The organism is Rhizobium sp. GCM10022189 (assembly GCF_042656325.1).
Classification (GTDB): domain Bacteria; phylum Pseudomonadota; class Alphaproteobacteria; order Rhizobiales; family Rhizobiaceae; genus Rhizobium.
Genome location: NZ_JBHSOR010000049.1, coordinates 881,791 through 936,361, shown reverse-complemented (window position 1 = coordinate 936,361; position 54,571 = coordinate 881,791). Strand labels below are relative to the sequence as shown.

General features: G+C 63.8%; 57 protein-coding genes, 1 tRNA gene and 1 riboswitch (2 of these 59 running past the window's edge). Of the genes, 31 read left to right on the top strand and 27 right to left on the bottom strand.

Annotated elements, in window-relative coordinates; translation table 11 throughout:
- On the bottom strand, positions 1–587 hold the 5' portion of the coding sequence (gene phnH / locus ACFPWW_RS25735) for a phosphonate C-P lyase system protein PhnH (RefSeq protein ID WP_112755124.1). Its footprint begins 22 nt before the window's first position; 587 of the gene's 609 nt are visible here — the first part of the coding sequence; its start codon is at positions 585–587; the stop codon falls past the left edge of the window.
- Entirely contained in the window at positions 587–1,063 is a 477-nt protein-coding gene (phnG, locus tag ACFPWW_RS25730) for a phosphonate C-P lyase system protein PhnG (protein ID WP_377313857.1), read from the bottom strand. Before phnG ends, phnH begins: the two co-directional genes overlap by 1 nt.
- A gap of 135 nt (positions 1,064–1,198) precedes the next feature.
- Here phnG and phnF point away from each other — a divergent pair, with 135 nt between their 5' ends.
- On the top strand, positions 1,199–1,936 hold the full coding sequence (gene phnF / locus ACFPWW_RS25725; RefSeq protein ID WP_377313806.1) for a phosphonate metabolism transcriptional regulator PhnF: 738 nt from the start codon (positions 1,199–1,201) through the stop codon (positions 1,934–1,936).
- A gap of 158 nt (positions 1,937–2,094) precedes the next feature.
- Here phnF and ACFPWW_RS25720 read toward each other — a convergent pair whose 3' ends face one another.
- The 7 genes from ACFPWW_RS25720 to ACFPWW_RS25690 all read right to left on the bottom strand — a co-directional run bounded on the left by ACFPWW_RS25720 (position 2,095) and on the right by ACFPWW_RS25690 (position 8,803).
- Positions 2,095–2,730, bottom strand: a complete 636-nt coding sequence (locus ACFPWW_RS25720; protein ID WP_112564993.1) for a 2,3-bisphosphoglycerate-dependent phosphoglycerate mutase — start codon at positions 2,728–2,730, stop codon at positions 2,095–2,097.
- Positions 2,731–2,752: 22 nt separating this feature from the next.
- On the bottom strand, positions 2,753–3,577 hold the full coding sequence (gene dapB / locus ACFPWW_RS25715) for a 4-hydroxy-tetrahydrodipicolinate reductase (protein WP_377313804.1): 825 nt from the start codon (positions 3,575–3,577) through the stop codon (positions 2,753–2,755).
- Between the two features lie 18 nt (positions 3,578–3,595).
- Entirely contained in the window at positions 3,596–5,383 is a 1,788-nt protein-coding gene (locus tag ACFPWW_RS25710) for an ABC transporter ATP-binding protein (protein WP_112564997.1), read from the bottom strand.
- Between the two features lie 96 nt (positions 5,384–5,479).
- Positions 5,480–6,496 carry a glucokinase gene (locus ACFPWW_RS25705; protein WP_113412622.1) on the bottom strand — a complete coding sequence of 339 codons (1,017 nt, stop codon included), beginning with the start codon at positions 6,494–6,496 and terminating at the stop codon, positions 5,480–5,482.
- Positions 6,497–6,523: 27 nt separating this feature from the next.
- The gene (locus tag ACFPWW_RS25700; protein WP_112565001.1) at positions 6,524–6,904 is read right to left on the bottom strand and encodes a methylglyoxal synthase; all 381 of its coding nucleotides are present in this window, start codon (positions 6,902–6,904) and stop codon (positions 6,524–6,526) included.
- A 104-nt stretch (positions 6,905–7,008) separates the two neighbouring features.
- Positions 7,009–8,097 (bottom strand): penicillin-insensitive murein endopeptidase, encoded by a 1,089-nt coding sequence (gene mepA / locus ACFPWW_RS25695; protein ID WP_377313802.1) that lies wholly within the window; start codon positions 8,095–8,097, stop codon positions 7,009–7,011.
- Positions 8,098–8,230: 133 nt separating this feature from the next.
- Positions 8,231–8,803, bottom strand: a complete 573-nt coding sequence (locus tag ACFPWW_RS25690; protein ID WP_112565005.1) for a hydrolase — start codon at positions 8,801–8,803, stop codon at positions 8,231–8,233.
- Positions 8,804–8,845: 42 nt separating this feature from the next.
- Here ACFPWW_RS25690 and ACFPWW_RS25685 point away from each other — a divergent pair, with 42 nt between their 5' ends.
- From ACFPWW_RS25685 to ACFPWW_RS25660, 6 genes are all read left to right on the top strand, one after another.
- Positions 8,846–9,475 carry a TetR/AcrR family transcriptional regulator gene (locus ACFPWW_RS25685; protein ID WP_112565007.1) on the top strand — a complete coding sequence of 210 codons (630 nt, stop codon included), beginning with the start codon at positions 8,846–8,848 and terminating at the stop codon, positions 9,473–9,475.
- Between the two features lie 120 nt (positions 9,476–9,595).
- Complete coding sequence (locus ACFPWW_RS25680; protein ID WP_377313800.1) at positions 9,596–11,431, top strand: extracellular solute-binding protein; 1,836 nt, start codon at positions 9,596–9,598, stop codon at positions 11,429–11,431.
- A gap of 242 nt (positions 11,432–11,673) precedes the next feature.
- Positions 11,674–12,759 (top strand): microcin C ABC transporter permease YejB, encoded by a 1,086-nt coding sequence (locus ACFPWW_RS25675; RefSeq protein ID WP_112565011.1) that lies wholly within the window; start codon positions 11,674–11,676, stop codon positions 12,757–12,759.
- The gene (locus ACFPWW_RS25670) at positions 12,759–13,907 is read left to right on the top strand and encodes an ABC transporter permease (protein ID WP_112565013.1); all 1,149 of its coding nucleotides are present in this window, start codon (positions 12,759–12,761) and stop codon (positions 13,905–13,907) included. Before ACFPWW_RS25675 ends, ACFPWW_RS25670 begins: the two co-directional genes overlap by 1 nt.
- Positions 13,904–15,532: an ABC transporter ATP-binding protein gene (locus ACFPWW_RS25665; RefSeq protein WP_377313798.1), complete on the top strand. Its 1,629-nt coding sequence runs from the start codon at positions 13,904–13,906 to the stop codon at positions 15,530–15,532. Before ACFPWW_RS25670 ends, ACFPWW_RS25665 begins: the two co-directional genes overlap by 4 nt.
- An 8-nt stretch (positions 15,533–15,540) precedes the next feature.
- Positions 15,541–16,500 carry a 2-hydroxyacid dehydrogenase gene (locus ACFPWW_RS25660; protein WP_377313796.1) on the top strand — a complete coding sequence of 320 codons (960 nt, stop codon included), beginning with the start codon at positions 15,541–15,543 and terminating at the stop codon, positions 16,498–16,500.
- Positions 16,501–16,594: 94 nt separating this feature from the next.
- Here the strand turns inward: ACFPWW_RS25660 and ACFPWW_RS25655 are convergent, their stop codons facing one another.
- Positions 16,595–16,765, bottom strand: coding sequence for a hypothetical protein (locus ACFPWW_RS25655; protein ID WP_377313794.1), 171 nt, complete (start codon positions 16,763–16,765; stop codon positions 16,595–16,597).
- A gap of 251 nt (positions 16,766–17,016) precedes the next feature.
- On the opposite strand from ACFPWW_RS25655, the gene ACFPWW_RS25650 reads away from it, so the two are divergent.
- On the top strand, positions 17,017–17,262 hold the full coding sequence (locus ACFPWW_RS25650; RefSeq protein WP_377313792.1) for a hypothetical protein: 246 nt from the start codon (positions 17,017–17,019) through the stop codon (positions 17,260–17,262).
- 145 nt (positions 17,263–17,407) lie between these two features.
- Entirely contained in the window at positions 17,408–18,712 is a 1,305-nt protein-coding gene (gene pncB / locus ACFPWW_RS25645) for a nicotinate phosphoribosyltransferase (RefSeq protein WP_377313790.1), read from the top strand.
- A 125-nt stretch (positions 18,713–18,837) separates the two neighbouring features.
- Here pncB and ACFPWW_RS25640 read toward each other — a convergent pair whose 3' ends face one another.
- A complete protein-coding gene (locus ACFPWW_RS25640) occupies positions 18,838–19,044 on the bottom strand; it encodes a hypothetical protein (RefSeq protein ID WP_112565025.1) in 207 nt (68 codons plus the stop codon).
- Between the two features lie 230 nt (positions 19,045–19,274).
- Positions 19,275–19,364, bottom strand: a tRNA-Ser gene (locus ACFPWW_RS25635).
- Between the two features lie 224 nt (positions 19,365–19,588).
- On the opposite strand from ACFPWW_RS25635, the gene ACFPWW_RS25630 reads away from it, so the two are divergent.
- The 9 genes from ACFPWW_RS25630 (at position 19,589) to deoA (ending at position 28,182) form a co-directional block, all read left to right on the top strand.
- Positions 19,589–19,906, top strand: coding sequence for a hypothetical protein (locus ACFPWW_RS25630; protein WP_112565029.1), 318 nt, complete (start codon positions 19,589–19,591; stop codon positions 19,904–19,906).
- 317 nt (positions 19,907–20,223) lie between these two features.
- On the top strand, positions 20,224–21,216 hold the full coding sequence (locus ACFPWW_RS25625) for a BMP family lipoprotein (protein WP_112565032.1): 993 nt from the start codon (positions 20,224–20,226) through the stop codon (positions 21,214–21,216).
- 72 nt (positions 21,217–21,288) lie between these two features.
- A complete protein-coding gene (locus ACFPWW_RS25620) occupies positions 21,289–22,800 on the top strand; it encodes an ABC transporter ATP-binding protein (protein ID WP_112565645.1) in 1,512 nt (503 codons plus the stop codon).
- Positions 22,801–22,807: 7 nt separating this feature from the next.
- Positions 22,808–23,911, top strand: coding sequence for an ABC transporter permease (locus ACFPWW_RS25615; RefSeq protein ID WP_377313787.1), 1,104 nt, complete (start codon positions 22,808–22,810; stop codon positions 23,909–23,911).
- Between the two features lie 10 nt (positions 23,912–23,921).
- The gene (locus ACFPWW_RS25610; RefSeq protein ID WP_112755142.1) at positions 23,922–24,893 is read left to right on the top strand and encodes an ABC transporter permease; all 972 of its coding nucleotides are present in this window, start codon (positions 23,922–23,924) and stop codon (positions 24,891–24,893) included.
- Position 24,894: 1 nt separating this feature from the next.
- Positions 24,895–25,284, top strand: a complete 390-nt coding sequence (locus tag ACFPWW_RS25605) for a cytidine deaminase (RefSeq protein WP_112565037.1) — start codon at positions 24,895–24,897, stop codon at positions 25,282–25,284.
- Complete coding sequence (locus tag ACFPWW_RS25600; RefSeq protein ID WP_377313785.1) at positions 25,281–26,075, top strand: purine-nucleoside phosphorylase; 795 nt, start codon at positions 25,281–25,283, stop codon at positions 26,073–26,075. The genes ACFPWW_RS25605 and ACFPWW_RS25600 overlap by 4 nt, the downstream gene beginning before the upstream one ends.
- 21 nt (positions 26,076–26,096) lie before the next feature.
- The gene (deoC, locus tag ACFPWW_RS25595; protein ID WP_112754245.1) at positions 26,097–26,873 is read left to right on the top strand and encodes a deoxyribose-phosphate aldolase; all 777 of its coding nucleotides are present in this window, start codon (positions 26,097–26,099) and stop codon (positions 26,871–26,873) included.
- A gap of 1 nt (position 26,874) precedes the next feature.
- Positions 26,875–28,182 (top strand): thymidine phosphorylase, encoded by a 1,308-nt coding sequence (gene deoA / locus ACFPWW_RS25590; protein ID WP_377313783.1) that lies wholly within the window; start codon positions 26,875–26,877, stop codon positions 28,180–28,182.
- Positions 28,183–28,187: 5 nt separating this feature from the next.
- On the opposite strand, the gene ACFPWW_RS25585 is transcribed toward deoA, so the two are convergent.
- From ACFPWW_RS25585 to ACFPWW_RS25555, 7 genes are all read right to left on the bottom strand, one after another.
- Complete coding sequence (locus ACFPWW_RS25585) at positions 28,188–28,757, bottom strand: TIGR02281 family clan AA aspartic protease (RefSeq protein ID WP_377313781.1); 570 nt, start codon at positions 28,755–28,757, stop codon at positions 28,188–28,190.
- Between the two features lie 125 nt (positions 28,758–28,882).
- Entirely contained in the window at positions 28,883–29,512 is a 630-nt protein-coding gene (gene upp / locus ACFPWW_RS25580) for a uracil phosphoribosyltransferase (RefSeq protein WP_112565653.1), read from the bottom strand.
- 109 nt (positions 29,513–29,621) lie between these two features.
- Positions 29,622–30,590 (bottom strand): adenosine deaminase, encoded by a 969-nt coding sequence (locus ACFPWW_RS25575; RefSeq protein ID WP_112565045.1) that lies wholly within the window; start codon positions 30,588–30,590, stop codon positions 29,622–29,624.
- Positions 30,587–31,807 (bottom strand): phosphopentomutase, encoded by a 1,221-nt coding sequence (locus ACFPWW_RS25570; RefSeq protein WP_377313779.1) that lies wholly within the window; start codon positions 31,805–31,807, stop codon positions 30,587–30,589. Before ACFPWW_RS25570 ends, ACFPWW_RS25575 begins: the two co-directional genes overlap by 4 nt.
- 142 nt (positions 31,808–31,949) lie before the next feature.
- Positions 31,950–32,531, bottom strand: coding sequence for a TadE/TadG family type IV pilus assembly protein (locus tag ACFPWW_RS25565; RefSeq protein ID WP_377313777.1), 582 nt, complete (start codon positions 32,529–32,531; stop codon positions 31,950–31,952).
- Positions 32,531–33,163 (bottom strand): TadE/TadG family type IV pilus assembly protein, encoded by a 633-nt coding sequence (locus tag ACFPWW_RS25560; protein WP_112705692.1) that lies wholly within the window; start codon positions 33,161–33,163, stop codon positions 32,531–32,533. Before ACFPWW_RS25560 ends, ACFPWW_RS25565 begins: the two co-directional genes overlap by 1 nt.
- 111 nt (positions 33,164–33,274) lie before the next feature.
- A complete protein-coding gene (locus ACFPWW_RS25555) occupies positions 33,275–33,676 on the bottom strand; it encodes a pilus assembly protein N-terminal domain-containing protein (RefSeq protein WP_377313775.1) in 402 nt (133 codons plus the stop codon).
- 393 nt (positions 33,677–34,069) lie between these two features.
- Here ACFPWW_RS25555 and ACFPWW_RS25550 point away from each other — a divergent pair, with 393 nt between their 5' ends.
- The 10 genes from ACFPWW_RS25550 to ACFPWW_RS25505 all read left to right on the top strand — a co-directional run bounded on the left by ACFPWW_RS25550 (position 34,070) and on the right by ACFPWW_RS25505 (position 43,706).
- Positions 34,070–34,267: a Flp family type IVb pilin gene (locus tag ACFPWW_RS25550; protein WP_377313773.1), complete on the top strand. Its 198-nt coding sequence runs from the start codon at positions 34,070–34,072 to the stop codon at positions 34,265–34,267.
- Between the two features lie 114 nt (positions 34,268–34,381).
- Entirely contained in the window at positions 34,382–34,894 is a 513-nt protein-coding gene (locus ACFPWW_RS25545) for an A24 family peptidase (RefSeq protein WP_377313771.1), read from the top strand.
- 110 nt (positions 34,895–35,004) lie between these two features.
- Positions 35,005–35,820, top strand: coding sequence for a Flp pilus assembly protein CpaB (gene cpaB / locus ACFPWW_RS25540; protein ID WP_112705694.1), 816 nt, complete (start codon positions 35,005–35,007; stop codon positions 35,818–35,820).
- Positions 35,821–35,825: 5 nt separating this feature from the next.
- Entirely contained in the window at positions 35,826–37,325 is a 1,500-nt protein-coding gene (locus tag ACFPWW_RS25535; RefSeq protein ID WP_377313769.1) for a type II and III secretion system protein family protein, read from the top strand.
- Entirely contained in the window at positions 37,322–38,074 is a 753-nt protein-coding gene (locus tag ACFPWW_RS25530; RefSeq protein ID WP_112705696.1) for a CpaD family pilus assembly protein, read from the top strand. Before ACFPWW_RS25535 ends, ACFPWW_RS25530 begins: the two co-directional genes overlap by 4 nt.
- A gap of 17 nt (positions 38,075–38,091) precedes the next feature.
- On the top strand, positions 38,092–39,369 hold the full coding sequence (locus tag ACFPWW_RS25525) for an AAA family ATPase (protein ID WP_377313767.1): 1,278 nt from the start codon (positions 38,092–38,094) through the stop codon (positions 39,367–39,369).
- Positions 39,370–39,392: 23 nt separating this feature from the next.
- Complete coding sequence (locus ACFPWW_RS25520; RefSeq protein WP_112565064.1) at positions 39,393–40,877, top strand: CpaF family protein; 1,485 nt, start codon at positions 39,393–39,395, stop codon at positions 40,875–40,877.
- Between the two features lies 1 nt (position 40,878).
- On the top strand, positions 40,879–41,886 hold the full coding sequence (locus tag ACFPWW_RS25515) for a type II secretion system F family protein (RefSeq protein WP_377313765.1): 1,008 nt from the start codon (positions 40,879–40,881) through the stop codon (positions 41,884–41,886).
- Between the two features lie 15 nt (positions 41,887–41,901).
- Positions 41,902–42,885, top strand: a complete 984-nt coding sequence (locus tag ACFPWW_RS25510; protein ID WP_112565068.1) for a type II secretion system F family protein — start codon at positions 41,902–41,904, stop codon at positions 42,883–42,885.
- Between the two features lie 32 nt (positions 42,886–42,917).
- Positions 42,918–42,997, top strand: a riboswitch (ZMP/ZTP riboswitch).
- Positions 42,998–43,070: 73 nt separating this feature from the next.
- Positions 43,071–43,706, top strand: a complete 636-nt coding sequence (locus ACFPWW_RS25505; protein WP_112565070.1) for a LysE family translocator — start codon at positions 43,071–43,073, stop codon at positions 43,704–43,706.
- 1 nt (position 43,707) lies between these two features.
- Here the strand turns inward: ACFPWW_RS25505 and ACFPWW_RS25500 are convergent, their stop codons facing one another.
- Complete coding sequence (locus tag ACFPWW_RS25500) at positions 43,708–44,541, bottom strand: tetratricopeptide repeat protein (RefSeq protein WP_377313763.1); 834 nt, start codon at positions 44,539–44,541, stop codon at positions 43,708–43,710.
- A gap of 140 nt (positions 44,542–44,681) precedes the next feature.
- On the opposite strand from ACFPWW_RS25500, the gene ACFPWW_RS25495 reads away from it, so the two are divergent.
- From ACFPWW_RS25495 to ACFPWW_RS25485, 3 genes are all read left to right on the top strand, one after another.
- Positions 44,682–46,073 (top strand): leucyl aminopeptidase family protein, encoded by a 1,392-nt coding sequence (locus ACFPWW_RS25495; RefSeq protein WP_112754111.1) that lies wholly within the window; start codon positions 44,682–44,684, stop codon positions 46,071–46,073.
- 178 nt (positions 46,074–46,251) lie between these two features.
- Positions 46,252–46,602 carry a MarR family transcriptional regulator gene (locus tag ACFPWW_RS25490; RefSeq protein WP_112565077.1) on the top strand — a complete coding sequence of 117 codons (351 nt, stop codon included), beginning with the start codon at positions 46,252–46,254 and terminating at the stop codon, positions 46,600–46,602.
- A 22-nt stretch (positions 46,603–46,624) separates the two neighbouring features.
- On the top strand, positions 46,625–47,479 hold the full coding sequence (locus tag ACFPWW_RS25485) for an NlpC/P60 family protein (RefSeq protein WP_112565079.1): 855 nt from the start codon (positions 46,625–46,627) through the stop codon (positions 47,477–47,479).
- 15 nt (positions 47,480–47,494) lie between these two features.
- Here the strand turns inward: ACFPWW_RS25485 and ACFPWW_RS25480 are convergent, their stop codons facing one another.
- From ACFPWW_RS25480 to ACFPWW_RS25450, 7 genes are all read right to left on the bottom strand, one after another.
- Positions 47,495–48,883 (bottom strand): amidase, encoded by a 1,389-nt coding sequence (locus tag ACFPWW_RS25480; protein WP_377313855.1) that lies wholly within the window; start codon positions 48,881–48,883, stop codon positions 47,495–47,497.
- 35 nt (positions 48,884–48,918) lie between these two features.
- Positions 48,919–49,782 (bottom strand): ABC transporter permease, encoded by an 864-nt coding sequence (locus ACFPWW_RS25475; RefSeq protein WP_377313853.1) that lies wholly within the window; start codon positions 49,780–49,782, stop codon positions 48,919–48,921.
- Positions 49,782–50,729: an ABC transporter permease gene (locus ACFPWW_RS25470; protein WP_377313761.1), complete on the bottom strand. Its 948-nt coding sequence runs from the start codon at positions 50,727–50,729 to the stop codon at positions 49,782–49,784. The genes ACFPWW_RS25475 and ACFPWW_RS25470 overlap by 1 nt, the downstream gene beginning before the upstream one ends.
- 42 nt (positions 50,730–50,771) lie before the next feature.
- Positions 50,772–52,286 carry an ABC transporter substrate-binding protein gene (locus tag ACFPWW_RS25465; RefSeq protein WP_112565083.1) on the bottom strand — a complete coding sequence of 505 codons (1,515 nt, stop codon included), beginning with the start codon at positions 52,284–52,286 and terminating at the stop codon, positions 50,772–50,774.
- A 148-nt stretch (positions 52,287–52,434) separates the two neighbouring features.
- Positions 52,435–53,355: a LysR family transcriptional regulator gene (locus ACFPWW_RS25460; RefSeq protein ID WP_377313759.1), complete on the bottom strand. Its 921-nt coding sequence runs from the start codon at positions 53,353–53,355 to the stop codon at positions 52,435–52,437.
- A 44-nt stretch (positions 53,356–53,399) separates the two neighbouring features.
- On the bottom strand, positions 53,400–54,395 hold the full coding sequence (locus tag ACFPWW_RS25455; RefSeq protein ID WP_112754103.1) for a P1 family peptidase: 996 nt from the start codon (positions 54,393–54,395) through the stop codon (positions 53,400–53,402).
- A 141-nt stretch (positions 54,396–54,536) separates the two neighbouring features.
- On the bottom strand, positions 54,537–54,571 hold the 3' end of the coding sequence (locus tag ACFPWW_RS25450) for a hypothetical protein (protein WP_112565089.1). It continues 160 nt past the right edge of the window; 35 of the gene's 195 nt are visible here — the last part of the coding sequence; its start codon lies beyond the right edge, outside the window; the stop codon is at positions 54,537–54,539.

Below are 54,571 nucleotides of genomic sequence, written 5' to 3'. Positions count from 1 at the left end.
TTGGTGGTGCGCGGCAGGCAGAGGAAACGCCTGCCCGCCGTCAGCACGATGTCGACGCCGCGCGGGAAGAGCGCACGGTTTTCCGTCCAAAGGCGCAGGAAGGTTTCCGGCAGGCCGACAGGCGCAATCTCGGTCACGCTCTGGATGCCCGGTCCCATCAGCGCCAGACGACGGCCGCCCTCGAGTTCGGCAAGCTCGATCACCACAGTGGTCGAACGGTCGGGATATTCCTGCGTGCCGGCGGCAAACAGGCCGAACGTGGAAAGCGCAACCCCGGTTTCGACGAAGGCGAAGCGCGCCTCCGCCTTTTCGGCCGTCAGCGGCGCACCGGCATGGAAGCCGAGCCATTCCGAAACAGCCGATTTGGCAAGCCCGGCGGAAAGCCAGACGGGCGTGTCATGGTCGCAGAGCGTCAGGCCAATCGCGCCGGCGGCGATGCCGAGCGGCGCCGGCGGCGCAACGTCGGCCGCGACGGTCTGGATCGTGCCGGGCCGGGCCATACCGTCCATCAGCATCTTGAACACGCTTTGCGCCTGGAAAACCGGCTCGGCGAAGCCGCCGGTCAGGACGTCGGTCTTGAGGCCCATCAGTCTTCTCCTCGCACCATGGTGAAGAAATCGACGCGGGTCGCGGCCGTTTCCCCGGCCTTGCGACCGGCGTCCCCGGCGATCCGGTTTGCGATCGGCGACAGCAGCGTCTGCTCGACGAAGCCCCTGGTGGCCTCCTCCTGCCAGAGCGCATCGAAGATCGCCGAAAGCCGTGCCTTCTCGCGGTCGGTGCCGAGCGCGTGGGCATGTCCGACGGAGCCGGAGGCAAGGCGCACCGTGGCGCGCGTCACCGTCACCTCGCCGAGATTGAAGGGCGCGCCGCCGCCGCCGATGCGGCCGCGCACCATGACGAGTCCCGTTTCCGGGCCGCGCACCGGCTGCGCCACCGGTTTTTCGGCAAGCGCATCCCACGCCGCCAGCAATTCCTGTCTTTCGGCGCGCGCCAGCAGGTCGACGGTGCGTTTGCGCCCGTCGCCCGTCCGTGCCGCAGCCTCTGTCTTCTCTGCTGCCGTCATCATCTTTTCCTTGAAATGTCTATTGATATAGACAACCATACAAGCTATACCTATCCCTAAATCCGTGAGGTGACAAGCGTGTGACACGGCACGCCCGAAATTGGCCGAGCCGGAAAATGACCGGGCAGGGGTGTAATGGCAGGATTAAAGCAGGTGCAGCGGCAGACGGGGGTGGCGCTCTGGCGGCAGATCGCCGACAGGATCCGCGAGGCGATCGGCAGCGGCGTCTATGACGAAACGGGCATGGTGCCGCCGGAAACCGTCCTGGCGCTGCAGTTCGGCGTCAACCGGCATACGGTGCGCAGCGCGCTTGCAGCACTTGCCCAGGAAGGAATCGTGCGTGCGGTGCAGGGTCGCGGCACCCTGATCGAGCGCAAGGACCGCCTGAATTTTCCGATCAGCCGCCGCACCCGCTTTACCGATGGTCTGGGCGACCAGGCGCGCGAGACGCATGCGCTCCTGCTCGGCCATGCGGAGGAGGCGGCCGATGCCGAAGTGGCCCGCTGGCTGCGCATCGAGCCGGGCACGCCGGTCATCCGGCTGGAAACGGTGCGCGATGCCGACAGGCGGCCCGTCGCGCGCGGCACGAGCTGGTTTCCCGCCGCCCGTTTCCCCGGCCTCGTCGAGACCTACCGCCAGACCGAATCCGTCACCAAGACCTTCGCGGCCCTTGGCGTACCGGACTATGTGCGCGCCACGACGGAGATCACCGCCGCCCACGCCGATTCCGGCGATATCGCCGACCTGGAACTGACGCCCGGCGCCATTCTGCTCATCACCAAGGCCATGAACACCGATCTCGACGGCGTGCCGGTGCAATATTCGATCAGCCGCTTTGCGGCCGATCGGGTGCAGTTCACAATTGAGAACTGAAAACGAAAAGGCCGGGCGCGAGCCCGGCCTTGAACCTTATCGGCGTCTGTTCGCGCTGAGAGCAATTCCAGCAAAAGTGCGTAGCAGTTTTGCGTCCGGAATTGCGTGAAAACAGGAAGATAGAGAATTTCCGTGTTTCGACGAAAAACGGAGATTCTTTAGTGCGCGCCGGACATGTCGCCGAGCACTTCCTTGGAAGCGACGGTGGAATCTGCCTTCAGCTTGTAGACCATCGGCACGCCGGTCGCCAGATTGAGCGACAGAACCTGCTCGCGGCTGAGCTTGTCGAGCACCATGACGAGCGAGCGCAGCGAATTGCCGTGTGCGGCAACCAGCACCTTTTCTCCACGCAGGACGCGCGGAAGGATTTCCGTCAGATAGTAGGGCCAGACACGGGCGCCCGTGTCGCGCAGGCTTTCGCCGCCCGGAGGCGGGACGTCGTAGGAGCGGCGCCAGATATGCACCTGTTCCTCGCCCCACTTGGCGCGGGCGTCGTCCTTGTTGAGGCCGGAGAGGTCGCCATAGTCGCGCTCGTTCAGCGCCTGGTCGCGGATCGTCTCGAGGTTCGGCTGGCCGACCTTGTCGAGGATCAGCTTCAGCGTGTGCTGGGCGCGCACCAGTGCCGAGGTAAAGGCGATGTCGAACTTGATGCCGTAATCGGCAAGCGCCTGGCCGCCGGTCGCGGCTTCCTGGATGCCGAGTTCGGTCAGGTCTGGATCCTTCCAGCCGGTGAAGAGATTCTTGAGATTCCAGTCGCTCTGGCCGTGGCGAACGAGGACGAGGGTACCGCTCATGAAAAATGCCTCCGAGAAATGGTCAATGGGAAGAAAGCCCGAGAACGTCGAGCATGGAATAGAGCCCCGGTTTCTTGTCGCGCGCCCAGAGTGCCGCCTTGATGGCGCCGCGCGCGAAAATCGAACGGTCGGTTGCGCTGTGCGAGAGCGTCACGGTTTCGCCTTCGCCGGCAAAGAGCACGGAATGTTCGCCGATGACGGAGCCGCCGCGCAGCGTCGCAAAGCCGATCGCACCCGCCTCGCGCGGGCCGGTATGGCCGTCGCGCACGCGCACCGATTTTGCGGAAAGATCGATGGCGCGGCCCTTCGCAGCGGCCTCGCCGAGCAGCAGCGCCGTGCCCGAGGGTGCATCGACCTTGCGCTTGTGATGCATTTCGAGGATTTCGATATCCCAGTCGGCCGGGTCGAGCGCCTGGGCCGCCTGCTGCACGAGAACGCTGAGCAGGTTGACGCCGAGGCTCATATTGCCCGATTTGACCACCCGCGCATGGCGCGCCGCCGCCGCGATCCTGGCGTCGTCTTCTGCCGAGCAGCCGGTCGTGCCGACCACATGGACGATGCGGGCCTGGGCGGCAAGGCCGGCAAACTCGACCGATCCGGCGGGCGAGGTGAAGTCGAGCACGCCCTCGGCATGCAGGAAGGCTGCCAGCGGGTCGTCGCCGACGATGATGCCGTTGGCGCCAAGCCCGGAAATTTCGCCCGCATCCTTGCCGACGAAGGGCGAACCCGGCCGCTCGATCGCCGCATGCAGCGTTGCGCCCTCGATGGAATGAATGAGGCGGATGAGCGTCTGCCCCATGCGCCCCGCTGCCCCAACCACAACCAGTTTCATCGCAGCGTCGCTCATGTCAGTCCGTCATCCCGATCAGTATGAATCAGAAGCCGAAGGCCTCTGCAGATTGTTGAGGCGAGCGTAAAGTCCGTCGCTGACCTTCGCAAGCGTCTCGTGATTGCCTTCTTCGACGACGCGGCCCTGCTGCATCACGATGATCTTGTCGGCGCGCACCACGGTCGAGAGACGATGGGCGATGACGACGACGGTGCGGCCGGTCATGGCCTCGTCGAGCGCCTTCTGCACGGCCGCTTCCGATTCTGTATCCAGTGCGGAGGTCGCCTCGTCGAGAAGCAGGATCGGCGCGTTGCGCACCAGCGCGCGTGCAATCGAAAGCCGCTGCCGCTGGCCGCCGGAAAGCGTCACGCCGTTTTCGCCGACGGGCGTGTCGTAGCCCTGCGGCTGCGCCAGGATGAAGTCATGCGCATAGGCAAGCCGCGCCGCCTTCTCGATATCCTCGTCGCTCGCGTCCGGCCGGCCGTAGCGGATATTGTCGCGGATCGTGCCTTCGAAGAGATAGGGCTGCTGCGACACGTAGGCGAGCTGCCGGCGCAGCGACCGCTTGGTGATATGGGCGATATCCTGCCCGTCGATCAGGATCTCGCCTTCCTTCGGATCGTAGAAGCGCGGGATCAGGCTGATGACGGTGGATTTGCCCGCACCCGAGGGCCCGACGAGCGCCGTCGTCTTGCCGCCCTCGGCCGTCAGCGTCACGCCGTCGAGCACGCTTTCGTTGCCGTAGGCGAAGGAGACGTTGCGGAACTCGATCTTCGCTTCGGTGATGACAAGCGGTTTGGCATCCGGCAGGTCGCGCTGGCGCGGTTCCATGTCGAGCAGCTCGTAGATCATCCGGGCGTTGACGACGGCGCGTTCCATCTGCACCTGCAGGCGGGCAAGGCGGCGGGCCGGATCGTAGGCGAGCAGCAGCGCCGTGACGAAGGAGAAGAAGGCGCCCGGCGGCACGCCCTGATAGATTGAGCGATAGGCGGCATAGGCAAGCACGCTCGCCACCGCAAAGCCGGCAAAGCTTTCCGTCAGCGGCGAGGTGCGCTCGGAAAGCCGCGCAATGCGGTTCGCCCGGCCTTCGGCGGCGGAAATCAGCTTGTTGACCTTGGTTTCCAGCGCCTCTTCCATCGTGAAGGCCTTCACGATGGAAATGCCCTGGATCGTCTCCTGCATGGCGCCGAGGACGTGGCTGTTGAGGTCGACGGCCTCGCGCGTGGCCGAACGCAGCCGCTTGGAAACGTAGCGCAGCGCATAAAGCAGCGGCGGCGCCAGGATGAAGACGGCAAGGCTCAGCAGCGGGTCCTGCAGCACCATGACGCCGATCAGCGACACGAAGGTCAAGAGATCGCGCACCGTCGAGGTGATGGTGAGGTTCAGCACGTCGCGGATGCCGCTGACGTTCTGGCTGACCTGCGCGGCGATCTGGGCCGAGCGCGCCTCGTTGAAGAAGCCGACCGAGAGCGTCATCAGGTGCGAATAGAGCCGGCGCTGGTAGCGGGCGACGATATCGTTGCCGATCCGCGACAGCGCCACACCCTGTCCGTAGCTCGCAAAGCCGCGCAGCATGAAGGCGATGAAGATCGAAAGACAGATGATCCAGACGACGTCGGCGCGCCGGTTGGCGAAGGCCTCGTCGATGATCGCCCGCATGATCCAGGCCGTGAACGCCGTCGAAAGCGCCACGACGACGAGGCAGCTGATCGCGAAGACATAGCCCCAGAGATGGTCCCGGCCGTTTTCCGCGATGATGCGCTTCAGGATGCCGGTCACGGTATCGCTGTTGACGGGTGGCTTTCTGCTGTCGGCGGCTTCCAAAAAAGTGGCTTCCTGTCAAAGGGCCGCATGCCGCAGGCGCGGCACGCATGTTCGCGGGGCTCTATAAAGAGTTGGAGCAGGTTTGGCTAGACGGGCTCAGGCCCGCCAGCGCCGCCCATCCGTCGAAAGGCCGAAGTTTGCCGGCATGCGCGCATAGGAGGAAAGCCCGGCAAGCGCGGCCAGCGGGTGTGTGACGACATAGGTCGGGATCGTCCGCAAGAGAGCCGAATGCGGTGCCTTGTCTTCGAAGGCGGCCCGGAATTCCGGCTTTTTCAGTGCCGGAAGGATTTTCTGGGAAATGCCGCCCGAGAGGTAGACGCCGCCGCGGGCCATGAACAGCAGCGCCATGTCGCCCGCCACGCGGCCGAGATAGGTGGCAAACAGCGAGACGGTTTCGACCGCGATCTTGTCGCTGCCGACAAGGGCGTGCGAGGTGATGTCGGCCGGGTCGGCCATGACAGGCTGAACGCCGTCGGCCGCGCAGATGGCGCGGTAGAGGTTGACGATGCCGCGGCCGCAGAGGATCTGTTCGGCCGAAATCCGGCCCTCGATGGTCTCCACATGCGGGAAGATTTCGTAATCGCGCTTGCTGCGCGGCCCGAGATCGACATGCCCGCCTTCGCCCGGAACCGGAATCCATGTCGACTGGGTATGGACGAGGCCGCCGACGCCGAGGCCCGTGCCGGGGCCGAGAACGACGCGCGAGGCCACCATGTCGCCCGAGACGCCGCCGATCCGCTCGCGATTGTCGTCGGAAAGGGCGGCGATCGCCAGCGCCTGCGCCTCGAAATCGTTGACGACGAGCACGTCGACGAGGCCAAGCCCCTCGATCATCCTCTTCGGCCGCACCACCCAGGGGCAATTGGTCAGCGGAATCTCGTCGGCCTTGATCGGGCCGGCGACGGCAAGGATCGCCGCGCGCGGCTGCACCGAGGTCTTGTCGAGCACGCCCTTCTGGATCGCCTCGTCGATCGTCTCGTAATCGGCCGTGCGCACGTTGGGAAACTGCTTCGGCTCCGCATAGGCATCCGTCAGGATGGAGAAGCGGGCATTCGTGCCACCGATGTCGCCGATCAGGATCGGAAAGGGCAAGGGAGTAGAGGATGCAGTCATGGCCGGTTCCGTGCTAGGCCCGAGGGATCAGGCGTTAAGGGTGGGGAGAAGCTTTTCGGCGGTCGACTCGTTCAGCGCCATCGGAATGTCGTAGACGATCGCAAGCCGCATCAGCGCCTTCACGTCCACATCATGCGGCATCGGCGTCAGCGGGTCCACGAAGAAGATGAGCGCGCCGACTTCGCCGGTGGAAATCAGGGCGCCGATCTGCTGGTCGCCGCCGAGCGGGCCGCTTTTCAGCCGCGTCACGTCCAGGTCGGGAGCGGCATCGAGCACGCGCCCGCCGGTCGTGCCGGTGGCGACGATTTTCCACCTGGCGAGGAGGTTCGTGTTGCGGCGGGCAAATTCCGCCATGTCGTCCTTTTTCTGGTCATGCGCAATCAATGCTAGGCACTTGCCGCCGGCCATGAACGGAACCTCCGCGCGCGTCATTCAATCGATTTGGCCGCTTCTACACCAGGCTTTTGCGATTTGAAAGACAGCCGCCCGCAGTGGCAGGCGGCCCGTTCGGCCTATTGCACGGCCGGCTTGTCGTTGGGCACCGGGCCGACGGAGGGCAGCGCGCCGCCGGTATCGGCAACGGGCGCGGCGGCCGGTGCGGCGGTCAGCGCGCTCGCAGCCGAGGTCCCGCCATAGGTCGCGGCCTCGGCGGAGGCGACGGACGGGGCATCGACAACGGCCGAGCAGGCCTTCGGCAGGTCGGAGACCATGACTTCGCGCGGCGGCTTCGGCGGCGCGCCGGGCTTGGGCGGTTTCGGCGCCGCCCAGGGCTCCTTGGTGAACCACCAGGCAAGCGATTTGTCGCAGCCGTCGCCGGCCGCCACCGGCGCCTGCGGCGTGCAGCCCTTGGCCCCCGGCGGGCACTTGAGGCGGATATGGAAATGCGAATCGTGCCCGTATTCCGGCCTGAGCTTGCCGAGATTGGTGCGGTCGCCCGTCCAGGTGTCGCACATCTTCTTCTTGATCGCCGGATTGACGAAGATGCGCTCGACCTGCGGGTAGCTGGCCGCCAGCATCAGAAGCTGCGCCCGCTGCTGGCTCCAGACCCTGGGATCGACGGTCAGGAACTTGTCCTTCTGCAGCATGGTGGTGAAGGGCAGGCTCTCCCGCTCCTCGTAGCTCATGCGACGCGAAGGCATGGGGGTCAGCCAGACATCGGCATCGAGGCCGATCTGGTGGGAGGCATGGCCGTTGAACATCGGCCCGCCGCGTGGCTGGGCAATGTCGCCGACGAGGATGCCGGGCCAGCCGATCCTGTCATGCGCATCCTGCGAGAATTTTTCGAGCAGGGCGATCATCGCCGGGTTGCCCCAGCGCCGGTTGCGCGAAAGCCGCATCGCCTGCCAGGTCGGCCCGTCCGCCGGCAGCGCTTCGGCGCCGGTCATGCAGCCCTTGGCGTAGAAGCCGATCGGCTGCGCCGGCCCTTGGGTCGGCAGTTTCACGGCGCCGAAAATCGCCTTGGCGCTGCCGGGGCTCGGCGTCTTCTGCTGAGCGCCGACATCGCCGGCGACAAGGCTTGCGCCCATTGCGCCGGCGAGCGCCAGCTTGCCGAGAGTTTTGAAAGTCTGGGCCTTGAAAGCCCGAACCAAGCCGAAAGCCATGCCGTTCCCTTGCCGCATCTGCCGAAGTGATTCCGATCGAATCTGAAGTGATCTGCGATCGAACCTATCGTGAAAAGCAATTTTGGTGAATCGATGTTTTGGCAGGCGCAGCGGGGACGCATCGCCGCAGCCGTCAGGCGTTGGCCAGAACCTCCGTCGTTTTGCGCAGGCGCGACAGGCGCGGCAGGATGCGCTCGCAGGCCAGCGCGTGCATGTCGGCTGTGAAGGTGCTCATCGCGTCCTCGACGGCGATAACGGCGTAATTATGCGCGAAGGCGTCGCGGATCGTCGCCTCGACGCCGAAATTCGTGGCAATGCCGGTCAGGATCACGGTCCTGATGCCGCGCCGGCGAAGCTGCAGGTCCAGTTCCGTGCCGTAGAAGGCGCTCCACTGGTGCTTGACGATATGGACGTCGACCGCAAGGGCTGCGATTTCGGCCGGTGCCGCCAGCGCTGCTGCCGGAAGGCCGCCTTCGGGGAAAACCGCAGGCTCGTCCACCGGCTGGTTGACAGCATCGGCATAGTCCGGGGAGAATCCGACGGTGACGAGGATCACCGTGCCGCCTTCGGACTTCAGCTTCCGGGCAATGGCGGCGGTGTTCTCGACCACCTGCCGGGCGGGATGGGGCGCAACCTGCCGGCTGACGATGAAGTCCTGCAGGTCGATGGAAATCAGTGCGGTGGTCTTGGGATCGTAGAGGGACATGGGAAATCTCCGGGGGAAGGAAATCATGAGGGCATCCTCACAATGACAAATACGAGGACGGCCTCACAAAAATCAAGTCCCGAGCCGCAGACCCGCGTGCCGAAACGCCAGCGCGGCCATGAGCGCGTCGCCGTTCTCATCGATGCCGCAGCCAGGGTCTTTCTCGAAAAAGGCTATGATGCCGCCACCATGACGGAGATTGCCGCGGCCGCGAATTCCTCGATCGGCTCCCTCTACCAGTTCTTCCCGACCAAGCCGCTTCTGGCCGAGGCGCTGCATGTCGACCGCCTGCAGCATCTGAACCGCGGGCTTGCCGAGCTTGCGGAAAAGACGAGAGGCAGGAGTGCCGCCGAGATCGGCGACGCGATCTTCACCCGGCTCGGCCGTTTCATCGAGGATCACCCGGAATTTCCCGTCCTTGCCGCCCGCCGCGACGTGCCCAAGGAGCGCAAGGCGAAATCGCGGGCGGAGCTTCGCGCCAGCATCACCGCGCTGTTGCGGAACGCCGAACCGTCGGTGGAACGCGATGTCGATCTTCTGGCCGCGCTCGTCCTGGAATTGCTGCGCATCGTCGTCGCCGCCGCCTCCGACCCCGACGGTTCGGGCGATCCGCGCCTCGTCGGAGAATTGCGCCGCATGCTGCGCAAGCGCCTCGAGGAAGTGATGCCCTGACTGAAGCCGGCAAGGTCAAAATTTCGCGAGCGGCATGAAACGGGAACTCTTTCCTGTTTTTTGCCGGTATTTCCCGTATTCTCCATAAGCGCAAAAAACGAACAATAAGGGGTTTGGTGAATGGCATTCTGGGCGCCGAAATTTCTTCTGCCTGCGGCAACGTCCCTGTTTCTCGCCTTCGGGGCCTTCGCGCAGGACGCAGACGGATGGCGCGTCGGAATTTCGACGGTCGGCGAACTCAAGCACCCCACGGGCTTCGACCATTTCGGCTATGTCAACCCGCAGGCGCCCAAGGGCGGCACCCTGCGCCTGTCCGACGAAGGCAGTTTCGATACGCTGAACCCGCTGCTCGCCCGCGGCGAGGCCGGCGCCGGCCTCGGCCTCGTCTTCGATACGCTGCTGACGCCGGCGCTCGATGAGCTGTCCTCCTCCTACGGCCTCCTGGCCGAGGGCGTGAAATATCCCGACGACTTTACCTCGGCGACCTTCCGACTGCGGGCGGAAGCCAGATGGGCCGACGGCCAGCCGGTGACGCCCGATGATGTGGTCTTCAGCTTCGAGCAGGCCAAGAAGAACGATCCGCAGATGGAATTCTACTATCGCCACGTCAAATCGGTCGAAAAATCGGGCGATCGCGACGTCACCTTCACCTTCGACGAGCCCAACAACCGCGAGCTGCCGCAGATCGTCGGCCAGTTGGTGATCGTGCCCAAGCACTGGTGGCAGGCGAACGGTGCAGACGGCAAGCCGCGCGACATTTCCCGCACCTCGCTCGAAATCCCCATGGGCTCCGGTCCCTACAGGATGGTGTCGGTGACGCCGGGCGCGAAGATCCGCTACGAGCTGCGCGATGACTATTGGGGCAAGGATCTCAACGTTAATGTCGGCCAGAACAATTTCGGCGCGATCGAATATACCTATTATGCCGACCGCGACGTGATGTTCGAGGCCTTCCGCTCCAACAATACCGATTACTGGTGGGAAAATGCCGCCAAGCGCTGGGCGACGGCCTATGATTTCCCCGCCGTCAAGGACGGGCGCGTCAAGCGCGAGGAGACCGAAAGCGAAATGCGCAAGGTCGGCGTCATGGTCGGCTTCATCTTCAACCTGCGCCGCGACAAGTTCGCCGACGAGAAGCTGCGCGAGGCGCTGAACTACGCCTTCGATTTCGAGGAGCTGCGCCGCACCATCTTCTACGGCTCCTACGAGCGCATCGACAGTTTCTTCTTCCGCACCGAGCTTGCCTCCTCCGGCCTGCCTCAGGGCCGGGAACTCGAAATCCTGAACGAAGTCAAGGATCTGGTGCCGCCGGAAGTTTTCACCAAACCCTATGCCAACCCCGTCGGCGGCGATCCGGCCAAGCTGCGCGACAATCTTCGCACCGCAATCGGCATGCTGAAGGAAGCAGGTTACGAGCTGAAGGGCAACCGCATGGTCAATGTGAAGACCGGCCAGCCGCTCTCCTTCGAAATCCTGCTCAACGGGCCGACGATCGAGCCCGTCGCGCTTGCCTTCTCGCAGAACCTGCGAAAGATCGGCATCGAAGCCGCGGTGCGCAGCATCGAGCCCTCGCAATTTACCAACCGCTGGCGCTCGCGCGATTTCGACGTCATCTACAATGGCTGGGGCGAATCCATCAATCCCGGCAACGAGCAGGCGGAATATTGGGGCTCGGACGCCGCCAGGCGCGAAGGCTCGCAGAATTACAGCGGCATCAGCGATCCCGGCATCGACGCGCTCATCAAGAAGGTGATCTTCGCCAAGGACCGCGACGAGCTGGTGGCGGCGACGAAGGCGCTCGACCGCGTCCTGCTTGCCAAGCACATCGTCGTGCCGAGCTATACTTCGCGCACCTCGCGCCTCGCCTACTGGAACAGCATCGCCCATCCGCCCGAACTGCCTGAATACGGGCTCGGCATGCCGGGTGTCTGGTGGTCCACCAATGCAGGCAAATAAGGAAATCCTTGCCATCGCGGGCCGAGGGCGTCCAAATTAAGCGCGAATCGGACGGTAAAGCGATTCCGGCAGGAGCGTGAAGCGGTTTGCGCCCGCAATTGCATGAAAACAAGGAGATGGAGCATTTCCGCGATTCGAGGAAAAACGGAAATGCTCTGCAAGGGCGAACAAAAGGAAAGTTGGGAATTGGCGAAATCTGAACGTCGCAGCATGGCGGCTGTCCACCGGATCGGCATGTACTGATGGGGGGCTATATCCTTCGCCGCCTGCTTCTGATGATCCCGACGATCGTCGGCATCATGGCAATCTCCTTCATCGTCGTGCAGTTCGCGCCCGGCGGGCCGGTGGAACAGGTCATCGCCCAGCTGACCGGGCAGGCAGACAGCACCGACCAGCGTCTCTCCGGCGGCGGCGATGCCGGCCAGCAGTTCGACGACGCCGGCGCGAAATATCGCGGTGCCCAGGGCCTCGATCCGGAACTGATCGCCAAGCTGGAAAAGCAGTTCGGCTTCGACAAGCCGCCGCTCACCCGCTTCCTCGAAATGATGTGGAACTATATCCGCTTCGATTTCGGCGAAAGCTTCTTCCGCAATACGACCGTGCTCGACCTGATCGCCGAGAAGCTGCCGGTTTCGATCTCGCTCGGCATCTGGATCCTGATCTTCTCCTACGCCATCTCCATTCCGCTCGGCATCCGCAAGGCGGTGAAAGACGGCTCCTCCTTCGATGTCTGGACCTCCGGCGTCATCATCGTCGGTTACGCCGTGCCGAGCTTCCTGTTCGGCATCCTGCTGATCGTGCTCTTCGCCGGCGGTTCCTTCTACGACTGGTTTCCGCTGCGCGGCCTGGTTTCCGATAATTTCGACCAGCTTTCCTGGTGGCAGAAGCCGCTCGACTATTTCTGGCACCTGACCCTGCCGCTGATCTCGCTGTCGCTCGCCTCCTTCGCCACGACGACGCTGCTGACCAAGAATTCCTTCATCGACGAGATCAAGAAACAATATGTCATCACCGCGCGCGCCAAGGGGCTCAACGAACGGCAGGTGCTCTACGGCCACGTTTTCCGCAATGCCATGCTGATCGTCATCGCAAGCTTCCCCGCCGCCTTCATTTCCGCCTTTTTCACCGGCTCGCTGCTCATCGAAAACATCTTCTCGCTCGATGGCCTCGGCCGCCTCGGCTACCTCTCGGTCGTCAACCGCGACTATCCGATCGTCTTTGCCACACTCTATATCTTCTCGCTGCTCGGCCTCTTCGTCGGCCTGATTTCCGACCTGATCTACACCTGGATCGACCCGCGCATCGATTTCGAGCGGAGGGACGTCTGATGGATGCTCCCGCAAACCCGGCGACCGCAACGCCGCTGCGCCCGCCCCGCAAGGGCCTGCTGTCGCCGACCAATGTCCGCCGCTGGAACAATTTCAGGGCCAACAGGCGCGGTTACTGGTCGCTCTGGCTGTTCATGATCCTCTTCGTGCTCAGCCTCTTTGCCGAATTCATCGCCAATGACAGGCCGATCGTCGCCTCCTACAAGGGCGAGATCCTCTTCCCCGTCATCATCGACTATCCCGAAGAGAAATTCGGCGGGTTCCTGGCCGAGACGGACTACCGCTCCTCCGTCATTGCCGATGAGATCGATGCCAACGGCTGGATGATCTGGCCGCCGATCCGCTATTCCTACCGGTCGGTCAATTCCGACATTCCGCATTCGGCCCCGACCGCGCCCTTCTGGCTGATGTCGAAGGAGGAGCGCTGCTCGGCCTATCCGCAAGGGGTCAACGATCCCGGCTGCCGGCTCGGCAATCTCAACTGGCTCGGCACCGACGATCAGGCGCGCGACGTTCTCGCCCGCGTCATCTACGGTTTCCGTATCTCCGTGCTCTTCGGCCTGGCGCTCACCATCTGCTCGGCGCTCATCGGTGTGACGGCCGGCGCCATCCAGGGTTATTTCGGCGGCTGGACGGACCTGCTCTTCCAGCGCTTCATCGAGATCTGGTCGTCGATGCCGGTGCTCTACATCCTGCTCATCATCGCCGCCATCCTGCCGCCCGGCTTCTTCGTGCTGCTTGGCATCATGCTGCTCTTCTCCTGGGTGGGCTTCGTCGGCGTCGTGCGCGCCGAATTCCTGCGCGCCCGCAATTTTGAATATGTGCGGGCCGCCCGCGCGCTCGGCGTCAACAACCGCACCATCATGTGGCGGCACATGCTGCCGAACGCGATGGTGGCGACCCTGACCTTCCTGCCCTTCATCCTCTCCGGCTCCATCACCACGCTGACCTCGCTCGATTTCCTGGGCTTCGGCATGCCGCCGGGTTCCCCCTCGCTCGGCGAACTGATCGCCCAGGGCAAGGCCAACCTGCAGGCGCCGTGGCTGGGGCTGACCGCTTTCTTCACCATGTCGATCATGCTCTCCCTGCTGATCTTCATCGGCGAGGCGGTGCGCGACGCCTTCGATCCGAGAAAGACGTTCCAATGAGTGAAACTCTGCTCTCCGTCCGCGATCTCTCGGTCGCCTTCCATCAGGGCGGCGAAACCGCGCTTGCCGTCGATCGCATCTCCTTCGGTATCGCCAGGGGCGAGGTTGTCGCGCTGGTCGGCGAATCCGGGTCCGGCAAGTCGGTCTCGGCAAACTCCATCCTGCGGCTTCTGCCCTATCCCGCAGCCAGCCACCCCACCGGCGAAATCCTCTTCAAGGGCAAGGATCTGCTGAAGGCCTCCGACCGTGAAATGCGCGCCGTGCGCGGCAACGACATCACCATGATCTTCCAGGAGCCGATGACTTCGCTCAATCCGCTCCACACGATCGAGGGGCAGATTGCCGAAATCCTGGCGCTGCATCAGGGCGTCACCGGCCAGGCCGCGCGCACCCGTGTGCTGGAACTCCTGAACCAGGTCGGCATCCGCGAGCCGGAAAAGCGCCTGAAAGCCTATCCGCACGAGCTTTCCGGCGGCCAGCGCCAGCGTGTGATGATTGCCATGGCGCTCGCCAACCGCCCGGAACTCCTGATCGCCGACGAGCCGACCACAGCACTCGACGTCACCGTGCAGGCGCAGATCCTCGAACTCCTGCGCAGGCTGAAGGGCGAGCACGGCATGTCCATGCTCTTCATCACCCACGATCTCGGCATCGTGCGCAAATTCGCCGACCGCGTCTGCGTCATGACCAAGGGCAGGATCGTCGAGACCGGGCCGGTGGAACAGGTCTTCACCGATCCGCAGCACGATTATACCCGCCACCTGCTCGCCTCCGAGCCGCGCGGCGAACCGCCGCTGACCGATCCGTCCAAGCCCGTCGTCATGGAAGGCAGCGACATCAAGGTCTGGTTCCCGATCAAGGCCGGCCTCATGCGCAAGGTCGTCGATCACGTCAAGGCCGTCGACGGCATCGACCTGACGCTGCGCGCCGGCCAGACGCTCGGCGTCGTCGGTGAATCCGGTTCCGGCAAGACGACGCTCGGCCTGGCGCTGACCCGCCTCATCTCCTCGCAGGGCCGCATCTCCTTCGTCGGGAAAGATATAGCCAGCTATTCGTTCACCGATATGCGGCCGCTGCGCAGTGAGCTGCAGGTCGTCTTCCAGGACCCCTATGGCTCGCTCAGCCCCCGCATGTCGGTCGGCGATATCGTCGCCGAGGGGCTGAAGGTGCATGAACGTTCGCTCTCGGCCGAAGAGCGCGACCAGCGCGTCTGCTGGGCGCTGGAGGAAGTGGGCCTCGATCCGCTCACCCGCTGGCGCTTCCCGCATGAATTTTCCGGCGGCCAGCGCCAGCGCATCGCCATTGCCCGCGCCATGGTCCTGAAGCCGCGTTTCGTCATGCTCGACGAGCCGACCTCCGCGCTCGACATGAGCGTGCAGGCGCAGGTGGTCGATCTCCTGCGCGACCTGCAGAAGAAGCACGATCTCGCCTATCTCTTCATCAGCCACGACCTGAAGGTGGTGAAAGCGCTCGCCAACGATGTCATCGTCATGCGCTTCGGCAAGGTGGTGGAGCAGGGGCCGTCGGCGGAAATCTTCCGCGCCCCGAAGGACGATTACACAAGGGCGCTGATGGCCGCCGCCTTCAATATCGAGGCTGTGCCGACGCCAGCAGTTCAGCAGTAAAGAAGACCATGTCAGCAAGACCGCCCATCCTCGTCGATCTCAAGTTCGACCCCGAAACCGTCGCCCGTATCCTCAAGACCGCCTTTGCCGATCGCGGCAGCATCAATGCCGCCGATCCCGAAAGCAAGGCACTCGACCTGACCGGCGTGGACTACGCCCTGCTCTGGAAACCGGATGCCGATATTTTCAGGCGCGCGCCGAACCTGAAGGTGCTCTTTTCCGGCGGCGCCGGGGTCGATAGCATCCTCTCCATTCCCGACCTGCCCGATCTGCCGATCGTGCGTTTCGTCGATCGCAGCCTGACGACGCGCATGAGCGAATGGGTGGTCCTGCAGTGCCTGATGCACCTGCGCCTGCAGCGCGCCCACGACCGCCACCAGCGCGACCGCGCCTGGGGCAAGCTCGTGCCGCCGGAAGCGGCCGAGATCACCGTCGGCGTCATGGGCCTCGGCATTCTCGGCCAGGATGCCGTCGCCAAGCTCAGGGTCATGGGCTTCAACGTCATCGGCTGGTCGCGCTCGAAGAAACATGTCGAAGGCATCGAAACCTTCGACGGCCGAGAGCTCGACGCCTTCCTGTCGAAGACCGATATCGTCGTCGGCCTGCTGCCGCTGACGCCGGAAACATCAGGCCTCTACAACAAGGCCTTCTTCGCCAGGCTGCGCCAGGGCGGCGCGCTTGGCAGGCCGGTTTTCGTCAATGCCGGCCGCGGCAGGAGCCAGGTCGAGGCCGATATCGCCGCTGCCATCGAAACCGGCGTGCTCGGCGGCGCCTCGCTCGATGTCTTCGAGGTCGAACCGCTGCCGCCCGACAGCCCGCTCTGGCATCTGGAAAACGTCTTCATCACCCCGCATGACGCGGCGATATCGGAGGAAAACGCGCTCTTCCGCCATGTCGAAACCCAGATCGCCCGTTTCGAACGCGGCGAGCCGCTGCAATTCGTCGTCGATCGCAAGGCGGGCTATTAAAGCGCGTCGCGCAAAATGGGAAACTATGCGGCAGGCGCCGCCAATGGCGGTTTCCGGCCCCAGGCGGACGAACAGCTGCAACGATTGACCGGGATCACGGGAGGCGCAAGTCCAAACCGAGCTTGCTGCTGAGGACGAAGGCGACGAGCCCCACGCCGACGAGCGCCAGGGTGAAGACTGCGGCCATCGTGCCGCCCATGCGCAGGACCGCTCGCCTATCCCCCACCTCTGCTCGATCGAAATGCCACTTGATGGCGAAGAACATGGCCGTTCCCAAGGCGAAGACCTTGAACGTAACGAAGACTACAGGGACCCAATCCCACATTTCGGATATTTCCAGGCTATGACTTGACGCTATCGATCAGGAGCGAGCACTACCGCGAAACTGCCGCGGACAACACCGGCCATGTTGACGCAGATGCGAAAGAACCTCCCTTCGGAACCATCAGCGCCGCTCCTCGTTTCCCGCACAAGCTCCGCAGGCCTTGCCCCGCGGATTACCGCAAGGAGACGACCATGGCTCATACGGGAATGCGGTGGGAAAGGTCCGGTCGCAAATTTCACGCCGAACAGCGCATTGCGCCGGTCAGGGCAAGGCAGGGCCGCGCCGGCTATCGTATCCTCACCGTGCTGGTTGCCGCGCTGGTGCTGGCTTTCCTCGTCTGGATACCCGTCGCGATCTGGGGCGAGAAGCAGGCCGATGACATCGCCCCGCAGAACAATGGCCCGGCTCCGGTTGAGTCCGCCCCGCCCGCGCGGTAGCGGGCTTGCTGGCAGCGCCACGTTGCCTGTTGTTTTTTCTGGACTTTGCCGATCGATTTTTCGATAAGAAAGCGCACGAGCCGGTTTCGTGCGCTGGCCGTCAGAGGGCCGCACCTGACCGGATTGACGGACAGGCAGGAGCTTCATGGCCAGGACCGATATCGCAAGGCGCGTCTACAATCACACCTGGAAACTCGACCCGATCATCCGCAGCCTGATCGATACGGATTTCTACAAGCTCCTGATGCTGCAGATGATCTGGAAGCTCTATCCGGATGTGAACGCCTCCTTCACGCTCATCAACCGCACCAGGCGCGTGCGCCTCGCCGAAGAGATCGACGAGGGCGAGCTGCGCGAACAGCTGGACCACGCCCGCACGCTGAGGCTCGCCAAGAAGGAAATGATCTGGCTCGCCGGTAACAGCTTTTATGGCCGCGCCCAGATCTTCGAGCCGGAATTCCTCGCCTGGCTCTCCAATTTCCAGCTGCCGGAATACGAGCTGTCGAAGAAGGACGGGCAATATGTGCTGGATTTCCACGGCGCGTGGAAGGAAACGACCATGTGGGAAATCCCCGCGCTCGCCATCATCAACGAGCTGCGCTCGCGCGCGGCGATGAAGGCGATGGGGCCTTTCACGCTGGACGTGCTCTATGCCCGCGCCAAGGCCAAGATGTGGGCCAAGGTGGAAAAGCTGCGCCAGCTGCCGGGCCTGCGCATTTCCGATTTCGGCACCCGCCGCCGCCACTCGTTCCTCTGGCAGCGCTGGTGCGTGGAAGCGCTGAAGGAAGGCATCGGCCCGGCCTTCACCGGCACCAGCAATGTATTGCTGGCTATGGATTCCGATCTCGAAGCCGTCGGCACCAATGCGCATGAGCTGCCGATGGTGGCGGCCGCCCTTGCCGAAACGGACGAGCAGCTGCGGAACGCGCCCTACAGGGTGCTGCGCGACTGGAACAAGCTTTACGGCGGCAACCTGCTCATCGTGCTGCCGGACGCTTTCGGCACGGCCGCCTTCCTGCGCGACGCGCCGGAATGGGTGGCCGACTGGACCGGCTTCCGCCCGGACAGCGCCCCGCCGATCGAAGGCGGCGAAAAGATCATCGACTGGTGGAAGAAGATGGGCCGCGACCCGCGACAGAAGCTTTTGATCTTTTCCGACGGCCTTGATGTCGATGCGATCATCGATACCTACAGGCATTTCGAAGGCCGCGTGCGCATGAGCTTCGGCTGGGGCACCAACCTGACCAACGATTTTGCCGATTGCGCGCCGACCGACACGTCCGATTTCCTGCCGATCTCCATCGTCTGCAAGGTCAGCGACGCCAACGGCCGCCCCGCCGTCAAGCTCTCCGACAATCCGCAGAAGGCGACCGGCGAGCCGGCCGAGGTCGAGCGCTACCTGAAATTCTTCGGCGCCGAAGACCGGACGGATCAGGCCGTGCTGGTCTGAGGTGCTGCTCCGGGCAGATGAAAAAGGCGCTGCCCTGGCGATGGCGTCTCGTCCCGCCTGCCGGCCATAAAACTCCGCGCCCGTTTTTCGGCGCACCCTGCACCCTGTGCGGCCAGAAAGACTATCTATTTCGAAAGCCAGCTTTCGAAATAGTGCCGCACAGCCGCCCCCGCGCCGAAATGATCGGTCGTATCGAGCCTCGCAACCGCGCCGCGCACCACATCCGCCATAACGGATGCGGGCACGACGCCGGATTTGACCAAGCTTTGAAACAGTTCCTCCACCAGGATGATTGTCCCGATCGCTTCGTCCTCTGCCTTGAAAATCGCCATCGCTGGTCTCCCGTTTGCGTTGTTGGCAATGAAGTGGCTACGCGCTGAAAATCTGGGCCAGGCTATCGTATTGTGGAGAAGGCACGGATTTCGTCAGGCGGAACAGAGCGCGAAATTCCAGATAACTCGTCGGCGACTGCCGGTCAGAACCGAAATTGTGAGTCGAATTTGTATTGCGAGCCAACGCCTCGCAAACAATGAAGCGCTCCAACTAGTTATGGAGCAGAAAATGGCGGACAGAGAGGGATTCGAACCCTCGGTACGCTTTCACGTACACACGCGTTCCAGGCGTGCGCCTTCAACCACTCGGCCACCTGTCCATCTGCGTTTCGCACCCGGAGAGGAGCAAATCGTCGGAACGGCGCGATATATACCGATGAATTTTTGCCGATCAACCCAAATCTAACAGTTTTTTGACTTCTTCCGATAAAACTGCGCCTATGCCGTCCATTGCGCCGTCTCTGCTGCCAACCTATCTCTGGGTTCGTGCGGAAATGGCGCGGCTCGCCGGACAATCAGGGCACACCCGTCGTCGGAGGATTTGATGCGTTTCTTGTTGCGTCTTGCCAGCCTGTTTGCGCTGGCAGTTGCGGTCATTGCCGGGACCATCGATTCGATCCAGTCCGTCGCATCCTCGCAGGTCATCATGACCCCGATGTTCGATGCGTGGGAGGAAGTCAGCCCCTCCACGCTGACGGCCCTGCAATCGTCCGTTTCCTATTATGTCCATCCGCGGTTTTACGCTTTCGTCTTCCAGTGGCTGATGCTGCAGCCGGCCTTTGCCGTGCTTCTGGTCCTGTCGCTCATCCTATGGATGATCGGCTACAGGAAGCCGCCGGTGGCCGGCCGGTTCACCGCCTGACAACCCGTGCGGCACGGGCATGGCTGCAACGGGCGGTTACGGAAAGAACGGGGCGATTGTGCCGCCGCATTTGCGCCATTGCTTAGAAAATTCGCATTTTAGAAGGTAGTTTGCCTGGAAATCGGTACTCAAGGACCGAAATTCGGCAATGATGGCAAATCTTTACCAACCGAAAAATTTCTCGTGAATTTTTCGTTGAGCCATGCAAGGATGCACGCAGCCAGGCCTCCGGGGGGAGGTCGGTGGTTCCGCAGACATGCCTTTAAAAGGCTTGCGGGAGGACCCCAAACAAATAGCAACAACAGGGCTGCAAACTCATGAAAAAATCCCTTCTTACCCTCTTGGCCGTGGCAGCGATGTCGACGACGGCGCTGGCCGCCGACATCAAGCCGGCTCTCGTTTACGGCACCGGCGGGAAGTTCGATAAGTCCTTCAACGAAGCCGCCTATAACGGCGCTGAAAAGTTCAAGGCCGAAACCGGCATCGCCTACCGCGACTTCGAGCCGACCGGCGACACCCAGGGCGAGCAGGCGATCCGCAACTTCGCAAGCCGCGGCTTCAACCCGGTCGTTGCCGTGTCCTTCGCCTGGACCTCGGCCGTCGAGAAGGTGGCAGCCGAATTCCCCGACACCAAGTTCATCATCGTCGACGCCGTCGTCGACAAGCCGAACGTCCGCTCCGTCCTCTACAAGGAAGAGGAAGGCTCCTATCTCGTCGGCGTTCTTGCCGGCATGGCGTCCAAGACCGGCAAGGTCGGTTTCGTCGGCGGCATGGACATTCCGCTGATCCGCAAGTTCGAATGCGGCTACGAGCAGGGCGCGCGTTCCGTAAAGTCTGATATCGAAGTCTTCCAGAACATGACCGGCACGACGGGTGCGGCCTGGAACGACCCGGTTCGCGGTGGCGAACTGACGAAGAACCAGATCGACCAGGGTGCCGACGTCGTTTACGCGGCCGCCGGCGCCACCGGTCTCGGCGTCCTGCAGACGGCGGCCGACAACAAGAAACTGTCGATCGGCGTCGATTCCAACCAGAACCACCTGCATCCGGGCTCCGTCCTGACCTCGATGGTCAAGCGCGTCGATCTCGCCGTCTACAACGCCTATAACGACACCAAGAACGACAAGTTCACGGCTGGCGTCCAGGCGCTCGGCATCAAGGAAGACGGCGTTGCCGCCGCCATGGACGAGAACAACAAGTCGCTGATCACGCCGGAAATGCAGGCCGCCGTCGACAAGGCCAAGGCCGACATCATTGCCGGCACCGTCAAGGTTCACGATTACACCACGGACAACGCCTGCCCGAAGTGAGTCGAAACTGAGAACGGGCGTATGGCGGACAAGGGTTTTCGCCATACGCCCTTTTCTTATCTGGAGCCTGCTGTGACAGATCAGCCCGCTATCGAACTTGTCGGCATCGACAAGAAATTCGGCGCCGTCCACGCCAACAAGGACATCAACCTCACCGTCGCCAAGGGCTCGATCCACGGCATTATCGGGGAAAACGGTGCCGGCAAATCGACCCTGATGTCCATCATCTACGGTTTCTATCAGGCCGACAGCGGCGAGATCCGCGTCAACGGCCAGCCCATCACCATCCGGGACAGCCAGGCGGCCATCGCAGCCGGCATCGGCATGGTGCACCAGCATTTCATGCTGGTCGACAATTTCACCGTGCTTGAGAACGTCATGCTCGGCGCCGAAGGCGGCGCGCTGCTCGCCAGGGGCGTGGCCTCGGCCCGCGCCGAACTCAAGCGGCTGGAGACCGAATACGGCCTGGAGGTCAACCCGGACGCGCTGATCGAAGAGCTTCCGGTCGGCCTGCAGCAGCGCGTGGAAATCCTCAAGGCCATGTATCGCGGCGCCGAGATCCTGATCCTCGACGAGCCGACGGGCGTACTGACGCCGGCCGAGGCCGATCACCTGTTCCGTATCCTCGGCGTGCTGCGCGACGAGGGCAAGACCGTCGTCCTCATCACCCACAAGCTGCGCGAAATCATGGCGATCACCGATACGGTCTCCGTCATGCGCCGCGGCGAAATGGTCGCCACCCGCAAGACGGCCGAAACGACGGTGGAGGAGCTTGCCGAGCTCATGGTCGGCCGCCGCGTGCTTTTGCGCGTCCAGAAGGGCGAGGCCAAGCCCGCCGATGTCGTGCTCTCCGTCCGCAACCTGACGGTCAAGGACAACCGCGGCGTCACGATGGTCGACAACGTCTCCTTCGACGTGCGCGCCGGCGAGATCGTCGGCATTGCCGGGGTTGCCGGCAACGGCCAGTCGGAGCTGCTGGAGGCGATCGCCGGCATCCGCAAGCCGGCCTCGGGCGAAATCCTGCTCGACGGCCAGCCGATCGACAAGGCCGATCCGGCCCGCCTGCGCGAACTCGGCCTTGCCCATATTCCCGAGGACCGCCATCACATGGGCCTCGTCCTGAAATTCGAGGAATATGAAAATGCCGTGCTCGGCTATCACCGTCGGCCGGATTACAGCCGCGGCCCGCTGCTTGATCTCGACGCCATCCGCAAGGATGCGATGGAGAAGATCGAGAAATACGATATCCGCCCGCCGAACCCGCGCCTGAAAACGGCGAATTTTTCCGGCGGCAACCAGCAGAAGATCGTCGTCGCCCGCGAGATCGAGCGTGATCCGAAAATGCTGATCATCGGCCAGCCGACCCGCGGCGTCGATATCGGCGCCATCGAATTCATCCATCGCCGGATCATCGAGATGCGCGATGCGGGCAAGGCCATCCTGCTCGTCTCCGTCGAACTCGACGAAATCCGCGCCCTGTCAGACCGTATCCTTGTCATGTTCGCCGGCCATGTCGTCGGCGAGAAGACGCCCGATGCCGGTGAACAGACCCTCGGCCTGATGATGGCCGGCATTGCCGCGTGAGGCCTCGATGAGCACTGCTTCCGTAACATTACCGCGATGGATCAATTACGGTCTGGTCCCGCTTCTGAACCTGATCGTCGCCTTCCTGATCTCCGGCTTCGTCGTCTGGCTGATCGGCGAAAGCCCGCTGGCAGCACTTTCGCTGCTCATCGAAGGCGCCTTCGGCAGCGGCGAGGGCATCGGCTTCACGCTCTATTATGCGACGAGCTTCATCTTCACCGGCCTTTCGGTCGCCGTCGCCATCCATGCCGGCCTGTTCAACATTGGCTCGGAAGGGCAGGCCTATCTCGGCGGCCTCGGCTGCGCGCTGGTGGCGCTGGCGCTCGACAATTACGTGCCCTGGTACGTGACCATGCCGGTCGCCGTGATCGGCGCCGGCCTCTTCGGCGCCGCCTGGGCCTTCATCCCCGCCTTCCTGCAGGCCAAGCGCGGCAGCCATATCGTCATCACGACGATCATGTTCAACTATATCGCCGCCGCCCTCATGGTGTACTTGCTTGTGCATGTGCTGATCGTGCCCGGCAAGATGGCGCCGGAAACCCGCACCTTCCTCGAAGGCGGGCAGCTTCCGAAGCTCGGCTGGATCATGAGCATGTTCGGCGCCAAGCTCGGTGCGGCCCCCTTTAACGTCTCCTTCATCATCGCCCTTGTCGCCGCCTGGTTCGTCTGGCTGCTGGTCTGGCGCACCAAGCTCGGCTTCGAAATGCGCACGCTGGGCGTCAGCCCGACGGCCGCCGCCTATGCCGGCATTCCCTATGCACGCATCGTCATCATCGCCATGCTGCTGTCGGGCGCGCTCGCCGGCATGATGGCGCTGAACCCGGTCATGGGCTCGTCGGCGCGCCTGCAGGTGGAATTCGTCGGCGGCGCCGGCTTCGTCGGCATCGCCGTCTCGCTGATGGGCAGAAACCATCCGCTCGGCATCATCTTCGCCGCGATCCTCTTCGGCGTGCTCTATCAGGGCGGCGACTGGATCTCCTTCGAAATGCCCAACATCACCCGCGAGATGATCCTCGTCATCCAGGGTCTGGTCATCCTGTTTGCCGGTGCGCTCGAATATATGTTCCGCCCGGCAATGGTGCTTATCTACCAGCAGTTCAAGCGAGCCTGAGGGACGGACGATGGATTATTATGAAATCTTCATCAGCGTTCTGAGCTCCACCATCCGGCTCTCGATCCCGCTGATCTTTACCGCCCTTGCCGGCCTGTTTTCCGAACGCGCCGGCGTCTTCGACATCGGCCTTGAGGGCAAGATGCTGGGCTCGGCCTTCGCCGCCGCCTGTATCGCCTATCTCACCGGCTCGGCCTGGGCCGGCCTCGGTGCCGGCGTGGTCTGCTCGGTGGCGCTCAGCCTCGTGCATGGTTTTGCTTCGATCACCAATCGCGGCAACCAGATCGTCTCGGGCGTCGCCATCAACTTCTTCATCGCCGGTATCACCATCGTGCTCGGCCAGGCCTGGTTCGGGCAAGGCGGGCGCACGCCGCAGCTGCTGCCGGAGGCGCGTTTCCAGCCGATCACGCTGCCGGGTGCCGATGCCATGCGCGAGGTGCCTGTTATCGGCCCGCTCTATGCGGGCGTGATCTCCGGCAACAATATCCTGACTTATCTCGCCTTCCTCGCCGTGCCCTTCTCTTGGTGGGTGCTCTACCGCACGCGCTTCGGCCTGCGCCTTCGCGCCGTCGGCGAAAATCCGGGTGCGGTGGATACGGCCGGCATTTCGGTCTCCTGGCTGCGCTACCGCGCCGTCATGTGCGCCGGCATCCTCTGCGGCTTCTCCGGCACCTATCTGGCGATCGCCCAGTCGGCCGCCTTCATCAAGGACATGTCGGCCGGCAAGGGCTATATCGCGCTCGCCGCCCTCGTCTTCGCCAAGTGGAAGCCGGTGCCGGTCATGTTTGCCTGCCTGCTCTTCGGCTTCCTCGATGCGCTGGCGAATTTCATGCAGGGCAAACAGGTGCCGCTGATCGGCGAGGTGCCGGTTCAGGTTTTCCAGGCGCTGCCCTATATTCTCACCTGCGTGCTGCTCGCCGGCTTCATCGGCGTCGCGATCCCGCCGAAGGCCGGCGGCGTGCCCTATACGAAGGAGCGTTGATATGTCTCACGACCTGTTCGAAGCCGCCCGCGGCGCCATGGCCTTCGCGCACGCGCCCTATTCGAAGTTTCCGGTGGGGGCTGCCATCCGCGCCGAGGACGGCAAGGTCTATACCGGCGCCAATATCGAAAACCTCTCCTTCCCGCAGGGCTGGTGCGCCGAGCCGACGGCGATCAGCGCGATGATCATGGGCGGTGCCAGGAAGATCGTCGAAATGGCCGTCATTGCCGAAAAACTGCCGCTCTGCCCGCCCTGCGGCGGCTGCCGGCAGAAGATCTCGGAATTCGCCTCCAGGGACACGAAGATCTATCTCTGCGACGAGGCCGGCGTGAAGAAGACCATGACCATGGAAGAGCTTTTGCCCTTCTCGTTTGAGACCGAACTCGGATGAACGCGACCGTCGATCTGCTGGCTGCCTTGCTCGGCGGGCTGAAGCCCCGCTACGGCATCGTGCTCGGCTCGGGTCTCGGCTCACTGGTCGATCAGGTCACGGATGCGGTCTGCATCCCCTACAAGGACCTGCCGGGCTTTCCGGTCAGCGCCGTCTCCGGTCATGCCGGAAACGTCGTCGCCGGCCATCTCGGTTCGGTGCCGGTCATCATGCTCTCGGGCCGCGTCCACTATTACGAAAAGGGCGACGCCAACGCCATGCGCGTGCCGATCGAGGTTCTGCAGGCCCTCGGCGTCGAGGCCCTGATCCTCACCAATTCGGCAGGATCGCTGAAGGAGGAGATGGCGCCTGGCTCGGTCATGCAGATTACCGATCATATCAACTATTCCGGCATGAACCCGCTGATCGGACACGAGAGCGACAACCGTTTCGTCGGCATGACCAATGCCTATGACGCCGAGCTTTCGGCGGCGATGCGCAATGCCGCCAAGACGCTTGATATCCCGCTTGCGAGCGGCGTCTACATGTGGTTCTCCGGCCCGAGCTTCGAGACGCCGGCCGAAATCCGCATGGCCCGCATTCTCGGCGCCGATGCCGTCGGCATGTCGACCGTGCCGGAAGTCATCATTGCAAGAATGCTGGGGCTGAGGGTTGCGGCGGCCTCCGTAATCACCAACTATGGGGCCGGCATGACCGGAAACGAGCTCAGCCATGAGGAAACCAAGGACATGGCGCCCGTCGGTGGCGCCCGTCTGGCCGCCATACTCAAGGAAATGATTGCCGGAAACTGATTGCCGGCGGAGGACGCGAACATGAACAGCCATTCCAGCCGGGAAACGGCCGCCGTCGCCCTTTCCCTTCTCGACCTGACCAACCTGAAGGACGATTGCACCAAGGAGCAGATCGATACGCTCTGCGCCCGCGCCCAGACGCCCTATGGCAACAGTGCTGCAATCTGCATCTGGCCGCGTTTCGTCGCCCATGCCCGCACGGTGCTCGGCAAGGGCCATCCGGTCCGCATCGCAACCGTCGTCAATTTCCCCTCCGGCGACATGGAAATCGCCGATGTCGCTGCCGAAACGCGCGAGGCGATTGCCGACGGCGCCGACGAGATCGATCTCGTCATACCCTACCGCAAGCTGATGGCCGGCAACGAGAAGGCCGTCACCGACATGGTCGCGGCCGTGCGCGCCGAATGCGTGGCGCCCGTTCTCCTGAAGGTCATCATCGAGACCGGCGAGTTGAAGGACGCGGCCCTCATCCGCCGCGCCTCGGAACTGGCGATCGAGGCCGGCGCCGATTTCATCAAGACCTCCACCGGCAAGGTCGCCGTCAACGCCACGCTGGAAGCGGCCGACATCATGATCCGCGCCATCAGGGAGAGCGGCCGCAAGGTGGGTTTCAAGCCCGCCGGCGGTATCTCGACGGTCGCGGATGCTGCTCTCTATCTCAGCCTCGCCGAAACCATCATGGCGCCCGACTGGGCCATGCCCTCCACCTTCCGTTTCGGCGCCTCCGGCCTGCTCGACAATATCCTGGCCGTGCTTTCCGGCACGGAGCCGAAGCCGGCAGCGGTTTCGAGCTATTGAGATGATCCCGCAGGAGATCATCCGCCAGAAACGCAACGGCGCCGAACTGCCGTCAGGCGATGTCGATGCCTTCGTCGCGGCGCTGGCTGCCGGCAACCTGTCGGAAGGCCAGATCGGCGCCTTCGCCATGGCCGTCTGGTTCAAGGGCATGTCGCGCACCGAAACGGTGGCGCTGACGCTCGCCATGGCGCGCTCCGGCGACATGCTCTCCTGGCAGGGCATCGACCGCCCGGTCGCCGACAAGCACTCCACCGGCGGCGTGGGCGACAACGTGTCGCTGATGCTTGCCCCGATCGCCGCCGCCTGCGGCCTGGCCGTGCCGATGATCTCCGGCCGGGGCCTCGGCCATACCGGCGGCACGCTGGACAAGCTCGAATCCATTCCGGGCTATACGATCAATCCGGATGCCGCCCTCTTCCGCAAGGTGGTGAAGGAGGCCGGCTGCGCCATCATCGGCCCGACCGGCGCATTGGCGCCAGCCGATGGCAGGCTCTATGCCGTGCGCGACGTGACGGCGACCGTCGATTCCATCCCGCTGATTACGGCCTCGATCCTGTCGAAGAAGCTTGCCGCCGGCCTTGAGACGCTGGTGCTCGACGTCAAGACCGGCAACGGCGCCTTCATGGCCGATCCTGAGCAGGCAATCGTGCTGGCGCATTCGCTGGTGGAGGTCGCAAACGGCGCGGGCGTGAAGACATCGGCGCTGATCACCGACATGAACCAGCCGCTGGCCGACAGCGCCGGTAATGCGGTGGAGGTGCGCAACTGCCTCGATTTTCTCGCCGGCCGAAAGAGCGGCACCCGCCTTGAAACCGTAGTCCTGGCCTTTGCCGCCGAAATGCTGGTACGGTCGGGCCTTGCCGCTTCGCTGATCGAGGCCGAAGGCAGGGCGCAGGCCGCGCTGTCTTCCGGCCGCGCCGCGGACGTCTTCGCCCGCATGGTGCATATGCTCGGCGGCCCGGCCGATCTTCTGGAGCGGCCCGATGCCTATCTGCGCAGGGCGCCGGTCGAGCGGGCGGTTCCGGCCTCGCGCGGTGGCTGGCTCGCGGCCTGCGACGCCCGCGATGTCGGCGTCAGCGTGATCGACCTTGGCGGCGGGCGGCGCCATCCGGCCGACAGGATCGACCACAGCGTCGGTTTCACCGGTCTGCTGCCGCTCGGAACGCGGGTGAATGCGGGCGATCCGGTCGCGCTCGTTCACGCTGCCGACGAGGCTTCGGCCGAAAGGGCTGTCGCGGCCCTTGCCGCAAACTATCGCATTGCCGACGAGAAGCCGGCGCTTCCCCCCGTTATCGCCGGCCGGATCTGACGGAATTACTGTTTCAGGCTGAGCGCGCCGTCGGCGACGGAATAGGAGGCGAGCTTCTGCAGGAAGCTCATGCCGACCAGCGTGCCGCTCAGCGCCTCGTCCTTCAGCACGAAGGCTTCGACGCTGCGCACGCGAATGCCGCCGATTTCCACGCGGTCGAGCGTCACATGCGCCGCCTTGGTCTGTCCGTTCGCCGTATTGACCGCATAGCGGAAATCGAGCTGGTTGCCGGAAAAACCGAGCCTGCGGGCAAGGCTTTCGTTGAGCGCCACATAGGTCGCGCCGGTATCGATCAGCCCCTGCACCGGCTTGCCGTTGATTTTGAAACTGCCGGTATAGTGGCCCTGCGCGTCGGCCTGCAGCCGCATCGTGCCGCCGCTGGAAATCGCCCCGGACGTGTCGGGCGCGCTGTCTTCGGCCGAAACGAAATTGGCCGAGATCGCATTGTCGGGCTGCTGCGTCGTGCGGGTGAGCAGGGAAGGCACTTGGGTCGCCAGCGCAGCCGCGATGCTGGCAAATATGACGGTGCGCATGAGCATGAAACAGAAATCCTTCCTGTATAAACCCCGCTTCATGCGAGGCCTCATGCTTCACGCAGCTAAGCCATAAGTGCTGAAAAGTTGCTAACGGCGGCATGAAAAAGGCCCGGAACGAAGCACCGGGCCTGTCGAGTCTTTCGAACTGGTAAAGAGAACCGTAATTATTTGGTGCCGTACATGCGGTCGCCGGCATCGCCGAGACCGGGCACGATATAGCCCTTCTCGTTCAGATGGCTGTCGATCGCCGCCGTGAAGACCGGCACGTCGGGGTGGGCGGCGCGGAAGTTCCTGATACCTTCGGGCGCCGCCAGCAGGCAGAGGAAGCGGATATTGTGGGCGCCGCGTTCCTTCAGCTTGTCGATCGCGGCAATCGAGGAATTGCCGGTCGCCAGCATCGGATCGACGACGATGATCAGGCGCTCGGCCACATCCTCGGGTGCCTTGAAGTAATATTCGACCGGCTGCAGCGTCTCGTGGTCGCGGTAGACGCCGATATGCGAAACGCGGGCGGAAGGCACGAGGTCGAGCATTCCCTCCAGGAGACCGTTGCCGGCGCGCAGGATGGAGGCGAAGACCAGCTTCTTGCCTTCCAGGATCGGCGCTTCCATCTGCTGGATCGGCGTTTCGATCGTCTCGATCGTCAGCTCCAGATCGCGCGTCACCTCGTAGCAGAGCAGGGTCGAGATTTCGCGCAGCAGCCGGCGGAAGCTGCCGGTCGAGGTTTCCTTGCGCCGCATGATGGTGAGTTTGTGCTGCACGAGCGGATGATCGATGACTGTGACGCCGTCCATGGGGAAACCTTCCAATTCTTTGTTCTTATCGGCTGTTTCTTTCACGGAAACCGCCTCCACTTCAAGAGCGGAGGCGTATTTGCCTCGAGCATTAACAATCTCGCGCCCCTCAAAGGCGGGCAAACAGGGCCTTGCGGGTCTCCTCGTCGACGAAGGCCGCTTCGATCCCCGTGCGCGTCATCGCATCGATCTCGGCGTCGCTGAAGCCGAAGGCTTCCGAAGCGAGCTCGTATTCGCGCTTGAGCGACGTGTGAAAGAAGGGCGGGTCGTCGGAGCTGATCGTCACCTTCACGCCCGCATCCCGCAGCCTGCGCAGCGGATGCGCGGCGAAATCCGGAAACACTTTCAGCGCGATGTTCGAGCCGGGGCAGACCTCCAGCACCGTGCCGAGATCGGCAAGCCGCCTGACGAGCTCGCTATCCTCGATCGCCCGCACGCCATGGCCGATGCGCGCGGGCCTGACGTCGTCGAGCGCATCCGAAACGGAAAAGGCGCCGCAGACTTCGCCGGCATGGATGGTGAGGCCGAGCCCCGCGTCGCGGGCAATGTCGAAGGCGCGGGCGTAATCGGCAACGCGGCCCATGCGCTCCTCGCCGGCAAGATTGAAACCTGTTATCAGCGGATTATCGGCCTTGGCGGCATATTCCGCGGCGCCGATCACGCTTTCCGGGCCGAAATGCCGTTCCCCGGTCACGATCAGCCGCGCCTCGATGCCGCTCTTTGCCTTTGCCCGGCGCATGCCTTCGCAGACCCCTTCGATATAGGCGTCCGCGCCAAGGCCGATGCGCTTGCCGTGGTCGGGCGAAACGATCAGCTCGCTGTAGATCGTGCCGATGCCGGCAAGCTCTTCCAGATAGGTTTCGGTCAGGAGCGCATAGTCTTCCTCGGTCTTGTAGACCTCCGAAACCTTGTCGTAGCATTCGAGGAAGCTTGCGAAATCGTGCCAGACATAGGCGCCGTCCTGCAGGTACGCGCTGATGTCGATGCCGTATTTGCGCGCCTGGGCTGCGGTCAGGCCGGGCGGGGCCGCGCCCTCCAGATGGCAATGCAGCTCGACCTTCTTCAGATGCGATGTCACAGAAAACTCCTTCCATGCGGGCCGGACGGAATGCCGAGATGCCGCGCGATGCTCTCGCCGATATCGGCATAGGTCCGGCGCACGCCGACCGAGCGCGAGCGGATACCGGGACCGTAGGCGATGATCGGCACGCGCTCGCGCGTATGGTCGGTGCCGCGCCAGGTCGGGTCGCAGCCGTGATCGGCGGTCAGCACCACGAGGTCGCCGGGCTGCAGCTTGCGGTGGACTTCGGTGAGGCGCGCGTCGAAGGCTTCGAGGGCGGCCGCATAACCGGCCACGTCGCGACGGTGGCCGTAGACCATGTCGAAATCGATGAAATTGGTGAAGACGAGATCGCCGTCCTCCGCCTCGTCGATGGCCGCCAGCGAGGCATCCATCAGCGCGTCGTTGCCGTTGGCCTTGATGACCCTGGAGACGCCCTGGTGGGCGAAGATATCGCCGATCTTGCCGACCGCGTGCACGTTGCGCCCGTGCTGGACGAGCCGGTCGAGCAGGGTCGGTTCCGGCGGCGGCACCGAGAAATCGCGGCGGTTGCCGGTTCTCTGGAAGGTTGCCACGCTCTGGCCGATGAAGGGGCGGGCGATGACGCGGCCGATATTGTAGGGATCGAGCAGGCTGCGGGCGATCTGGCAGAAATTGAGCAGCCGGTCGAGGCCGAAATAGACTTCGTGGGCCGCCACCTGGAACACGGAATCGGAGGAGGTGTAGCAGATCGGCTTGCCGGTGCGCATATGCTCTTCGCCGTAACGGGCGATGATCTCGGTTCCCGAGGCATGGCAGTTGCCGAGAATGCCGGGCACGCCAGCCGCCTTGCACAGCGCCTCGATCAGCTCGGGCGCAAAAGCGTCGCCCTCGCTCGGAAAATAGCCCCAGTCGAAGGTGACGGGCGTTCCGGCGATTTCCCAATGGCCCGAAGGCGTGTCCTTGCCGCGCGAGGTTTCGTTGGCGGCGCCGTAGAGGCCGTAGATCTTGTCCGGCAGCGGCATGCCGGCGGGAAATTGGCCGGAGGCCGCCCGCGCAATATGCAGGAGCCCGAGTGCGGACATGTTCGGCAGCGTCAGCGGGCCGGACCGCAGGCCGGCCCGGTCGGCCGCACCCGCCGCGCAGAATTCGGCGATATGGCCGAGCGTGTCGGCGCCCTCGTCGCCATAGGCTGCCGCATCCGGCGCGCCGCCGACACCGAAAGAATCCAGAACGAAGAGAAAGGCACGCGCCATTTTTCACCCGCAATATCTGCTGTCGCCGGCCTGCAGCCGAACGACCTGACTGACGCCCAGCCATATAATGACGGGAACTGCTTGGCAAATTTGAGGTGAGGGCGTGAGGCGGTCGCCCGGATCGGAGGGATCGCGACGCGCTTCAGCAGTCGCTGCAGGAAATGCTGTTGTTCTGTCGCTGGCGGTAGAAATAGCTGCGGCTGATCGTGATGGTATTCAGCCCTTGCGGCATGAAATTGGGCGCAAAGACGAAGAGCGTATAGGGTATGCTGAGTTCGCTGCGGATGAGGAAGCTGTCGGCCTTCTTCATTTCCGTCGGCACGTCGACAACCGTGCTGTTTTTGGCGTAGGGCGCTCCGCCGCTCGAGGCCCAGGACCAGAGAACGGTCGGGTTGGCGTTGCCGTCGATCTGGATTGCCGTGATCTTCACCAGCATGTCCGGGCTGCTGTAGGGCGAGTAGATCGGCGGCGCGGCCTTGGCGATATCGGTAAGAGAACTCTTTGTGACGCTTTCCTGCTGGGTGACGATATCGGCGATCGCGCCGGCGGCACGCGTCGTGCGCTTGCTGACGTTGAGCCCGATCGTGATCTCGAACGCGCCGAGATAGAGCATGACCAGAACCGGGAAGATGATCGCAAACTCGATGGCGCCCACGCCTTCCCGGTCGCGGCCAAAGCGCCGCGCCGTCGAAGCCAGCCGTATGAGAAGTCCGCGGCGCGCCATCAGGGGTACTGCTCGTTCTGGAAGGCTGCGGTCGAGACGATCAGATATTCGCTCGGCATGGAACTGCCGACCGGGCGAAGGCCGGTTATGTAGGGGCGCACGAGATCGACGATGATGGACCAGCGATAGTAGGCGCGCAGCATGTTGATCGAGCCCGGCCCGCCGGGCGTGAATTTGAAGGCTGAAACGTTCAGGTCGGAATATTTGTCCGCAGACATTCTCGGGATCGCCGTTGGCATGGCGGCAAAGGTGGGGAAGCTCTGCACATCCAGATAGAGCTTGCTGGGGGTCGCCGCTTCCGTTTCCGAGCAGCGGATGATGATCGAGATCTCGTCGCAGAAGGCCTGCCGGAACTGGGTCTGCGTCTTGTAGCTCGCGCGCGTGGGGTCGGCGAAGGTGATCTGCCCCGTGCGCATCTGGCGGCTCATCGTATCGACGGCGTTCGAGACGAGCTGCTCGGCCGTAAAGGCGATGAAGGTTTCCAGGATTGCGAAGACGATGACGAAATAGGGAATTGCCAGCAGCGCGAATTCGATCGCCGCCGAACCGTCGCGTGAGCGGGCCATGGCGCGAATACTGGATAAACGGAGGGGCGCACGCACCTTGCCCGTCTCCTGCTCGCTGATCGCCATGGTCTGGCCCCGAAAATGTTCTTCGGGCCACACTAAGGCGCTTTCGTTGATTTTCCGTTTCAGGCCGGTGCAGCTATTTTAACGAATCTGCGCCGATGTCGCCGATATCGGCTAGTCCGCGGACGTGGCGTTGCCTTGCTGCGAATGCTGCTCGCAATTGGGCGTGCAGGAAAGAACCGAGCGCTCCGTCTGGCGATAGACGCGCACCGTATTGCCCTCGTCGATGGAGACAAGGATGCGGTCGTCCAGGATGGCGTTGCCGTCGCCGTCGAGCAGCACGATATTGGTCGTGCCGAAACTGCGGCCCGTCAGCACGATCGTCTTGGAATCGGCGACCGTCGCATCGGCCACCTTGGCATTGCCGACGATGACCTTGCTGACCGGCCGGTCGAGCTTCAATACGCGCGCGTGGTCCATATAGACGCGCAGCATGTCTTCCTGGGCTGAGGCTATGCTTGCCGTAAGAGCCGCAATCACCCAGGCAAAGAAAACGGTCTTGCCGTTCGATGGCATTTTGGCCCTCTTTCACGATCGCAATGCAGATTGCCGATAGAATGGAAAAAAATGGTGAACGAAGCTTTAAGCCCTCCATCTCATGTCCGCGCGTGAAACACATTGGATCGTTCCGGCACGCACTGCCGGGGCGTCAGACCGGAAGGCGGCGGAAATTCGTGCCGTTTCTCGATGGCTGGAAGCTATTGCTACAGGTTTCCTGGCGAAATTCGTTAGAAGTCTAAGCAACGCGGTAAGGAATTACTTACCCTGACCGGGCAGGTTGTCTCGTTCACACCTCGTTAACGCATTTCTTTAAGCCGATGGAAACGGCCATTCGCTAGCTTTCGGCCATCCGATCAACGGCAAACAGTTGGCGGACGTGCTGAACATCAACTGGAGTTAGGAGAGACCATGACCAAGCTTTTTAGCCGTTTTCTGAAGGACGAATCCGGCGCGACCGCAATCGAATACGGCCTGATCGCCGCCCTCATTTCCGTAGCCCTCGTTGCCGGCGCCTCGACGCTCGGCACCAAGATCGGCGACACGTTCAACAACCTCGGCGACCAGATGCAGTCCGCTGCTGACAAGGCTAAATTGCCGGAGGAGTAAAAGCGCCGCTCGCGGCATCCGCATGGTCTCGGCCGGAATCGTTCCGGCCGTCAGACGAGCAGGCTCGCAGCTTAACGGCCGTGAGCCTTTTTCGTATTCATAAACGGGTGTGACATGATCGCAGCTGCAGTCTTTCTGATACTGCCCCTCTGCCTCGCCATGGCGGCGTTTTCGGATCTGTTCACCATGACGATCCCGAACCGTGTCTCGTTGATCCTCATCGCTTCTTTCTTCGTCCTCGCCCCGTTCCTGGGCCTTGGCTGGGATGTTGTCGGCATGCATCTTGCCGGCGCGGCCGTCGTCTTCTGCGTCTGCTTTGCGCTTTTCGCCGTCAACGTAATGGGTGGTGGTGACGCCAAGCTCCTGAGCGCGACCGCACTCTGGTTCGGCTTCAATCCCTCTCTTGTCTTTCTGATGGCCTATGTCGGGATGATCGGCGGCCTCTTGACCCTGCTCATTCTGCTGGTGAGATCGCAATCCAGCACCATTCTCGCCATCGGCCTGCCGGTGCCGAGCTCTGTCCTCACGGCAAAGAAAATACCTTACGGGATTGCCATCGCGATCGGCGGTTTCCTGGCCTTCCCGTCCTCGCCGCTCTTCGTCGCCGCACTGGAAGGCCTGAAATAACGGCGTTTTAATCGGCCGTTAACTTAAAATCTAAGTCTTCCATTAACCATAATTATACCAATTCCTGAGCATTCTGCGGGGCGAACGCGTCGTGCCCCGAGGAATGATCGATGAAACCGGCCCGCCTTATTGTCTTAGCTGTCGCCGTGGTGGCAGCCGGCCTTGCCGGTCTTCTTGCCATGAACATGGCCGGTCGTGGCGGCGTCGTGACGAAGGTCCAGTCCGTCGTCGAGAAGGAACCGACCGTCAACGTATTGGTCTCCAGCGCCAATCTGCCCGTCGGCGCAAGGCTGGACGAGAAGGCCGTCCACTGGATGGCCTGGCCGCAGAATGGCGTCGTCCAGGGCTTCATCACCGAAGCCGAGCGGCCGGACGCCATCAAGGACCTGCAGGGTGCCGTCGTGCGCCTGCCGGTCTTCGAAGGCGAGCCGATCCGTCCGGAAAAGGTCGCCGATTCCAACAGCCGCATCCTGTCCTCGCTGCTGCCTGCCGGCAAGCGCGCGGTTGCGACCGAAATCTCGGTGGCGACAGGCGCCGGCGGCTTCATCCTTCCCAACGACCGCGTCGATGTCATCATGGTGCGCAAGGGGCAGGGCACGGAGAAATACATAACCGAAACCGTGCTGAGCAACGTCCGCGTTCTCGCCATCGACCAGCAGATCGAAGAAAAGGAAGACGGCTCCAAGGCGGCCGTCGGCACGACGGCAACGCTGGAGCTGACCCCCGACCAGACCAAGGTTCTGGCCGTCGCCCAGCAGATGGCCGATCGCCTTTCGCTCGCGCTGCGCTCCGTTGCCGATGCGCAGGAACAGGATACCGGCGCGCCGGACTATCTCCTGAGCGGCGATAACGGCAGCGCAATCGTCCAGGTCATCAAATCCGGCACCATCGTCACGGATGCCACCGGCTCGACGAAGCCGGAGTAAGGGAAATGCGGATGGGCAACTCAAGACAACGCACCAGGCTTTTCCTGACCGGCTGCCTTTCTCTGGCAATGGCCGCGGCGGGCGTCACGCCGGTATCCTTCGGCGTGCAGCAGGCGGATGCCGGCTCGGAAAGCCTCATCCGCATTTCGCAAAGCGGCCCCGGCGCGCATCGCCGCCTGAAGCTCGGCCTCAACAAGGCTGTCGTCGTCGACCTGCCTGATGACGCGCACGATATTCTCGTTTCCGATCCGAGCATGGCCGACGCCGTGACCCGCACGTCCCGGCGCATCTACCTGTTCGGCAAGAAGGTCGGGCAGACCAATATTTTCGTGTTCGGCGCCAGCGGTGAGGAGGTCGTCAGCCTCGATATCGAGATTGAACGCGATGTGTCCGGCCTTGAGGCCAACCTGCGCCGCTTCATCCCGGACTCCGCCATCAAGGTCGAGATCGTCTCGGACAATATCGTGCTGACGGGAACCGTGCGCACGCCGCAGGACGCAACCCAGGCCGCATCGCTCGCCGAGGCCTTCCTGAAGGGCGGCGAGGCCACCACGCGAACGGAAACCGCCTCCGGCACCGGCGGCGACAGCGCCGTTGCGCTCTTTGCCGAAAGCCGCCAGGTCTCCCAGGTCGTCAACCTCCTGCAGATCCAGGGCGAAGACCAGGTCACGCTCAAGGTCACGATCGCCGAGGTTCGCCGTGAAGTCCTCAAACAGCTCGGCTTCGACAATCTCGTCACCAATTCCTCGGGCATGACGGTCGCCCAGCTCGGCAGCCCGTCCGCCGACAGTGCCACGTCCGTCGTCGGTGGCGGCCTTGCCGCGCTCTTCAAGAACTCGATCGGCAGATACGATATTTCCACCTATCTGAACGCGCTGGAACAGGGCAAGGTCGTGCGCACGCTGGCCGAACCGACGCTGACGGCGATCTCCGGCCAGGCCGCGACCTTCAATTCCGGTGGCCAGGTTCTCTATTCGACGACGGACAACAACGGCAACGTCACCGTCGTTCCCTATAATTACGGTATCAATCTTGCCTTCAAGCCGGTGGTGCTGTCTTCCGGCCGCATCAGCCTGCAGATCAAGACCAACGTTTCCGAGCCGGCGCCCTCGGTTTCCGGCGCAGCCCCCACCTATCAGCGCCGCTCGGCCGAAACCTCGGTCGAGCTTCCCTCCGGCGGTTCGATCGCCCTTGCCGGCCTTATCCGCGACAACGTCTCCCAGACCATGGGCGGTACGCCCGGCGTCTCGAAGATCCCGCTTCTCGGCACGCTGTTCCGCCAGAAGGGTTTTGAGCGTCAGGAAACCGAACTCGTCATCATCGCGACGCCCTATCTGGTGCGTCCGGTGGCGCGCAATCAGCTCAATCGGCCGGACGACAATTTCAGCCCCACGGATGATGCGTCCGCCTTCTTCATGAACCGCGTCAACAAGGTCTACGGCAGCCGTCAGGCGCCGGTCGCCGATGCGCAGTTCCACGGTTCCATCGGATTTATCTACAAATGAGCGGGGCGCGGTCTGAACCGATGAAAACGAACAGAGATCAGGCGATGGCCCATTCGGATCTTCGATATCTGCGCACCGCAAAGCCTTTGCTTCTGGTCGCTTCTCTGGCCGCCGCCGTCCTTTCCGGCTGTGCTGGCCCGCGCGACCAGCTGACGACCGGCGGCATTCCCGACGATTACCGGGAGCGCCATCCGATCGTCGTGACGGAAGCCGAGCAGACGGTGGACCTTCCCGTCGCCTCCAGCGATCGCCGGCTGACGATCGCCCAGCGCGAGCTGATCCGTGGTTTTGCCCAGAATTACATGTCGCGCGCCTCCGGCCCGGTCTACATCCTGTCGCCTGAAGGCTCTGCGAATGCGGGAGCGGCCCGCGCGCTGCGCAGCCAGGTGCGCGCCGAACTTGCCTCGCGCGGCATTGCCAGCAGCAAGATCGTCAACACGACCTATGCGGCGACCGGCCTTCTCGACGCCGCGCCGATCCGCCTGAGCTTCACCGGCACGACGGCGGTAACGACCCAGTGTGGCCAATGGCCGAAGGACATCACCGCCGACTTCGCCAACCAGAACTATTACAATTTCGGCTGCGCCTCGCAGAACAATCTCGCTGCCCAGGTCGCCAATCCGGAAGATTTCGTCGCGCCGCGCGGCATGACGCCGATCGACGCCGAGCGCCGCAACGAGGCGATCCAGGAATACCGGACGACGACGTCCACGATCGAGGACATGGATACCGGCTCCACCGGTTTCTGATCAGGCGGAATGAAACGATGAGCACCGTCGACTACGAGATCAAGAACACCAGCGAACTGCGCCACGCCGAGGAAGCGATCCGCATGGGCGAGCTGGAACATATGCGGCCCCTGCCGCGCATCTCCGTTCACGCCTTCTGCGAAAGCGAGGGGCTGCAGCGGGTGATGGAGCGCTGCGCCAACGACCGGCGCATGTCCAAGGTCAGCCTGCGCATCACCAGCGGCGGCACCGCCGCGGCGGCCAACATGTTTGCCAGCGCCCCGACGCCGAACCTGATCATCCTTGAAACCAGGGCCAACCCGGCCGGCCTGCTTACCGAACTCGCGCCGCTCGCCGCTGTCTGCGATCCCTCGACCAAGGTCATCATCGTCGGCTACTACAACGATATCGGCCTCTACCGCGATCTGATCCGCAACGGCATTTCCGAATATATGGTCCAGCCTGTCGCCATGCCCGATATCATGGGCGCGATGGCGACGATCTTCGTCGATCCGGAAGCCGAGCCGCTCGGCCGCTCGATTGCCTTTATCGGCGCCAAGGGCGGCGTCGGCGCATCGACCGTCGCGCATAATTGCGCCTTCGGCATCTCCAACCTGTTTTCGACCGAAACCATCCTGGCCGATCTCGACCTGCCTTACGGCACGGCCAATATCGATTTCGACCAGGACCCGGCCCAGGGCATCGCCGAGGCCGTCTTTGCGCCGGAGCGGCTCGACGAGGTTTTCCTCGACCGCCTGCTGACCAAGTGTTCGGAGCACCTCTCGCTGCTGGCCGCCCCCTCGCTTCTCGACCGCGCCTATGATTTCGAGAGCCAGGCCTTCCAGCCTGTCATGGACGTGCTGCAGCGCAGCGCGCCCGTCACGGTTCTCGACGTTCCCCATGCCTGGTCGGACTGGACCCGTTCGGTCCTGTCGAGTGCCGACGAAGTGGTCATCTGCGCGGTTCCCGACCTCGCCAACCTGCGCAACACCAAGAACATGCTGGATGCCTTGCGCAAGATGCGCCCGAACGACAAGCCGCCGCATCTCGTTCTCAACCAGGTCGGCATGCCGAAACGGCCGGAAATCTCGGTTTCCGATTTCTGCGAGCCGCTGGAAGCCGAGCCGATCGCCGTCATTCCCTTCGACATCGGCCTCTTCGGCAATGCTGCCAACAGCGGCCGGATGATTTCCGAGGTCGATCCGAAATCGCCGACGGCGGAGACCTTTTCGCAGATCGCCCACATCGTCACGGGCCGCGTGGCAATCCGGAAATCCAGGAAGAGCGGCCTTCTCGGCCTTCTGAAGCGCAAGTGAACGGGTAGAATTGGATCGCATCGATGTTCGGAAAACGCGGAAGTGAAGGTTTCGGAAAGGCCGGTGCCGGCGGTATCGCCGCTCCGCCGCCGCCGATGCCGGCAGCCAGCCCCGCCGCCCCGTCCGGTCCCGCGGTGCTTGTGGAGCCGTCGCGCGAGCCCGCCCGCCCGCAGGTGGCGCCGCCGCCGATCCAGACGCCGCAGCGCCGGCGCCCCGCCCGCACCGACGAATATTACGATACCAAGGCGCAGGTCTTTTCGGCGCTGATCGACACGATCGACCTCTCGCAGCTGTCCAAGCTGGACGGCGAAAGCGCGCGCGAGGAAATCCGCGATATCGTCAACGATATCATTACCATCAAGAATTTCGCCATGTCGATCTCCGAGCAGGAGGAACTGCTCGAGGATATCTGCAACGACGTTCTGGGCTACGGCCCGCTCGAGCCGCTGCTGGCGCGCGACGACATTGCCGACATCATGGTCAACGGCGCCGGCCAGACCTTCATCGAAGTCGGCGGCAAGACCATCGAATCCGAAATCCGTTTCCGCGACAATTCGCAGCTCCTGTCGATCTGCCAGCGCATCGTCAGCCAGGTCGGCCGCCGCGTCGACGAATCGAGCCCGATCTGCGACGCGCGCCTGCCGGACGGCTCGCGCGTCAACGTCATTGCGCCGCCGCTCGCCATCGACGGCCCGGCCCTTACCATCCGCAAATTCAAGAAGGACAAGCTGACGCTCGACCAGCTCGTCCGCTTCGGCGCCATCACGCCCGAAGGCGCGACCGTGCTGCAGATCATCGGCCGCGTGCGCTGCAACGTCATCATCTCCGGTGGTACGGGTTCGGGCAAGACCACGCTGCTCAACTGCCTGACGAACTATATCGACCGCGACGAGCGCGTCATCACCTGCGAGGATACGGCCGAACTGCAGCTCCAGCAGCCGCATGTCGTGCGCCTCGAAACCCGCCCGCCGAACATCGAAGGCGAAGGCGAGATCACCATGCGCGACCTCGTCAAGAACTGCCTGCGCATGCGCCCCGAACGCATCATCGTCGGCGAAGTGCGCGGACCCGAAGTGTTCGACCTGCTGCAGGCCATGAACACCGGCCACGACGGCTCCATGGGCACGATCCACGCCAACAACCCGCGCGAATGCCTGAGCCGCATGGAATCGATGATCGCCATGGGCGGTTTCAGCCTGCCGGCCAAGACAGTGCGCGAAATCATCTCTTCCTCGGTCGATGTCATCATCCAGGCGCAGCGCCTGCGCGACGGTTCGCGCCGCATCACCCAGATCACCGAAGTCATCGGCATGGAAGGCGACGTCATCATCACCCAGGACCTGATGCGCTACGAAATCGAGGGCGAGGACGCCGGCGGCCGCCTGATCGGCCGCCACATGTCCACCGGCGTCGGCAAGCCGCATTTCTGGGACCGCGCCCGCTATTACAACGAAGAAAAGCGTCTCGCCGCCGCGCTCGACGAGCTGGAAGCGAAATCGAAGGATTGAGATGTTCGGCATCGATCCGACAGTGCTGGCAATCGTCGTTCTCGCAGCCGTCGCTGCGGGGGCGGTCTGTTATGCCCTATTGTTCTCGCGCATCGAGAACGACAAGAAATCGGCAAGCCGCATCAACCGGGTCAAGGCGGCCGAGGTCGACCGCTCCAAGGTCAAGGCCGCCCGCGACCGTGTGCAGGAACTGTCGAAGCGCCGGAAATCGGTGCAGGACAGCCTGAAGGACCTCGAAAAGCGGCAGCACGAGAAGACCAGGAAAACGCTGTCCTTGAAATCCCGTCTGGTGCAGGCGGGATTGCCGATCACGCCGGCCCGCTTCTATCTTTTCAGCGCGCTCTTCGCCTTGGTGCTGCTGATCGTGCTTTTCCTTGCCGGCGCGTCGACAGCGGTCATGCTCGGCGTTCCCCTGGTCGGTGGGCTCGGTCTGCCGCGCTGGGTGATCGGCTTCCTCATCTCGCGCCGCCAGAACAAGTTCCTCGACGAATTTCCGAACGCGCTCGACGTCATCGTCCGCTCCATCCGTTCCGGCCTGCCGCTGAACGACGCGATCCGCCTGATCGCGACCGAGGGTGTCGAGCCCGTCAAAAGCGAATTCCGCCGTATCATCGAGGCGCAGCAGGTGGGCCTCGGCATACCCGAAGCCTGTGCCCGCATGACCAACCAGATGCCGTTGCAGGAAGTCAACTTCTTCGCGATCGTCATCGCCATCCAGTCGCAGGCCGGCGGCAACCTGTCGGAAGCGATCGGCAACCTTTCCAAGGTGCTGCGCGACCGCAAGAAGATGAAGGCCAAGGTCAAGGCGCTGTCGATGGAGGCCAAGGCGTCCGCCGTCATCATCGGCTCCCTTCCGTTCATCGTTGCCCTGCTCGTCTATCTGACGTCGCCGCAATACATGATGATCCTGTTCACCGATCCGCGCGGCCACTTCATCATGGGCTTTTCGGCGGTCTGGATGTCGATCGGCATCTTCGTGATGCGCAACATGATCAATTTCGATATCTAGCGGGGGCAGGGCAGCATGTCGCAGGAACTCGCCGCAACATTGACCGATCCCGCCACGATCATGGCGGTGCTTGTCGCCATCGCCGTCTTCGCCACCTTCTACACGCTTGCCGTTCCCTTTTTCGAGCGTGGCGATCTCAACAAGCGCATGAAGGCGGTTTCGACCGAGCGCGAGCAGATCCGCGCCCGCGAGCGCGCCCGCCTGAACGCCGATGCCGGCAGCAAGGCCACGCTCAGGAGCCAGAACAACCGCTCCGTCCGCCAGATCGTCGAGCGGTTCAACCTGCGCAAGGCGCTGGTGGACGACAACACCATGAACAAGCTGCGCGCGGCCGGCCTGCGCTCGGAAAACGCGCTGAACACCTTCCTCGTCGCGCGCTTTCTCCTGCCGTTTCTGTTCCTGGCCGTCGCCGCCTTCTGGATGTTCGGCCTCGGCAACCTTGCCGACAAGGGCCTGCCGATACGGCTCTTCATCGTCATCGGCATCGCCTATGTCGGCTTCTACGCGCCCAACATCTATATCTCCAACCGCATGGGCAAGCGCCAGCACTCCATCAAGCGCGCCTGGCCGGACGCGCTGGACATGATGCTGATCTGCGTGGAATCGGGCATTTCCATCGAAGCGGCCATGCGCCGCGTCTCCGAAGAGCTCGGTGAACAGTCGCCGCCGCTCGCCGAGGAAATGGTGCTGACGACGGCCGAGCTCTCCTTCCTGCCGGATCGGCGCGTGGCGCTCGAAAACCTGGCAACCCGCACCCAGATCGATCTTGTCCGTTCGGTCACGCAGGCGCTCATCCAGGCGGACCGTTACGGCACGCCCGTCGCGACGGCCTTACGCGTGCTTGCGCAGGAAGGCCGCGACGAGCGCATGAACGAGGCGGAAAAGAAGGCGGCCGCCCTGCCGCCCAAGCTCACCGTGCCGATGATCCTCTTCTTCCTGCCGGTGCTGGTCGCCGTCATCCTCGGCCCCGCCGGCATCCAGGTGGCCGACCGGTTCTGACGCTTGCCGCCGGAAGGGAAACCGGCTAGCGTGCGCCTCCGCGTAACTGGCGAATGAGATGGACGACCATCGGGAAGCGCGGATATTGCTGCCGCTCGCCTGGGCAATCCTTGATCGCTTGAGCAATTCCGGCAGGGCCGGACACCGCCCTTGCCTCCCGAATTGCGTGAAAACGGAGCTTCGCCATGTCTTCCTTCGGAATTTTTATCAGTATTATCAGTGCTTTGATGATCGGCGCGATGAGCCCGGGTCCAAGTTTCGTCGTCGTCTCGCGCATTGCCATTTCGCGTTCCCGCTTTGACGGGCTTGCGGCCGCACTCGGCATGGGCATCGGCGGCGTGACCTTCGCCATCCTTGCCCTTGCCGGCCTGACGGCGCTGCTGTCGCAATTCGAATGGCTCTATCTCGTGCTGAAGATCGCCGGCGGCGCCTATCTGGTCTATATCGCCTTCGCGATCTGGAAGGGCGCCAGCCAGCCGCTGGCCCTTTCGGATGGCGACCTTGCCGGCCGAAGCATGCCGGCGCGCAGTTTCACCACCGCAATGCTGACGCAGCTGAGCAACCCCAAGACGATCGTGGTCTATGCCAGCATCTTTGCCGCACTCCTGCCCAAGGCCGTGCCGGTGGAGCTGCTGCTGGCGCTGCCGGTCGGCGTCTTCCTGGTCGAGGCGGGATGGTATGCGATCGTCGCGCTCGCCTTTTCGGCGCGGCAGCCGCGCAAGGTCTATATCGCCGCCAAGGCCTGGATCGACAGGGCCGCAGGCGCGGTCATGGCCGGCCTCGGCCTGCGCCTCATCCTCTCCGGGCTGAGCAGCAGATAGGTCAGTTGGTGCCGGCGGCGGCAGGCGACGTCGCGTCCTTTGCCGCCAGCTTCTGCCAGGAATTCTGCTGCGAAAGCATGCCGCGCAGGTAGGCGACGTTGGCGTCGGCCTGCTGCGGCGAAAGCTCGCGCCGCGCGATCTGCTCGGCCTCGGGAAAACGGCCCTGCAGGCCGACGACGAGGGCCAGGTTCTGGCGCACGCGGCTGTCGGCGGCGGGCTGGCCGGCGGCCGAGCGCAGGTAGGTTTCCGCCGTGCGCAGATCGCCTGTCAGAAGATAGGACATGCCGAGGTTGGAAAGCACCGACGGTTCGTTCGGCTGGATATCGAGCGCGTCGCGATAGCGCTGGCGCGCATCGTTCGGCCGGCCCATCTGGTCGAGGATCGCCCCTTCCGCCGAAATCAGCCGCCAGTCGGGCCGATCGGGCGTCTGCGCCCTGCCGATCGTGTCCAGCGCCTGCTGCAGCTGTCCGGCGGCCGCCTGTGCCTTGCCGTAGGCGGCAAGCACGGTGCGGTCTTCGGGATTGGCGATGGCGACCTGCTGCATGACGGCAAGCGCCTGCGCGTCGCGTCCGTTCATGCGCAGCAGATTGGCATAGGTGACGCCGTTGACGGGATCGCGCGGGTTCTTCTCGTAGGCCTGGCCGACACGGTCGGTGGCTGCCCGCAATTCGTTGGCGTCCATCTGCTCGACCGGCTTGTCGAGCTTCGGGATGGAACCGGTCGTCATGCGATCCTTTGCCGTCGTCGAACAGCCGGCAAGCGCCAGCATGACGAGGATAGCGGCGCTTGCCTGCAGAATACGCTTGTTGAGAGGAGTGGAGGCCGAGACGGGCATTGCGCGATCCTGAATGAAATCGGCGCCTGACCTCAAAGCGGAACAGGGAAAGGCTTTGACGCAATCTTCGCTCCAGCAATAGTCTGTTAACCCTAACAGACAGTTAAGAAACGATTCTGCCCCTGCCTCTAAGGACAAACATGGCCCCCTTCCAGTTCATCGAGAGACCGACTCCCTTCAACACCAAGGGCGGTTCGACGTTGCCGATCTTCGCTGTGACGCCCGCCCATATCGAAACCGGCACGATCGATCCGATCGCGCTCGATTGGGCGCGCAAAGCCGGCTACAAGGCGGAAAGCGGCTCGCTGCTGCTGATCCCGACGGAGGACGGCCATCTCGGCGGTGCGCTCTTCGGCCTCGGCACCAACCCGTCGGAGCAGCCCTACATCACCGGCAAGCTCGCCCGCGCGCTTCCTGCCGGCGACTGGCACATCGAGACCGCGCCGCTGACAGCCAACCGCCTGACGCTCGGCTTCGGCCTCGGCAGCTATCGGTTCGATCGCTACAAGTCCGAAAAATCCGCCGCCCCGACGCTGATGATTCCGCGCGACGCCGACGGCAACGAGATCAAGCGCCAGCTCGCCGGCGTCTTCCTCGCCCGCGACCTCATCAACACGCCGACCAACGACATGGGGCCGGAGCAGCTTGAAGCGGCGTTCCGCGGCCTTGCCGATCACTACAAGGCCGAGATGTCGGTCATCATCGGCGACGACCTGCTCAAGGAAAACTTCCCGCTGGTCCACACCGTCGGTCGCGCCAGCGCCGATGCGCCGCGCCTGCTGGAGCTGCGCTGGGGCAAGAAGGGTCACCGCAAGGTTACGCTCGTCGGCAAGGGCGTCTGCTTCGATACCGGCGGCCTCGACATCAAGCCGGCGTCCTCCATGCTGCTGATGAAGAAGGACATGGGCGGTGCCGCAAACGTCATGGGCCTCGCGCTCATGATCATGGACGCCAAGCTGAAGGTCGATCTGCGCGTCATCATCCCGGTCGTCGAGAATTCCATCTCGTCGAACGCCTTCCGTCCCGGCGATATCTACAAGAGCCGCAAGGGGCTGACCGTCCAGATCGACAATACCGACGCCGAAGGCCGCCTGATCCTGGCCGACGCGCTCGCCTATGCCGACGAGGAAGAGCCGGACCTGCTGATCGACATGGCCACGCTGACGGGTGCTGCCCGCGTCGCGCTCGGCCCCGACCTGCCGCCCTTCTTCACCGACGACGAGAACCTTGCCCACGATCTGATGGAAGCAAGCCTCGAAACCGACGATCCGCTCTGGCGCATGCCGCTCTATGCCGGCTATGAAAAGGATATCCGCGCCAAATTCGCCGATATCACCAATGCCCCGGCCGGCGGCATGGCCGGCGCCATCACCGCCGCACTTTTCCTCAAGCGCTTCGTCGGCAAGGCCAAGAGCTGGGCGCATTTCGATATCTTCGGCTGGGCGCCGAACGAGCGCGCCCATTCGCCGGGCGGCGGCGAGGCGCAGGCGATCCGCGCACTCTACCGTCATATCCGCCACAGTATACGCTGAGCATGTCGCGCAAAAGTGTGAAGCGGTTTTGCGACAACGACATGCGAGACAAAAGCTTCGCTGAGCCTCGTCGTTAAAATTTTATTCACCTTGCGAGGCGGCATTCCGTGCCGCCTCTTGCCTGTGCCGACCAACTGCCGGAAAATGAAACGTTAGCGTAACGATTTCCGGAGGGGCCGTGCCGATCGAACTGACCGCCTCACAGGCGCTTGGCCTCTGGCATGGCGTGGCGCTGAACCAGGTTCGCCACGACAACAGAGATTTGACGTTGCGCCAGATGGCGATCCTGCTGCATATCTATCTCGTGCCGCCGCCGCATACCGTGCGCGGGCTGGCCGCGACGCTGAACGTGACGAAACCGGTCATCACGCGCGCGCTGGACACGATGGGCGAAATGGGCCTCGTCGACCGCGTCCGCGACGATGCCGACCGCCGCAACGTCATCATCAAGCGCACCGTCGGCGGCGCGCTCTATCTTGAAAAGCTCGGCGACCTCGTGCGCGAGCAGGGCCGCAAGCTTCCGGTCTGAACGGCCGCTGAAAGGGAATGCCATGACGATGCTCGATCGCCGCCTCCATGCCTACCGCCCGGACCTGGCGGAAGCCGGCCTTGAGGGCAAGGTCGAGGCGGCGCGTTTTGTCAGCGGCACGCCGGCCCGCGTCTGCGTCCCGGTCGTCGCCCTGCGTCCTGAACCCGATCTCGCCCGCGGCATCGACACCGAACTGCTCCACGGCGAGGATGTCACGATATTCGATCGCGCCGGCGGCTGGTGCTGGGTCAAGGCCGTATCCGACGGTTATGTCGGCTATGTGCCGGAGGATGCAATTGCAGAAGCCGCGCCTGCGCCGACCCACATGGTCATTGCCCAGCGCACCTTCCTCTATCCCGAGCCGGAACTGCGCAAACCCTACAGGACGGTGCTGTCCATCGGCAGCCGTGTCCACGTTTCGGGCGAAGCGGAAGCCCGCGGCAATCGCTATCTGGTGCTTGCCGACGGTACGGCGATCTTTTCGAAACACCTGCTGCCGCTCGGGGCGCTGGACGGAGAGGATTATGTCGCAATCGCCGCCCGCTTTCTGGAAGTGCCCTATCTCTGGGGCGGCCGTTCCGGCCTCGGCGTCGATTGCTCCGGCCTCGTGCAGCTGGCGCTGCGGATGACCGGCAGAAACGCGCCGCGCGATACCGACATGCAGGCGGAGGGCCTTGGCGAGCCGATCGAACGCGCGGATGTGCGCCGCGGCGATCTGGTCTTCTGGAAGGGGCATGTCGCCATTTTCGAAGACGCAGATACGATCATCCACGCCAACGGAAACACGATGACCGTCGCGCGCGAGAATTTCGCAGCCGCCGTCGAGCGCATCGGCTGGCTCTACGAGCAGCCGACCGGCTATCGCCGGCCGTTCTGACCCTGGCTGCGATCGTCAGGCTGCCGGCGGTTCCGGCCAGTCCCTGATGCCGCCCGTCCATTCCTCGAACGCTTTCGAAAGCTTCAGCACGCGCATGTCGTCGAAGCGCGGGCCGACGATCTGCAGGCCGATCGGCATGCCCTTGGCGAATCCGCAATTGATCGACGAGGCCGGCTGCTCCGACATGTTCCATGGCACCGTGAAGGCGATATGTTCGAAGGGCAGTGCGGGATCGTTGGTCGGCGAGGCCCACTCGGCCGGATAGGACACGATCGGGTTGGTCGGCGACAGGACCGCATCCACTTCGGTGAACAGCCGCCCGCAGGCCTTGCGCATCTCGATCGTCTGGTTGAAGCCCCTGACGGCATCGACCCCGCTGACATCGGCACCGCCCTTTGCCCATTCGTAGATATAGGGAAGGATGCTCGCGCGGCGCTCCTCGTCGAGCCCGGCAATGTCGCCCCAGAAGCGGGCGCGCCAGAAATTGTCGAGCCCGTCCAGCATGGCGCGCGTCAGCACCGGTCCGGCCGGGACGATCGTCGCTCCCGCCTTCTCGAAAAGCAGCGCGGCCTGCTCGACGGCGATCCTCACCTCCTCATCGACCGCAAGGCCGCAGCCGGCGTCGAGCATCAGCCCGATCCGCATTCCGCTGAGATCGATGCCGAGATCCATCCAGTCGAAATCGTTGGGCGGCAGGCTGGTGCCGTCCCGCCAGTCGGGGCGCGACAGGGTCGCCATCGCATAGGCGGCATCCTCGACGCTGCGGGTCATCGGTCCCGCGCACCGGCCGACATAATAGGGATCGACGGGAATGCGCCCCTGGCTTGGTTTGAAACCGAAGATCCCCGTCCAGCCCGCCGGCAGGCGCACCGAACCGCCGATATCCGTGCCGATATGCAACGGCCCGTAGCCGGCGGCGGCGGCGGCAGCGGCCCCGGCGCTCGAGCCGCCCGGGTTCCGGGTGACGTCCCAGGGATTGCGGCTGAGGTGATGGAAGCTGGAAAGGCCCGACGAGAGCATGCCGTAATCGGGGCAGGTCGTCTTGGCGAAGATGATCGCGCCGTCCTCGCGCAGCCGCGCCGCCGCCGGCGCATCCGCCTCCGCCGGTTTCAGCTCCACCGCCTTCGTGCCGAGCGGCACCGGCTGGCCCTTGGTGGCGATCAGTTCCTTCAGCGTGACGGGTATGCCGTCCAGCGGACCGAGCGTTTTGCCCTTCGCCCAGCGCTCGGTCGCAGCCTTCGCCTGCGCGCGTGCGGCCTCGGGGTCGTAAAGGTAAAGGGCCGAGATCGCCGGTTCCCAGCTGTCGATGCGCCTTTCCAGGGCAAGCCAGTAGTCGAGCGGCGAGAGGCTCTTGTCGGCGAAGCGTCGCCTGAGTTCGCGGATGGTGAAAGCGGTATCTGGCATGGTCTGGTCTTTCGGGCGTTCGTCTTGGGAGGACATCACCGGTTCGCCTCGCGCGGGTCGAGAAGGTCGCGCAAGCCGTCGCCCAGCATGTTGAAGCCGAAGACGGTCAGCGCGATGGCAAGGCCGGGCAGGATTGCCAGCCACGGGGCGAGCGAAAGGAAAGTCTGGGCGTCGGCCAGCATGCGTCCCCAGGTCGGCGCCGGCGGCGCCATGCCGAGGCCGAGAAAGGACAGGCCGGCCTCGGTGAGGATCGCAAGCCCAAGCTGGATCGCCGCATGCACGATGATCTGGCTCACGATGTTCGGCAGCACATGCCGCACGGAAATCGTGAAGCGGCTGTTGCCGATCGCCTGCGCTGCCAGGACATAGTCGCGGCTCCAGGCCTGCAGGGAGGTGGCGAGCGTCACCCGCGCAAAGACCGGCACCATGAAGACGGCAATGGCCGTGATCGCGGTAAGGCGCCCCGGTCCGAGAAAAGCGCCGAGGATCATGGCAGACAGGATCGGCGGCAGCGCGAAGATCACGTCGCAGGCGCGCATCAGGAGCGCCTCGTAGGGGCCGCGGATCGCGGCCGCCGACACGCCCGCGATCGAGCCGAGCGCGCCGCCGACGGCAACCGCGGTGACGGCGATCGACAGCGAATTCCAGCAGCCGACCATCAGCATGGAGAGAACGTCGCGGCCGAACTGGTCGGTGCCGAGCAGGCCGAAGGCCAGCGGCGGCTGCAGCTTGTGGATGATCTGCATCCGGGCCGGCGGCAGTGGCGTCCAGACGAGAGAAAGCAAGGCGATGGCGGCCAGAAAGCCGACGATGACAATCCCGGCGACGAGGTTCTTTCGCCGGCTGAACCGGAAGCTTCGGCGTTGCGAAATGGCGGAAGAGGAGACGATGGGTGCCATCATGCCGCCTTCCGCATGCGCGGGTCGATCGCGAGATAGGAGAGATCGACGATGAAGTTCATGACGATGACGAGCGCCGCGAAGAACAGCACGACATCCTGCATCACGACGATGTCGCGTTGCGACAGGGCCTGGAAGGCAAGCCGCCCGAGCCCCGGCAGGTTGAAGACGTTTTCGACCAGGACGGCGCCGGCGACGAGGAAGGTGAATTGCAGCCCGAGGATGGTGAGGATGGGCACCAGCGCGTTCGGCACGATATGCCGCCAGAGCACGGTCCTGCTCGCCAGTCCCTTGGCGACGGCCGTGCGCGCGAAATCCTCATGCATCGTGTCGAGCACAGCCGACCGCGCCACCCGCGTCAGCACCCCGGCCTGCGGCAGGGCAAGCGCCACGGCCGGCATGAGCAGGGCCTGCAGGGCCGGCAGAAAGCCTGCGTCCCATCCCGGAAAGCCGCCCGCCGGCATGAGGCCGAGCGTCGTGGAAAACAGGATGACGAGCAGCAGCGCAACCCAGAAGGCCGGCACGGCAATGCTGATTTGCGAGAAGACGGTGGCGACGGCATCGATGATCCCGCCGCGCCGCGCCGCCGCCGATACGCCGAGCGGCAGTGCGATCAGCACCGAGAGCAGGATCGCCATCAGCGCGAGCGGCAGCGTCACTGCCAGCCGTTCGACGATCAATCCGCCGACCGGAACCCCGTAGGTGTAGGACTGCCCGAGATTGCCCGAGAAAACGCCGGCAAGCCAATGCCCGTAGCGTAGCAAAAGCGGCTGGTCGAGGCCGAGTTCGTGCCGCAGCGCCGCCAGGGTCTCGGGGCTTGCCGAGGTGCCGAGCATGATCGAGGCCGGATCGCCGGGCAAGAGGTCCATGACGGCGAAGATCACCAGCGACACGACGAGAAGAGTGAGGACGAGGCCGGCGAGGCGGCGGGCAAGCAGTGCGATCATCTGGTCTTCGTCACCCTGTCAGCCGCCGCTCGCACGTGATCTCTACTCTTCCCAGGAAACGTTGCTGAGAACGTTCGACGGGATCGGCTCGTTCTCCCACAGGCCCTTCAGCTTCTTGTCCCAGACGCCGAGCTTGGGCATGACGAAAAGGTAGAGCGCCGGCACGTCCTCGGCCAGGATCTTCTGCGCCTCGCCGTAGATCTTCGCCTGCGCGGACGGATCGGTGGTCTCCTGCACCTTCTTCATCAGGTCGTTGAAGACGGGGTTCTTGTAGTTGAAGTAATAGGGATCGCGCGAATAGATATCGATGTCCATCGGTTCGGCATGGGCAACGATGGTCATGTCGTAGTCGCGGCTCGTCATGACATCCTTCACCCATTTCGCCGGGAATTCCGTCGGTTCGATATTCATCGTCACGCCGATTTCGGCCAACATCGCCTGCATTACCTGCGCGCTGCGCGGCGCATAGGCCATCTGCGGCGATTTGATCGTGAAGGTGAAGCCGTTCGGATAGCCGGCCTCCGCAAGCAGGGCCTTCGCCTTTTCGACATTGTAGGGCAGCACACCCGTCATGTCCTGGTAGCCCGGATCGTTCGGCGTGTAGTGGCTGCCGATCGCCGTGCCGAGGCCGGACCAGGCGCCGTCGATCACGGTCTGGCGGTCGATCGCCATCATCAGCGCCTGGCGCACGCGTTTGTCGTCGAAAGGCTTGCGGGCATTGTTCATGCCGGCCACGACCTTGAGCTCGGTATTGCCGATCCGGGTCGTCAGGCGCGCGTCGCCGTCGAACGAGCTCATCAGTTCCGGTGCCGCGAATTCCGGAAAGGCGTCGAGATCGCCGGATTTCAGCGCCGCTGCCTGTGCCTGCGGATCGCTGATGAAACGGAAGGTGACTTTGTCGAGCTTGGCCGCGCCGTCCTTGTTCCAGTAGTCGGGATTCCTGACGAGTTCCACATGGTCGCCCTTGGCCCAGGCCGAGAATTTGAACGGGCCGGTGCCGACGGGCGTCGTCTTGTCGTTGTCGGCCGATTTCGGTCCGACCATGACGGAAGCCGGCCAGCCGAGCCAGTAGATCAGGCTGCCGGTCGGCGCGGACAGATGCAGCACCAGCGTCTCGGCGTCAGGCGTGTCTATCGAGGCGATGGAGGCAAAGAAACGCTTCTGCGGATTGACGGAATCCTTGCCGCGGGCACGGTCGAGGGCGAACTTGGCGGCAGCCGAATCGAAGGCTTCGCCGTCGTGGAACGTCACGCCGGCCTGCAGCTTGAACGTATAGGTCAGCCCGTCAGGGGAAATCTCCCAGCTCCTGGCGAGCTGCGGCCGTATCTTGCCGGTCTCATCGATGCTGACAAGGCCTTCGAAAATGTTCTGCCACGTGACCTGGCCGATGGCGACGGGGGCGGCGATCGTCGGGTCGAGGCCGGCCGGCTCGACGCTCATGCCGAGACTGAGGCTGGTCTTGGCGGCCTGCGCCGGCGTCAGCGCCAGCATCGCGATGCCGGCGGAAAGCGCGGCGCCCATGGAAAGACGCCTCACGGCGAGCGATAGCTTGATCATCCTGTTCCCCTGTCCGGATCCGCTGCTCGGCGGCCCTTTTGCGCGTAGAGTGACACTATGCCAGTGCACACACAATGACGATTTTGTGTGCTCAGTGTAGCCGAAAAAGCTACACAGCAATTCCTGGCGCAATGCAAGCCCGGGGACTTTACTCTTTGCCGCCGGCCCTGCCGTTTGCCCGCTCGCGCATGAAGCGCTCGATAAAATCGAGCAGCTTGGTGGCGGCAAAGGAAAGCTGCCGGTCGGGCGCGACGCACAGATCCACATGCGTGCGAATGCCGCTCTTGCCGGCAAGCGGAATGGCCAGGAGCTGCCCGGCTTCGATCTCGCGGCGGACGGTCAGCGCCGGAAGCAGCGTCACGGCCGCACCGCTGAGGACCAGTTCCTTCAGCATCTCGAGCGAACTCGTTACGAAGACCGGATCGAGGCTCAGCCCTTCCTTCTCGAATAGTGCGTCGAAGGCCTGGCGGAAGCCGAAGGATTGGTCGGGCAGCGCCAGCGCGTAGTCGGCCAGTTCTTTCAGCGCGATATCCGCGCGTATCGCTGCCGGATGGCCCGGCGCCGTGATGAGATCATAGGTGATCTCCGAGCGCAGCCGCACCTTGGTGCCGGATATCGGCGGCGCAAACAGCGTCACCGCAATGTCGGCCTCCGCGCTGTTGACGGCTTCGACGGCGGCGCGCGCACTGGTGATCGTCACGGCAAAGCGCAGCTTCGGATATTTCAAGCTGAATTCGGCCAGTGCGGGCGCAAGCAGGTTGGCGACGGTCGCGCCGTTGGCGTAGATGCTGACACGGCCGCGCTGCAGGCCTTTCAGGTCCTCGATCAGCTGCTGCACATGGTCGAGTTCGCGCAGCGTCCGCCCGGCGCGCGCCGCCAGCAGCTCGCCCGCTGCCGTCAGCTTGACGCCGCGGGCGCTGCGTTCCACGAGCAGGGCACCGAAATGGTATTCGAGGTTTTCGATCTGCCGGCTGATGGCCGTCGGCGCGACATTCAGGTTTTCGGCTGCCTGGCGCATGGAGTTGGTTCGCACCAGCTCGTCGAAATACATCAGCGCCCGAATCTGCATGTACCGCTCTCCGCCGTCAGGCTGTTTTGACCTAGTCTAGGCAATTAGCGCATGGCCGCATAGCGGTCGCGCCAGGCAGGCAGGGCACCCGGCACAGGAAGCGCCGTCGCCTCGTAGACGCCGCGCGCGATCGCCCGCGCCATGACGATCCCGGCCAGATGGCACAATTCCATCAGGCTTGCCATATCGTTGCGCTTCTGCCGCCCCGTGGAGGCCGCAAAAATCGTATCGCCGTCGAGCGGCAGGTGGGCGGGCAGCACGGCGCGCGCCAGCCCGTCATGTGCGGCGATGGAGAGCCGGTGCGCCTCGGCCTTGATGAGCGTTGCGTCGGTGACGACGGCGCCGATCGTCGTGGCGGTGGTCTTCACACCCTTCAGCCGCAGGCGGTGGTCCGCCTGGTCGGGCATGCCGAAGCCGCCAAACTCGCCGTCCTGTTCGAAGGGGGCGGCCCAGAAATGCGGGCCTTCGCCGATCGTCGCCGAGCCGACGGCGTTGACCGCGGCGATGGCCGCGATTCGGTGCCCGGCGCTGCTGACGGCGCTTGCCGAGCCGAGCCCGCCCTTGAAGGTCGCGGTCGTCGCACCCGTGCCGGCACCGACGGTGCCGAGATCGAAGGCGCCCTTGCGGGCGGCCTTCACGGCGTCGTAGCCCATGTCGCGATAGGGCGAGTGCAGGCCCCAGTCCTTGTCGCCGCCGTTCAGGAGGTCCATCAGGATCGCTTGCGGCACGATCGGGATACGCACCGGGCCGAGCTGGAACCCGCGCCCCATTTCCCGCAATCCCGCCTGCACGCCGCCTGCCGCGTCGAGACCGAAGGCCGAGCCGCCCGAGAGCACGAAGGCATCGACGGCATCGACCACCATGGATGGGTCGAGCAGTGCTGTATCGCGTCCGCCCGGCGCGCCGCCAAGCACGCTGCCGGACGCAATCGCCGGCTCGTCGAAGAGGATGGCGGTAACGCCGGAGCCAAGCGAAAGGTCGCTCGCGTGGCCGACGGAGACACCTTCGATATCGGTGAGCAGATTGAGAAGATCGGACAAGCGCTGGCTCCAGTCTTGAAGGGAAGCGCGCCGATAGGAGATCAAATGCCTCCAAAAGACAAGATGGGCGAAAAAACAAGACCGGCCCGTTTTGCCGGGCCGGTCGGAAATCCCTTATTGGTCTCGAAGCCGCGTTCCGCGTCAGGCATGGATGGGCTTCGGGTGCCGGCGGGTCA

What these genes read in the sequence shown, in the direction of transcription:
- phnG (WP_377313857.1), bottom strand. Translation starts at nt 1,063, where the DNA reads ATGACGGCAGCAGAGAAGACAGAGGCTGCGGCACGGACGGGCGACGGG.
- phnF (WP_377313806.1), top strand. Translation starts at nt 1,199, where the DNA reads ATGGCAGGATTAAAGCAGGTGCAGCGGCAGACGGGGGTGGCGCTCTGG.
- ACFPWW_RS25720 (WP_112564993.1), bottom strand. Translation starts at nt 2,730, where the DNA reads ATGAGCGGTACCCTCGTCCTCGTTCGCCACGGCCAGAGCGACTGGAAT.
- dapB (WP_377313804.1), bottom strand. Translation starts at nt 3,577, where the DNA reads ATGAGCGACGCTGCGATGAAACTGGTTGTGGTTGGGGCAGCGGGGCGC.
- ACFPWW_RS25705 (WP_113412622.1), bottom strand. Translation starts at nt 6,496, where the DNA reads ATGACTGCATCCTCTACTCCCTTGCCCTTTCCGATCCTGATCGGCGAC.
- ACFPWW_RS25700 (WP_112565001.1), bottom strand. Translation starts at nt 6,904, where the DNA reads ATGGCCGGCGGCAAGTGCCTAGCATTGATTGCGCATGACCAGAAAAAG.
- mepA (WP_377313802.1), bottom strand. Translation starts at nt 8,097, where the DNA reads ATGGCTTTCGGCTTGGTTCGGGCTTTCAAGGCCCAGACTTTCAAAACT.
- ACFPWW_RS25690 (WP_112565005.1), bottom strand. Translation starts at nt 8,803, where the DNA reads ATGTCCCTCTACGATCCCAAGACCACCGCACTGATTTCCATCGACCTG.
- ACFPWW_RS25685 (WP_112565007.1), top strand. Translation starts at nt 8,846, where the DNA reads ATGACAAATACGAGGACGGCCTCACAAAAATCAAGTCCCGAGCCGCAG.
- ACFPWW_RS25680 (WP_377313800.1), top strand. Translation starts at nt 9,596, where the DNA reads ATGGCATTCTGGGCGCCGAAATTTCTTCTGCCTGCGGCAACGTCCCTG.
- ACFPWW_RS25675 (WP_112565011.1), top strand. Translation starts at nt 11,674, where the DNA reads ATGGGGGGCTATATCCTTCGCCGCCTGCTTCTGATGATCCCGACGATC.
- ACFPWW_RS25670 (WP_112565013.1), top strand. Translation starts at nt 12,759, where the DNA reads ATGGATGCTCCCGCAAACCCGGCGACCGCAACGCCGCTGCGCCCGCCC.
- ACFPWW_RS25665 (WP_377313798.1), top strand. Translation starts at nt 13,904, where the DNA reads ATGAGTGAAACTCTGCTCTCCGTCCGCGATCTCTCGGTCGCCTTCCAT.
- ACFPWW_RS25660 (WP_377313796.1), top strand. Translation starts at nt 15,541, where the DNA reads ATGTCAGCAAGACCGCCCATCCTCGTCGATCTCAAGTTCGACCCCGAA.
- ACFPWW_RS25655 (WP_377313794.1), bottom strand. Translation starts at nt 16,765, where the DNA reads ATGTTCTTCGCCATCAAGTGGCATTTCGATCGAGCAGAGGTGGGGGAT.
- ACFPWW_RS25650 (WP_377313792.1), top strand. Translation starts at nt 17,017, where the DNA reads ATGGCTCATACGGGAATGCGGTGGGAAAGGTCCGGTCGCAAATTTCAC.
- pncB (WP_377313790.1), top strand. Translation starts at nt 17,408, where the DNA reads ATGGCCAGGACCGATATCGCAAGGCGCGTCTACAATCACACCTGGAAA.
- ACFPWW_RS25640 (WP_112565025.1), bottom strand. Translation starts at nt 19,044, where the DNA reads ATGGCGATTTTCAAGGCAGAGGACGAAGCGATCGGGACAATCATCCTG.
- ACFPWW_RS25630 (WP_112565029.1), top strand. Translation starts at nt 19,589, where the DNA reads ATGCGTTTCTTGTTGCGTCTTGCCAGCCTGTTTGCGCTGGCAGTTGCG.
- ACFPWW_RS25625 (WP_112565032.1), top strand. Translation starts at nt 20,224, where the DNA reads ATGAAAAAATCCCTTCTTACCCTCTTGGCCGTGGCAGCGATGTCGACG.
- ACFPWW_RS25615 (WP_377313787.1), top strand. Translation starts at nt 22,808, where the DNA reads ATGAGCACTGCTTCCGTAACATTACCGCGATGGATCAATTACGGTCTG.
- ACFPWW_RS25610 (WP_112755142.1), top strand. Translation starts at nt 23,922, where the DNA reads ATGGATTATTATGAAATCTTCATCAGCGTTCTGAGCTCCACCATCCGG.
- ACFPWW_RS25605 (WP_112565037.1), top strand. Translation starts at nt 24,895, where the DNA reads ATGTCTCACGACCTGTTCGAAGCCGCCCGCGGCGCCATGGCCTTCGCG.
- ACFPWW_RS25600 (WP_377313785.1), top strand. Translation starts at nt 25,281, where the DNA reads ATGAACGCGACCGTCGATCTGCTGGCTGCCTTGCTCGGCGGGCTGAAG.
- deoC (WP_112754245.1), top strand. Translation starts at nt 26,097, where the DNA reads ATGAACAGCCATTCCAGCCGGGAAACGGCCGCCGTCGCCCTTTCCCTT.
- deoA (WP_377313783.1), top strand. Translation starts at nt 26,875, where the DNA reads ATGATCCCGCAGGAGATCATCCGCCAGAAACGCAACGGCGCCGAACTG.
- ACFPWW_RS25585 (WP_377313781.1), bottom strand. Translation starts at nt 28,757, where the DNA reads ATGAAGCGGGGTTTATACAGGAAGGATTTCTGTTTCATGCTCATGCGC.
- upp (WP_112565653.1), bottom strand. Translation starts at nt 29,512, where the DNA reads ATGGACGGCGTCACAGTCATCGATCATCCGCTCGTGCAGCACAAACTC.
- ACFPWW_RS25570 (WP_377313779.1), bottom strand. Translation starts at nt 31,807, where the DNA reads ATGGCGCGTGCCTTTCTCTTCGTTCTGGATTCTTTCGGTGTCGGCGGC.
- ACFPWW_RS25565 (WP_377313777.1), bottom strand. Translation starts at nt 32,531, where the DNA reads ATGGCGCGCCGCGGACTTCTCATACGGCTGGCTTCGACGGCGCGGCGC.
- ACFPWW_RS25560 (WP_112705692.1), bottom strand. Translation starts at nt 33,163, where the DNA reads ATGGCGATCAGCGAGCAGGAGACGGGCAAGGTGCGTGCGCCCCTCCGT.
- ACFPWW_RS25555 (WP_377313775.1), bottom strand. Translation starts at nt 33,676, where the DNA reads ATGCCATCGAACGGCAAGACCGTTTTCTTTGCCTGGGTGATTGCGGCT.
- ACFPWW_RS25550 (WP_377313773.1), top strand. Translation starts at nt 34,070, where the DNA reads ATGACCAAGCTTTTTAGCCGTTTTCTGAAGGACGAATCCGGCGCGACC.
- ACFPWW_RS25545 (WP_377313771.1), top strand. Translation starts at nt 34,382, where the DNA reads ATGATCGCAGCTGCAGTCTTTCTGATACTGCCCCTCTGCCTCGCCATG.
- cpaB (WP_112705694.1), top strand. Translation starts at nt 35,005, where the DNA reads ATGAAACCGGCCCGCCTTATTGTCTTAGCTGTCGCCGTGGTGGCAGCC.
- ACFPWW_RS25535 (WP_377313769.1), top strand. Translation starts at nt 35,826, where the DNA reads ATGCGGATGGGCAACTCAAGACAACGCACCAGGCTTTTCCTGACCGGC.
- ACFPWW_RS25530 (WP_112705696.1), top strand. Translation starts at nt 37,322, where the DNA reads ATGAGCGGGGCGCGGTCTGAACCGATGAAAACGAACAGAGATCAGGCG.
- ACFPWW_RS25525 (WP_377313767.1), top strand. Translation starts at nt 38,092, where the DNA reads ATGAGCACCGTCGACTACGAGATCAAGAACACCAGCGAACTGCGCCAC.
- ACFPWW_RS25520 (WP_112565064.1), top strand. Translation starts at nt 39,393, where the DNA reads ATGTTCGGAAAACGCGGAAGTGAAGGTTTCGGAAAGGCCGGTGCCGGC.
- ACFPWW_RS25515 (WP_377313765.1), top strand. Translation starts at nt 40,879, where the DNA reads ATGTTCGGCATCGATCCGACAGTGCTGGCAATCGTCGTTCTCGCAGCC.
- ACFPWW_RS25510 (WP_112565068.1), top strand. Translation starts at nt 41,902, where the DNA reads ATGTCGCAGGAACTCGCCGCAACATTGACCGATCCCGCCACGATCATG.
- ACFPWW_RS25505 (WP_112565070.1), top strand. Translation starts at nt 43,071, where the DNA reads ATGTCTTCCTTCGGAATTTTTATCAGTATTATCAGTGCTTTGATGATC.
- ACFPWW_RS25500 (WP_377313763.1), bottom strand. Translation starts at nt 44,541, where the DNA reads ATGCCCGTCTCGGCCTCCACTCCTCTCAACAAGCGTATTCTGCAGGCA.
- ACFPWW_RS25495 (WP_112754111.1), top strand. Translation starts at nt 44,682, where the DNA reads ATGGCCCCCTTCCAGTTCATCGAGAGACCGACTCCCTTCAACACCAAG.
- ACFPWW_RS25485 (WP_112565079.1), top strand. Translation starts at nt 46,625, where the DNA reads ATGACGATGCTCGATCGCCGCCTCCATGCCTACCGCCCGGACCTGGCG.
- ACFPWW_RS25480 (WP_377313855.1), bottom strand. Translation starts at nt 48,883, where the DNA reads ATGCCAGATACCGCTTTCACCATCCGCGAACTCAGGCGACGCTTCGCC.
- ACFPWW_RS25475 (WP_377313853.1), bottom strand. Translation starts at nt 49,782, where the DNA reads ATGGCACCCATCGTCTCCTCTTCCGCCATTTCGCAACGCCGAAGCTTC.
- ACFPWW_RS25470 (WP_377313761.1), bottom strand. Translation starts at nt 50,729, where the DNA reads ATGATCGCACTGCTTGCCCGCCGCCTCGCCGGCCTCGTCCTCACTCTT.
- ACFPWW_RS25465 (WP_112565083.1), bottom strand. Translation starts at nt 52,286, where the DNA reads ATGATCAAGCTATCGCTCGCCGTGAGGCGTCTTTCCATGGGCGCCGCG.
- ACFPWW_RS25460 (WP_377313759.1), bottom strand. Translation starts at nt 53,355, where the DNA reads ATGCAGATTCGGGCGCTGATGTATTTCGACGAGCTGGTGCGAACCAAC.